54 protein-coding genes, 2 pseudogenes and 1 riboswitch (1 of these 57 only partly in view) are annotated in these 55,881 nt (G+C 71.0%); of the genes and pseudogenes, 15 read left to right on the plus strand and 41 right to left on the minus strand.

Annotated features, from left to right (window positions below; genetic code table 11):
* Positions 1-16 precede the first annotated feature (16 nt).
* Positions 17-1,228, plus strand: a complete 1,212-nt coding sequence (locus HG542_RS08120; protein ID WP_171079419.1) for a serine hydrolase domain-containing protein — start codon at positions 17-19, stop codon at positions 1,226-1,228.
* 148 nt (positions 1,229-1,376) lie between these two features.
* Positions 1,377-1,592 carry an HAD family hydrolase gene (locus HG542_RS08125; protein ID WP_171079482.1) on the plus strand — a complete coding sequence of 72 codons (216 nt, stop codon included), beginning with the start codon at positions 1,377-1,379 and terminating at the stop codon, positions 1,590-1,592.
* 116 nt (positions 1,593-1,708) lie between these two features.
* Here HG542_RS08125 and HG542_RS08130 read toward each other — a convergent pair whose 3' ends face one another.
* The 4 genes from HG542_RS08130 to HG542_RS08145 form a co-directional block, all read right to left on the minus strand.
* The gene (locus HG542_RS08130) at positions 1,709-3,154 is read right to left on the minus strand and encodes an extracellular solute-binding protein (protein ID WP_171079420.1); all 1,446 of its coding nucleotides are present in this window, start codon (positions 3,152-3,154) and stop codon (positions 1,709-1,711) included.
* Between the two features lie 22 nt (positions 3,155-3,176).
* Positions 3,177-5,780 carry a vWA domain-containing protein gene (locus HG542_RS08135; RefSeq protein WP_171079421.1) on the minus strand — a complete coding sequence of 868 codons (2,604 nt, stop codon included), beginning with the start codon at positions 5,778-5,780 and terminating at the stop codon, positions 3,177-3,179.
* Between the two features lie 4 nt (positions 5,781-5,784).
* Positions 5,785-6,129, minus strand: a complete 345-nt coding sequence (locus tag HG542_RS08140; protein ID WP_171079422.1) for an effector-associated constant component EACC1 — start codon at positions 6,127-6,129, stop codon at positions 5,785-5,787.
* A gap of 156 nt (positions 6,130-6,285) precedes the next feature.
* On the minus strand, positions 6,286-6,882 hold the full coding sequence (locus tag HG542_RS08145; protein ID WP_171079423.1) for a TetR/AcrR family transcriptional regulator: 597 nt from the start codon (positions 6,880-6,882) through the stop codon (positions 6,286-6,288).
* 138 nt (positions 6,883-7,020) lie between these two features.
* Here HG542_RS08145 and HG542_RS08150 point away from each other — a divergent pair, with 138 nt between their 5' ends.
* Positions 7,021-7,965: an NAD-dependent epimerase/dehydratase family protein gene (locus HG542_RS08150; protein ID WP_171079424.1), complete on the plus strand. Its 945-nt coding sequence runs from the start codon at positions 7,021-7,023 to the stop codon at positions 7,963-7,965.
* A 109-nt stretch (positions 7,966-8,074) separates the two neighbouring features.
* Here the strand turns inward: HG542_RS08150 and HG542_RS08155 are convergent, their stop codons facing one another.
* Positions 8,075-8,695, minus strand: a complete 621-nt coding sequence (locus HG542_RS08155) for a DsbA family protein (RefSeq protein WP_171079425.1) — start codon at positions 8,693-8,695, stop codon at positions 8,075-8,077.
* Positions 8,696-8,785: 90 nt separating this feature from the next.
* Positions 8,786-9,271: a MarR family winged helix-turn-helix transcriptional regulator gene (locus HG542_RS08160; RefSeq protein WP_171079426.1), complete on the minus strand. Its 486-nt coding sequence runs from the start codon at positions 9,269-9,271 to the stop codon at positions 8,786-8,788.
* Between the two features lie 73 nt (positions 9,272-9,344).
* Here HG542_RS08160 and HG542_RS08165 point away from each other — a divergent pair, with 73 nt between their 5' ends.
* Complete coding sequence (locus HG542_RS08165; RefSeq protein WP_171079427.1) at positions 9,345-9,980, plus strand: HD domain-containing protein; 636 nt, start codon at positions 9,345-9,347, stop codon at positions 9,978-9,980.
* Here the strand turns inward: HG542_RS08165 and HG542_RS08170 are convergent.
* Together HG542_RS08170 and HG542_RS34840 are read right to left on the minus strand one after the other, a co-directional pair.
* Entirely contained in the window at positions 9,898-12,432 is a 2,535-nt protein-coding gene (locus HG542_RS08170; protein WP_171079428.1) for a bifunctional lysylphosphatidylglycerol flippase/synthetase MprF, read from the minus strand. The genes HG542_RS08165 and HG542_RS08170 overlap by 83 nt on opposite strands.
* On the minus strand, positions 12,429-13,754 hold the full coding sequence (locus HG542_RS34840; protein WP_218039011.1) for an alpha/beta hydrolase: 1,326 nt from the start codon (positions 13,752-13,754) through the stop codon (positions 12,429-12,431). The genes HG542_RS08170 and HG542_RS34840 overlap by 4 nt, the downstream gene beginning before the upstream one ends.
* 185 nt (positions 13,755-13,939) lie before the next feature.
* Here HG542_RS34840 and HG542_RS08180 point away from each other — a divergent pair, with 185 nt between their 5' ends.
* On the plus strand, positions 13,940-16,042 hold the full coding sequence (locus HG542_RS08180) for a type 1 glutamine amidotransferase family protein (RefSeq protein WP_229922453.1): 2,103 nt from the start codon (positions 13,940-13,942) through the stop codon (positions 16,040-16,042).
* On the opposite strand, the gene helR is transcribed toward HG542_RS08180, so the two are convergent.
* Positions 16,039-18,213, minus strand: a complete 2,175-nt coding sequence (helR, locus tag HG542_RS08185; RefSeq protein ID WP_171079429.1) for an RNA polymerase recycling motor ATPase HelR — start codon at positions 18,211-18,213, stop codon at positions 16,039-16,041. The two genes, HG542_RS08180 and helR, sit on opposite strands and share 4 nt — an antisense overlap.
* Before the next feature lie 190 nt (positions 18,214-18,403).
* Positions 18,404-19,405, minus strand: a complete 1,002-nt coding sequence (locus HG542_RS08190; protein ID WP_229922452.1) for a hypothetical protein — start codon at positions 19,403-19,405, stop codon at positions 18,404-18,406.
* A 150-nt stretch (positions 19,406-19,555) separates the two neighbouring features.
* Here HG542_RS08190 and HG542_RS08195 point away from each other — a divergent pair, with 150 nt between their 5' ends.
* Positions 19,556-20,002 (plus strand): RICIN domain-containing protein, encoded by a 447-nt coding sequence (locus tag HG542_RS08195; protein ID WP_171079431.1) that lies wholly within the window; start codon positions 19,556-19,558, stop codon positions 20,000-20,002.
* A gap of 26 nt (positions 20,003-20,028) precedes the next feature.
* Here the strand turns inward: HG542_RS08195 and HG542_RS08200 are convergent, their stop codons facing one another.
* The 8 genes from HG542_RS08200 to gvpO all read right to left on the minus strand — a co-directional run bounded on the left by HG542_RS08200 (position 20,029) and on the right by gvpO (position 23,454).
* On the minus strand, positions 20,029-20,313 hold the full coding sequence (locus HG542_RS08200) for a gas vesicle protein K (protein ID WP_171079432.1): 285 nt from the start codon (positions 20,311-20,313) through the stop codon (positions 20,029-20,031).
* A complete protein-coding gene (locus HG542_RS08205) occupies positions 20,310-20,510 on the minus strand; it encodes a gas vesicle protein (RefSeq protein WP_171079433.1) in 201 nt (66 codons plus the stop codon). The genes HG542_RS08200 and HG542_RS08205 overlap by 4 nt, the downstream gene beginning before the upstream one ends.
* Entirely contained in the window at positions 20,500-21,354 is an 855-nt protein-coding gene (locus tag HG542_RS08210; RefSeq protein ID WP_171079434.1) for a GvpL/GvpF family gas vesicle protein, read from the minus strand. The genes HG542_RS08205 and HG542_RS08210 overlap by 11 nt, the downstream gene beginning before the upstream one ends.
* Entirely contained in the window at positions 21,351-21,713 is a 363-nt protein-coding gene (locus HG542_RS08215; protein ID WP_171079435.1) for a gas vesicle protein, read from the minus strand. The genes HG542_RS08210 and HG542_RS08215 overlap by 4 nt, the downstream gene beginning before the upstream one ends.
* A gap of 26 nt (positions 21,714-21,739) precedes the next feature.
* Complete coding sequence (locus tag HG542_RS08220) at positions 21,740-21,943, minus strand: gas vesicle protein GvpG (RefSeq protein WP_171079436.1); 204 nt, start codon at positions 21,941-21,943, stop codon at positions 21,740-21,742.
* Positions 21,943-22,665 carry a GvpL/GvpF family gas vesicle protein gene (locus tag HG542_RS08225; RefSeq protein WP_171079437.1) on the minus strand — a complete coding sequence of 241 codons (723 nt, stop codon included), beginning with the start codon at positions 22,663-22,665 and terminating at the stop codon, positions 21,943-21,945. The genes HG542_RS08220 and HG542_RS08225 overlap by 1 nt, the downstream gene beginning before the upstream one ends.
* Positions 22,662-23,090: a gas vesicle protein GvpJ gene (gene gvpJ, locus HG542_RS08230; RefSeq protein WP_171079438.1), complete on the minus strand. Its 429-nt coding sequence runs from the start codon at positions 23,088-23,090 to the stop codon at positions 22,662-22,664. The genes HG542_RS08225 and gvpJ overlap by 4 nt, the downstream gene beginning before the upstream one ends.
* Before the next feature lie 85 nt (positions 23,091-23,175).
* A complete protein-coding gene (gene gvpO / locus HG542_RS08235; protein WP_171079439.1) occupies positions 23,176-23,454 on the minus strand; it encodes a gas vesicle protein GvpO in 279 nt (92 codons plus the stop codon).
* 237 nt (positions 23,455-23,691) lie between these two features.
* Between gvpO and HG542_RS08240 the strand changes: the two genes are divergently transcribed.
* Positions 23,692-24,153 (plus strand): SRPBCC family protein, encoded by a 462-nt coding sequence (locus HG542_RS08240; protein WP_171079440.1) that lies wholly within the window; start codon positions 23,692-23,694, stop codon positions 24,151-24,153.
* 170 nt (positions 24,154-24,323) lie between these two features.
* On the opposite strand, the gene HG542_RS08245 is transcribed toward HG542_RS08240, so the two are convergent.
* Positions 24,324-25,232 carry an SGNH/GDSL hydrolase family protein gene (locus tag HG542_RS08245; protein ID WP_171079441.1) on the minus strand — a complete coding sequence of 303 codons (909 nt, stop codon included), beginning with the start codon at positions 25,230-25,232 and terminating at the stop codon, positions 24,324-24,326.
* Positions 25,233-25,381: 149 nt separating this feature from the next.
* Positions 25,382-26,398 (minus strand): terpene synthase family protein, encoded by a 1,017-nt coding sequence (locus HG542_RS08250; protein WP_171079442.1) that lies wholly within the window; start codon positions 26,396-26,398, stop codon positions 25,382-25,384.
* Between the two features lie 277 nt (positions 26,399-26,675).
* Here HG542_RS08250 and HG542_RS08255 point away from each other — a divergent pair, with 277 nt between their 5' ends.
* On the plus strand, positions 26,676-27,002 hold the full coding sequence (locus tag HG542_RS08255) for a hypothetical protein (RefSeq protein WP_171079443.1): 327 nt from the start codon (positions 26,676-26,678) through the stop codon (positions 27,000-27,002).
* 203 nt (positions 27,003-27,205) lie between these two features.
* Here HG542_RS08255 and HG542_RS08260 read toward each other — a convergent pair whose 3' ends face one another.
* Both HG542_RS08260 and HG542_RS08265 read right to left on the minus strand, forming a co-directional pair.
* On the minus strand, positions 27,206-28,402 hold the full coding sequence (locus HG542_RS08260) for a hypothetical protein (protein ID WP_171079444.1): 1,197 nt from the start codon (positions 28,400-28,402) through the stop codon (positions 27,206-27,208).
* A 6-nt stretch (positions 28,403-28,408) separates the two neighbouring features.
* Positions 28,409-29,209: an alpha/beta fold hydrolase gene (locus HG542_RS08265; RefSeq protein WP_171079445.1), complete on the minus strand. Its 801-nt coding sequence runs from the start codon at positions 29,207-29,209 to the stop codon at positions 28,409-28,411.
* Positions 29,210-29,362: 153 nt separating this feature from the next.
* On the opposite strand from HG542_RS08265, the gene HG542_RS08270 reads away from it, so the two are divergent.
* Positions 29,363-29,857, plus strand: coding sequence for a hypothetical protein (locus HG542_RS08270; RefSeq protein WP_171079446.1), 495 nt, complete (start codon positions 29,363-29,365; stop codon positions 29,855-29,857).
* 73 nt (positions 29,858-29,930) lie between these two features.
* On the opposite strand, the gene HG542_RS34360 is transcribed toward HG542_RS08270, so the two are convergent.
* On the minus strand, positions 29,931-30,389 hold the full coding sequence (locus HG542_RS34360) for a hypothetical protein (RefSeq protein ID WP_176606326.1): 459 nt from the start codon (positions 30,387-30,389) through the stop codon (positions 29,931-29,933).
* 161 nt (positions 30,390-30,550) lie between these two features.
* Here HG542_RS34360 and HG542_RS08280 point away from each other — a divergent pair, with 161 nt between their 5' ends.
* Complete coding sequence (locus HG542_RS08280; RefSeq protein ID WP_171079447.1) at positions 30,551-30,970, plus strand: YchJ family protein; 420 nt, start codon at positions 30,551-30,553, stop codon at positions 30,968-30,970.
* Here HG542_RS08280 and HG542_RS08285 read toward each other — a convergent pair.
* From HG542_RS08285 to HG542_RS08325, 9 genes are all read right to left on the minus strand, one after another.
* Positions 30,963-31,430, minus strand: coding sequence for a C40 family peptidase (locus tag HG542_RS08285; RefSeq protein ID WP_171079448.1), 468 nt, complete (start codon positions 31,428-31,430; stop codon positions 30,963-30,965). The two genes, HG542_RS08280 and HG542_RS08285, sit on opposite strands and share 8 nt — an antisense overlap.
* Positions 31,431-31,434: 4 nt before the next feature.
* Positions 31,435-31,590: riboswitch (cyclic di-AMP (ydaO/yuaA leader) on the minus strand.
* 179 nt (positions 31,591-31,769) lie between these two features.
* The gene (locus HG542_RS08290; RefSeq protein WP_229922451.1) at positions 31,770-32,630 is read right to left on the minus strand and encodes an endo alpha-1,4 polygalactosaminidase; all 861 of its coding nucleotides are present in this window, start codon (positions 32,628-32,630) and stop codon (positions 31,770-31,772) included.
* A complete protein-coding gene (locus HG542_RS08295) occupies positions 32,627-33,307 on the minus strand; it encodes a spherulation-specific family 4 protein (RefSeq protein ID WP_171079449.1) in 681 nt (226 codons plus the stop codon). The genes HG542_RS08290 and HG542_RS08295 overlap by 4 nt, the downstream gene beginning before the upstream one ends.
* The gene (locus tag HG542_RS08300; protein WP_171079450.1) at positions 33,307-34,203 is read right to left on the minus strand and encodes an NAD-dependent epimerase/dehydratase family protein; all 897 of its coding nucleotides are present in this window, start codon (positions 34,201-34,203) and stop codon (positions 33,307-33,309) included. Before HG542_RS08300 ends, HG542_RS08295 begins: the two co-directional genes overlap by 1 nt.
* Before the next feature lie 9 nt (positions 34,204-34,212).
* Complete coding sequence (locus HG542_RS08305; protein WP_171079451.1) at positions 34,213-34,926, minus strand: nucleotidyltransferase family protein; 714 nt, start codon at positions 34,924-34,926, stop codon at positions 34,213-34,215.
* Between the two features lie 49 nt (positions 34,927-34,975).
* Positions 34,976-35,977 (minus strand): SDR family NAD(P)-dependent oxidoreductase, encoded by a 1,002-nt coding sequence (locus tag HG542_RS08310; RefSeq protein ID WP_171079452.1) that lies wholly within the window; start codon positions 35,975-35,977, stop codon positions 34,976-34,978.
* 54 nt (positions 35,978-36,031) lie between these two features.
* Positions 36,032-37,474 carry a hypothetical protein gene (locus HG542_RS08315; protein WP_171079453.1) on the minus strand — a complete coding sequence of 481 codons (1,443 nt, stop codon included), beginning with the start codon at positions 37,472-37,474 and terminating at the stop codon, positions 36,032-36,034.
* Positions 37,471-38,988 (minus strand): GT4 family glycosyltransferase PelF, encoded by a 1,518-nt coding sequence (gene pelF, locus HG542_RS08320; protein ID WP_171079454.1) that lies wholly within the window; start codon positions 38,986-38,988, stop codon positions 37,471-37,473. Before pelF ends, HG542_RS08315 begins: the two co-directional genes overlap by 4 nt.
* A gap of 66 nt (positions 38,989-39,054) precedes the next feature.
* A complete protein-coding gene (locus HG542_RS08325; RefSeq protein WP_171079455.1) occupies positions 39,055-41,295 on the minus strand; it encodes a hypothetical protein in 2,241 nt (746 codons plus the stop codon).
* Between the two features lie 856 nt (positions 41,296-42,151).
* Between HG542_RS08325 and HG542_RS08330 the strand changes: the two genes are divergently transcribed.
* Together HG542_RS08330 and HG542_RS08340 are read left to right on the plus strand one after the other, a co-directional pair.
* Positions 42,152-43,084 carry a carbohydrate-binding protein gene (locus HG542_RS08330; protein ID WP_171079456.1) on the plus strand — a complete coding sequence of 311 codons (933 nt, stop codon included), beginning with the start codon at positions 42,152-42,154 and terminating at the stop codon, positions 43,082-43,084.
* Between the two features lie 303 nt (positions 43,085-43,387).
* Positions 43,388-44,947: an SDR family oxidoreductase gene (locus HG542_RS08340; protein WP_171079457.1), complete on the plus strand. Its 1,560-nt coding sequence runs from the start codon at positions 43,388-43,390 to the stop codon at positions 44,945-44,947.
* Between the two features lie 133 nt (positions 44,948-45,080).
* Here the strand turns inward: HG542_RS08340 and HG542_RS08345 are convergent, their stop codons facing one another.
* From HG542_RS08345 to HG542_RS08355, 3 genes and pseudogenes are all read right to left on the minus strand, one after another.
* On the minus strand, positions 45,081-45,443 hold the full coding sequence (locus HG542_RS08345; protein ID WP_171079458.1) for a DUF805 domain-containing protein: 363 nt from the start codon (positions 45,441-45,443) through the stop codon (positions 45,081-45,083).
* A 64-nt stretch (positions 45,444-45,507) separates the two neighbouring features.
* Positions 45,508-45,789 (minus strand): annotated as a pseudogene (locus HG542_RS08350) (HAD-IA family hydrolase); the annotation flags it as partial.
* Between the two features lie 8 nt (positions 45,790-45,797).
* Positions 45,798-46,685 (minus strand): aminoglycoside phosphotransferase family protein, encoded by an 888-nt coding sequence (locus tag HG542_RS08355; RefSeq protein ID WP_171079486.1) that lies wholly within the window; start codon positions 46,683-46,685, stop codon positions 45,798-45,800.
* Positions 46,686-47,015: 330 nt separating this feature from the next.
* Here HG542_RS08355 and HG542_RS08360 point away from each other — a divergent pair, with 330 nt between their 5' ends.
* On the plus strand, positions 47,016-47,528 hold the full coding sequence (locus HG542_RS08360) for a hypothetical protein (RefSeq protein WP_171079460.1): 513 nt from the start codon (positions 47,016-47,018) through the stop codon (positions 47,526-47,528).
* Between the two features lie 148 nt (positions 47,529-47,676).
* On the opposite strand, the gene HG542_RS08365 is transcribed toward HG542_RS08360, so the two are convergent.
* Positions 47,677-48,717, minus strand: coding sequence for an AF_0692 family protein (locus HG542_RS08365; protein WP_176606330.1), 1,041 nt, complete (start codon positions 48,715-48,717; stop codon positions 47,677-47,679).
* Between the two features lie 144 nt (positions 48,718-48,861).
* On the opposite strand from HG542_RS08365, the gene HG542_RS08370 reads away from it, so the two are divergent.
* Both HG542_RS08370 and HG542_RS08375 read left to right on the plus strand, forming a co-directional pair.
* Entirely contained in the window at positions 48,862-49,473 is a 612-nt protein-coding gene (locus tag HG542_RS08370; RefSeq protein ID WP_171079461.1) for a TetR/AcrR family transcriptional regulator, read from the plus strand.
* An 85-nt stretch (positions 49,474-49,558) separates the two neighbouring features.
* Positions 49,559-50,171: pseudogene (locus HG542_RS08375) on the plus strand (inositol monophosphatase family protein).
* 50 nt (positions 50,172-50,221) lie between these two features.
* Here the strand turns inward: HG542_RS08375 and HG542_RS08380 are convergent.
* The 5 genes in view from HG542_RS08380 to HG542_RS08400 are tightly spaced (at most 44 nt apart) and all read right to left on the minus strand, a layout consistent with a single transcriptional unit that may run on beyond the window.
* Positions 50,222-50,656 carry a GNAT family N-acetyltransferase gene (locus HG542_RS08380; RefSeq protein WP_229922450.1) on the minus strand — a complete coding sequence of 145 codons (435 nt, stop codon included), beginning with the start codon at positions 50,654-50,656 and terminating at the stop codon, positions 50,222-50,224.
* 44 nt (positions 50,657-50,700) lie between these two features.
* Positions 50,701-51,687, minus strand: a complete 987-nt coding sequence (locus HG542_RS08385; protein WP_229922449.1) for a DMT family transporter — start codon at positions 51,685-51,687, stop codon at positions 50,701-50,703.
* Between the two features lie 28 nt (positions 51,688-51,715).
* The gene (locus tag HG542_RS08390) at positions 51,716-54,052 is read right to left on the minus strand and encodes a penicillin acylase family protein (protein ID WP_171079463.1); all 2,337 of its coding nucleotides are present in this window, start codon (positions 54,050-54,052) and stop codon (positions 51,716-51,718) included.
* A complete protein-coding gene (locus tag HG542_RS08395; RefSeq protein WP_171079464.1) occupies positions 54,049-55,542 on the minus strand; it encodes a pyridoxal phosphate-dependent decarboxylase family protein in 1,494 nt (497 codons plus the stop codon). The genes HG542_RS08390 and HG542_RS08395 overlap by 4 nt, the downstream gene beginning before the upstream one ends.
* Positions 55,543-55,554: 12 nt before the next feature.
* Positions 55,555-55,881: the end of an NAD(P)/FAD-dependent oxidoreductase gene (locus HG542_RS08400; RefSeq protein ID WP_171079488.1), read on the minus strand. It continues 1,479 nt past the right edge of the window; only the last 327 of its 1,806 coding nucleotides appear in the window; the start codon falls outside the window, past its right edge — the gene reads right to left on this strand; it ends in the stop codon at positions 55,555-55,557.

Genomic DNA, 55,881 nt, shown 5'->3' on the forward strand with positions numbered 1-55,881 from the left:
AGTAACACACATGCGGATGCCCCGCTCTGGAATCGCCGCATTGGCAGCCGCAGCCGTGCTCTTCCCCACTGCCTGGGCGACCACCGCCCAGGCAGCACCGCTGAACATCCGTGCCGGACAGGCTTCGGACGACAGCCGGAGCACGCTGCGGCACGACCTGGACGCCATCACGCGGAAGGACGGGGTGGTCGGGGCCGAAGCCCTCATGGTCACCGGTGCCGGCAGATACTCCGCGCGCAGCGGAGTCGCCGACAGGACCACGGGCACGCCCGTCCCCGAGCAGGGCTACATGCGCATCGGCAGCAACACCAAGACCTTTGTCGCCACGGTGATCCTGCAACTCGTCGGCGAGGGCAGGAGCCGGACGGGAAAGTCCCTGAGTCTGGACGACACCGTGGACAAGCACCTGCCGGGCGTGGTCACCGGCAACGGCAACGACGGGAAGAAGATCACCGTCCGGCAGCTGCTCCAGCACACGAGCGGGCTCTTCAACTACACCTCGGACGAGGCCATGTCCGTCCTGACCACCGAGGAGGACTACCGAAAGCACAAACGGGACACCTACACTCCCGAGCAGCTCGTCGGCTTCGCGATGAAGCACGCTCCGTACTTCCAGCCCGGAGAGCCGGGCAAGTTCGCGTACTCGAACACCAACTACGTCCTGGCCGGGATGATCATCGAAGAGGTCACCGGACACGACTGGCGCGAAGAGGTCCGCAACCGGATCACCAAGCCGCTGGGAATGTCCCACACCTTCTCCGCCAGGAACGACGCCACCCTTCCCGACCCGCACGCCCACGCCTACTACCGGTTCACCGACGACGGCCCTCTGGTCGACACCACGGAACTGAACATGAGTTGGGGCGGTTCCGCAGGGGACATGGTCAGCACGACGGGCGACCTCGCCCGGTTCTGGCAAGCCCTGCTCGGCGGCAAACTGCTCAAGCCCGCCCAGAAGGCCGAGATGCTCACCACGGTGCCCACCCATGACTTCCTTCCCGGAGCCGAGTACGGCCTGGGCATCATCAAGCGGCCGCTGGGCGACGGGCAGGGGAGCTACTGGGGCCACGGCGGCAGCACTCCCGGCCACCTGAACGACAACGGCTTCACCGAGGACGGCAAACGGGGCATCGTCCTCCTGCGCTCGACCAACGACAGCGCCCTGGGCGACGGACGGGACGCACGGGCGGACCGGCTGGTGGCCGACGCGCTCCGCCGAACCCGCTGAGGGGCGGTGGACGTCACCGTCCCGATGCGGGGTGACCGCCGCGCGGGCTCACAGCCTCACGTCAGTCTTCGTCCGCGCCGGACAGAGCTTCGACGATCATGCGGGTGACGAAGTCACGGTCGTCGGTGAGCCGTGATCCTCGTAGGCCATCCGCAGCCACTTTGCAGGTGCTGATCCCCACCGCACGGTTTACGTCGGGGACCACCCTCAGAACGACATCGCACCCGCGGCAGCAGCCGGGCTCCGCACCGCTCACCTCAGGCGCGGGCCCTACGGTCACCTCTGGGCCGACACTTCCGAAGTACGAGCCGCCGACTGGAGGATCACCGCGCTCACCGACCTCCCGGTGCTTCTGACGTCATAAGTACGAGGCCATGTGCCGAACGGAGCCTACGTGCCAGTGCCTTCACGATCAGGGATCGGCCGCCGCGCCTCGGTCGGCGCCGACCAGCCCGGCCCCCCGGCGGCCCGAACTCCGCCTCAACCGCTCGGCAGGACGTTGCCGAGTGCCTCGTCCAGCTTCTTCGCGACGTCCTCGTCGGATACCTGCCGGGACTTCGCCGAGCCGTGCAGCTTGCTCAGCTCCGCCGTGAACGCCTGGGTGAACGCACCGTACAGCGGTGTGCGCGGACGCAGCGCCGCGGCTTCGAGAGCGGGCAGGAGCGTGCTCCGGGCGTAGAGCGGGCGCCCGGCCGTGTCGCGCGGCATGCCGCTGCCTCCCTCCGGTGGCGCAGCCGCGCGGGGCACCGCGCCACGGTCGTCGCACGCGACGCCCGAGTCGGTGTAGGCGGACTTGCGTGTGGCCGCGAAACCGGCGTCCAGAAGGCAGCGTTCGCTGGTCCTGTCGGTGAGGAACCGCACCAGTTCCTGCGCTTTCCTCACCCGTTCCCCGGACATGGCCGGGTTGGCGGCCACGGCCAGGTCCTGGCCGCCCAGGACGGCGGCACCGGGGAGGGGTGCGACGCCCAGCTTGTCGTTGCCCAGGGCCGCGTGGAGCGTGCCGTAGGCGTACGGCCAGTGGCGGAGGAAGGCGGTCCGGCCTTCCGCGAAGTCCTTGAGGGTGGCGGCTTCGTCGGATTCGAAGGCGGCGTCGAGAGTGTGCGGGCTCTCGGTCCGCCGTCGGAACTCGGCGACACCCTTCGTCAACTCGCCTGCCGAGGCGGTGTACTTGCCTTCGTCGTCGACGAACCGGACGCCGGCGGAGGCGAAGGCCTCGGTGCCGTTGACGGTGAGCCCTTCGTAGGGCCGGAGCTGGCTCGTCCACGCACCGCGGTAGTTCTTCGACCGGTCGGACTTGTCGGCGCGTGCCCACGCGTCCACCGCGTCCATCAGCGAGGAGACGTCCTCCCAGGTCGTACGCCCGCTCGCGAGCGCGTCGACCCGCTTCCCGTCGATGCCCGCGTCGTCGACCAGGTAGTCGCGGCGGTAGTACAGCAGCCCGACATCGCTGTTGTAGGGCGCGGCATAGACCTTGCCCTTCCAACGGGCGGTGGCAGCCACCTTGGTGAGGACGTCGCCGTCGTCGGCGTAGGCCTCGGGAAGTTCCCGCACGAGGCCGGCCGCCGCGAACTCCGCGACCCAGGTGACGTCGAGGTTGACGACGTCGTAGGTGGCGCTGCCCGACTGCATCGCCGCCAGCAGCTGGCTGCGCTGCAGATCCGCGGAGCCCGGCAGGACGACGACCCGGGCACGGTAGGGCGAGTTCTCCTTCTCCTGCAGCGTGTTCCACGCATCGACCAGGCGCTTGCGGACCCCGTTGTCGCCGGTGACGTCCACGCCGGTGGCGATGACCAGCTGCGTGCCGGTCAACGGCCGTACGGCCGCCGTCCCTTCGGGCCGGCCGGGCCCGCCGCCGGTGCAGCCGACCGCGCACAGCACGAGTACGACGCACCACAGGAGCGGCCGGACGGCCTTCGAACGCTTCATGCTGCTGCCCCCCGCCGTACTGTCAGTGGCCCTGCGCGACATGGGAGATCTCGGCTCCGAGATCCCTGGCCAGGTCGTCCCGGGCATCCAGGCACCTGCCGCCGCTCGCCTCCGCCACACGCAGATCCAACCGGTCCTTCAGACAGCCCGCGGAGCCGAACGAGACCATCACCACGGGCACTTTGCGGCCGGCCACGAACGACACGAGGTCGTCCCGCTGCCCCGCGCTCATGCGGTCGTTGCCCTGGTCGTCGGTGAGGACGACGACCATCTGGGGGTGCCCGTCGTCCTCGTCCCCACGGGGCATCCCGTTCAAGGCCTCCCGCAGCGCGCCGCCGGTGTCGGCCGTGCTGGACAGCTCCGGTTCCGCATCGTCGACTTTCCTTCCGGCCTCGGCGGCCTTGTCCTGTTCGTTCTTGTCGGCGTTGCCCGCCCACGAGCCGTGGGTGCCGAAGGCGAGGAGCTCGTGGTACGGGGTGCCGGATCCCGTGGAGGCGACGCCCCACACGCCGTACACGTCCTCGGGGCCGAAGCGGCTCAGCGACTGCCGGAGGATCTCCCGTGCGCCGTTGGGCCCGTCCCACCACCGGCTCATGGATCCCGAGCTGTCGAGCAGGAAGCGGACCCGGCTCGCGTCGTTGGCCTGCCGGTACTTCTCCAGCGTGTCCGCGGCCTCGTCCGCGGAGAGCGGGCGGGGCATGGGGCCGGGGTTCGCCCGGAGGCCCGGCGCAGCCGACGGGAACGGGGTCTGCGGCCCGTCGCGGAACGCCTCGTCCCGGAAGGCCGCGCGGCCCTGGTCCGACACCAGCCAGTCCCGGAACCGCTGGACGGCCCGGTCTCGTTCCCCCTCGTCGCGGCGGGCGTCGTTCCAGCGCACGTGGACGAACGCCGGGTCCAGCCCGGGCACGTCGCTCGGGTACTCGGCCACCCGCGTCACCCCGGTCTCGCCGGCGCAGTGCCGGTACTGGCCGAGGGTGGGTTCCGCGGCCAGTACCGCGGTGCGCCGGTCCGCTGCCCGGGCCCCGGCGTCGGTGCCCCTGGCCAGTGCGCACACGAGGCCCTCGCCCGTTGGTGCGGGCCGACCCTGACGTCGTTGGCCCAGCTCGACGGTGCGCGGTGTGTCGGTGCCGTACAGCCCGCGCGCCGCGGCGAGCCCGGCGTCGGTGTACCGCGGGTCGGCCCGCCGGACCTCCGTCTGCTTGTCCTTCTCCTTCATGGCCGTCATCAGTTCGGCGAGTTTGCGCCCCGCCCGCCGGCCGTCGGCCTCTGCGAGCTGTTCGGGCACCAGCACGACCATGGGCGCGTAGGCCAGCGGGTGCCGGTCGTCGAAATCCAGGGTGAGGACGGAGGATTGGTTGCTCCCTTCGTCCTGCGCCCGGTGGGCGCTCGCCGACGAGGCCGGTATCCACACGTCCGGCTGCGGCCCGACGGTGCCCACCGGGTTGAACCCGGATCGCCCGGCGTGGGCCCACTCCCCGTACTGGGTACGGAACGCGTCCACGGTCTCGGCGGCACCGGCGCTGTAGACGGTGATGCCGGTGCGGTGGCAACGGTCGCCGTCCTTGTTCGCGTCGGAGGCCATGAAGCTGTCCGCGGCCTTGCGGACGGCCGGCCCGAGGTCCGGGTCGGTGAGCACGCGCAGTTCGAGCGGCGGGTGGTTCGCGCACGAGGCGCCGGGTCCGGCTCCGTGCGAGTCGCCGGAGAGGGCCCACCACAGGCCGGCGGTCAGCGCGACCATGGCCGCCAGCAGGGCCGCGGTGACGATGCGGGCAAGGCCGGGGCGGCGGACGGGGCCGGGGTCCGGGCCGTCGGGAGGCGGGTCGTTCCGTTCACCTCCGCCACGGGCCGGACGGGAGAGGATCTCGTCCTCGGCGGCGTCCTGCCGGCAGGCCTGGGGGCTCCACTCCCGGCCGCCCACCGTCCGGAAGGACTTGAGGCTCTCCGACAGCCGCTTCTGCAGCATGCCGAGCGTCACAGGACCGCCGGCCTCGCCGCCGAACTCGTCTCCGCTCTGCCCGAGTTGGCGGACCAGCTGTGCCGTGTACGGAGTCGGGGTCGTGGCGTCACCCGCGTCGATGCGCTGGTTCTTCTGCACCGCCAGCAGCAGGGACACGCGCTTCTGGTCCTCCACGTCGAGCGCCTCCCAGGCGCCGGAGGCGTTGCCGGCGTAGCAGCAGTCGAGGATCACCACGGTGTGCCGCGGCCGGCTCTTGCCGGAGCGCAGCCGGTTGAGCACGTCTTCCCAGCGGATCCACCCCGGGAATCCCGGCCCGTCCTCCACCTTGGCGTCCCGCAGTCCCAACAGCAGCCGGCCGTCTCCTCCTGCACGCGTGTCGGCGATGCCGTGCCCGGCGAAGTAGACCAGGAGCAGCCCGTCCGTGCGGTCGCGTGCATGGCCCAGACAGTTCTCGAACTGCTCGACGCCGGGCGAGGAGAGCACCTCTATGCCGTCCTCGTCGAAGACACCGCCCTCGCTCAGCGCCTTCCGCAATTCCGCCAGGCCGGGCTCAACGGCCGCGATGTCGCCCAGGTCCTCGTCAACCTGCAACGGCTTCCGGCTGGCGTAGTGCGCCACACCGACGAGCAGGGCGCGGTGGGACTCCTCGTGCCGCCCTGGGCCAACCATGGCGTCAGACCTGCTCCCCGTCCTGCTCCGCACGGAAGTCGGGAGGGGCGGTGTCCCCGAGGGCCCGCCGACTCGTCCGCCACTCCTTGATCGACTCCGTCGCCTGCCGCACGATCTGGGTAGCGGTCGCGGCACCGAACCAGCCGACGGCCTGAAGCACGATGTCCATCTGCGGCCCCATGGGGACCCCGGATTCCGCGCGCCGGGCGGCCCGCTTCACCTGCACCCGGCCCTTCAGCTCCGGCTCGCCCTTGAGCCAGCTCTCCAAGGACTGGACGTCCTCTTCCAGCACATGGCCAGGGGCGGTGATGCGCACGTACGGCCGTAACTCGCCTTCTCCTTGCGTCATAACGTGACATGGTGACACGGAGTGCGCGATTCGAGGAGAGGTTCGAGAGCTTCCGCTCCGGTGGCCACCATGGTGACCACGCCGAACTCGGCGTGCAGACCGGCAGATCGAAGGCGCGGGCCGGTTCGGACGGCCGAGGCACCGTCAGGTGTGGTGTCAGGTCCGGTGCGGTCGGCGCAGTCCCGCGAGGAGGAGTACGACCAGTGGTCGTGCGTCGTAGCGGGGGTCGCTGTCGGTGCCGATGCAGAGGTTTCCGATGCCCCGCATGAGGTGGTAGGCATCGAGATCCGGGCGGATCTCACCGGCGGCGACTGCGGCGTCGAGGAGTTGGGTGCACACGGGCACGAGGCGGTCGATGAAGTAGGCGTGCAGCGCATCGAAGCCGCTGCCGTCCGCCTGCATCGCGGCGGCCAGGCCGTGTTTGGTGACCAGGAAGTCGACGAAGTGATCGACCCAGCGCTCCAGGGCGGCGAAGGGGGTCGGGCCGTTCGCCAGCAGGGCCGGGCCGGCTTCGGCGCAGGTGTCGACCTGATGGCGGTAAACGGCGATGACGAGGTCGGCCCGCGTGGGGAAGTGGCGGTAGAACGTGCCCAACCCGACACCGGCCTTGGCGGCGATCTCGCGTACCGGTGCGTCCACGCCCGAGGTGACGAAGACTGCGGCGGCGGCATCCAGCAAGGTCTGCTGATTGCGGCGGGCGTCCTTGCGCTTGGAGGCGGCCGAACCTCCGCGGGGCGGGCTGCTCTCGGTCATGGGTGATTGCTCCTCCGACGACTGCCTTGCAAAGCGGAACAGCGTTCCGTATCGTATATGGAACGGCGTTCCGCTTTATTCATGATGCCAGACCCCGGACAACGCTGCCGTGCGACACCGAACACGTAAGGACATGCCATGATCCTCGTCACCGGAGGCTTCGGCTTCATCGGGTCCCACACCGTGCGAGCACTGCTCGACCTGGGCGAGGACTGCATCGCGGTCCAGCGCCGCGCCCACGAACTCCCGCCCGTGCTCGACGGAACACGGGTGAAGGTCGAGCGCGTGGACATCACCGACCGCGACGCCCTCCTCGCCGTCGGCCGCCGCCACACCATCACCGGCATCGTCCACCTGGCCGGCTCCTACCCCTGGCCGCCGGTCCCCGACGCCCCCGTCGAAGCGACCCGGAAGGCACTCGACGGGCTGCTGAACGTCACCCAGGCAGCACAGGAGTGGGGCGTACGACGCCTCGGCATCGCCAGCACGATCGGCGTCTACGTCGGCACCGACAACAGCGCACCGCTGCGCGAGGACGCCCCGCTCCCGATGACCGCACCGGCCTCCATCCCGACCTTCAAGAAGGTCGGCGAAATGCTGGGCGGGTTCATCGCCGACACCACCGGCCTCGACATCGTCGACTACCGCATCTCCGGCACCTGGGGCCCGCTCGGCCACCCCGACCCGTTCTTCGCCGCGCCCGCGCTCATCCACGCCGCCGCCCGCGGCACCGACCCGGACCTGTCCCACCTCGTCCACCCGGCATTCGCGGAGGACGGGCTCGACCTGACCTACGTCAAGGACACCGGACGCGCGATCGCCCTCCTCCAGCTCGCCGACAGCCTGAATCACCGCACCTACAACGTCGGCACCGGCAGAGCCACCACCAACGCCCAGATCAGCCGAGCGATCAGGAAATCGGTCCCCGACGCCCGGGTCGACCTCCCCACCGGAGGCGCGGCATCGCACCTCGTCCTCGACATCAGCCGGCTGAAGGAGGACACCGGCTACCAGCCCGAGTACGACACCGAACGAGCCGCCGCCGATTACATCGCCTGGCTGCGCGCAGGCCACGACAGCTAGGAACCGTTGCGGCGGGCTGCCGGGGCACGCATTCGGCCCCTTGGTCGGTACCGACCAAGGGGCCGCAACTCCCCCTGACCCGAAGCCATATGGCCCAGGGCAACCGGACTCAGACCGCCCCCAGCGCCACCAATCGCCGCTCGACGTCGTCGGCCCCCGCATGCCCCACCGCCAGCACCGTCGCCCGGCCGGCGTCGTCGACCGCCAGCAGCGTCGGGAAGCCCTGCACCCCGAACTCCGCCGAGCGGCGGAAGTCGCGGCGGGCGGCCGCCGCGGACGCCGGGTCCTCGAAGGCGCGGGCCACCGCGTCCCCGTCCAGCCCGGCCGCCTCCGCGACCTTCCGGTACGTCGCGGCATCCGACAGGCTCAGCCCGTCCGCGTAGAACGCCTCCTGCAGGGCACCGGCGAGCTCCGCCGCCCGCTCGGGGGCGTCCTCCCGCAGGGCGGCCATGCCGCGCGCCGCCGCCTCGGAGTCCATCACGAACGAGCCGTCCGCGATCAGCCGCTCGTACGCGGCACCGAACTCCACGCCCGTCATCTCGGCGATCTTCGCGTTGGAGCCCTGGACATAGCCGAACTCCCGGATCGGCACCCGGCGCGCTCCGGTGAACAGGCCGCCCGAGACCACCTCGACGGGCAGGCCGGGCCGGCGGCGGGTGATCTCGTCCAGGGTCGGCGAGAACCCGTAGGACCAGCCGCAGTAGGCGTCGAAGACGTAGACGAGCTTCATGGGACGTTCTCCAGGGGTGTCATGCGTGTCGCTGTCGACACCCTCAACAGTATCTGACACGTCAGGCATTCCCGCTCCGCCCCAGCTCACTCAGCGCAGTCGCGGCAGCGCATCCCGTGCCGCATGGCTCAAGATCTTCAGGTCCTCCGCGAACCGTTCCCGGTGCTCCGCCGGCAGCGGGTCCACGAAGTGGCGCCGGATGTTCTCCACGTGCAGCCGCGCCGCCCGCACGACTGTCTCCTCGCCCGCGGGCGTCAGCCGCACCAGCCGCCCCCGGCGGTCGTCCGGGTCCGCGTCCCGGGCCACCAGCCCGGCCGCCTCCATACGGTCCACCAGCCGGGTCACCCCACCCGTGGTCAGCACCCGCTCCTGCGCGATGGCCCGCATCGGCAGCCCCGCGTCCCCCGCCCGTCCGAGGATCAGCAGCACCTCGAACATCAGGTGACTGATGCCGCACTCCTCCTCGATCGCCCGCCCCAGGATGTACTCCAAGCGGTTCGCGGCCCCCTGCAGCCGTCCGAACGCCAGCACCAGCCCGTCGTTCGCCGCCTGCTCCGCCGTCGCGATCTCCGCCACCGGCCCTCGCCCCTTTCGCTGCACTTCGTGACTCCCGTGGAGCCTACGATGCCGCGCCCCGTACGCTGCTCCAATGGCTCTTCCCACCCCCGACGAGGCGCGGGCGCTGCACGAGAAGTACGCGCCGACGCGCGAGGCGTTCGAGCTCGTCCACGGGCACTGCGAGATCGTCCGGCGCATGGCGGAACAGCTCATGCCGCGCACCCTCGACGCCGACCTCGTGCGCGCCGGCGCCCTCCTCCACGACATCGGCGTCTACCGGCTCTACGACGGCACCGGCCGGCTCGACCACCGCTCCTACATCCGCCACGGCATCCTCGGCCACGAGATCCTCCGCGCCGAGGGGCTCCCCGAGCAGCTGTGCCGGTTCTGCTCCTGCCACACCGGCGTCGGCCTCACCGCGGACGACATCCGCAGGCAGCAGCTGCCGCTGCCCGTCGCCGACTACGTGGCCGAGTCGCCGGAGGAGCAACTGGTGATGTACGCGGACAAGTTCCACACCAAGAGCACACCTCCACGGTTCCTGTCGGCCGCGGAGTACGCGGACCACGTGCAGCGTTTCGGGCAGGACAAGGTGGACGCCTTCCATGCCCTGCGGGAGCGTTTCGGCGAACCGGATGTCACCGCTATGCAGAGAACTGCCGCATCAGCCGCACTCCCTGCGCCGCGGTCATGTGCGGCAGATACGCCTTCGCGATCGCGCGCGTGATCACCGCCAGCGCGGCGGGGTCCGGATAGGCCATGTACATCGGCCGGTAGTGCGGCTGGAACTTCGCCTTGAAGTTGAGCAGGGAACGGAATCCGTAGACCGGTTCCAGCACCTTTCCCGCGAAATCCAGCACGCGTTGGAGGGCGGCCGGCGGTTCCTCCGTCGCCTTTCTCGCCAGCGGCGCGCCGGACAGGCTGAGGAAGCGCGCACCCTCCTCCTGGAACCCCAGGGCGGCGGAGGCGATGAGGAATTCCATCGAGCCGCGGAAGCCGCTCGCCCGGCGGCGCATGAAGTCCAGCGTCCAGCCCACCGGTTGACCGTCCTCGTACACCGGCATCCAGCTGGTGATGCCGTGCACGGTGCGGTCGGCGTCGACGGCGAGCAGGCAGCGCACGGCCGGGTCGTCCAGTTCGTCGAGGCCGCCGAGGGTGAAGCCCATTTCGGGCAGGCCCTTGTCCGCGACCCACTCCTCGGAGATCGACCGCACCTGGTCGGTGAGGGCGACGGGCGCGTCGCGGAAGGACCACCACTCGGCCGTGATGCCCTGCTTCTTGGCCTTGTTGAGGGCGGTGCGCACGTCCTGCCATTTCTTCCCGGTGAAGGCGAGGCCGGGCAGCGGCACCACGGTGTCCTCGGCGACCTGGACCGAGCGCCAGCCGAGCGCTTCCGCCGCCGCGCGGGTGTCGGGGCCGACGCTGTAGAAGCAGGGCGTCCAGCCGCGTTCGTCGCAGTGGCGGGAGAAGCCGGCGACGGCGGCGGCGCGGGCCTCCGGGGCTCCGAAGGGGTCGCCGGTGGTGAGGGCCACCGTGGAGATGACGCGGTAGGCGACGGCGGCCCGGCCTGCGGCGTCGAACCAGTAGTGGTTGCCGTCCCAGGTGGTGATGAAGGAGAGGTTCGATCCGCCGTGGGCGGCGAGGAGTTCGCGGGCGCGCACGGCGGCGTCGGCGTCGGTGTGCAGCCGCGGGCGACGGAAGGTGACGAGCAGCGCGGCCAGCGCGATCAGCCAGAAGAACAGCCCGCAGTAGCGGAAGAGCGCCTGCGCGGTGCCGCCGACCGGCACCGGCGACGTGGTGAAGGCGTCCAGGAAGGCGGGCGGCAGGAACTCCGACACCAGCCCGCCGAAGAGCAGTCCGGGCGTGGCGGGCGGGTCGTACTGGCCGCGGACGGCCCAGCCGATGCCCACGTACGCGGCGCAGGCCACCAGGAACGCGCCCCCGGCGACGGCCGCGAGACCGCGCATCGCCGAGTGCGGCAGCCGCAGATCGAAGCGGGCCCTGGTGAGGACGAGCAGCACCAGGACCAGGAAGGGCAGCAGCATCTGCTCGGCGAACGCCTGGACGAAACCGGCCTGTTCGGAGGGGGCCGCGCCCCAGGCCGTGGGGTGGCTGAGGAAGTCGTGCAGCCAGTAGGCGAACAGGGCCATCCAGAACAGGTTGACGAGCACGGCCAGCCCCCACGCGAGCCGCAGGCCGCGGCGCAGTCCTTCGGCGAGGACGAGCAGCACGAGCGGGACGAGGGCGGACATCACGATGGCCGGCGAGTCGTAGAAGTTCCTCACGGCGTGGGCGGAATGGCAGTCCTGGGCGGAGGAGGCGCAGGCGTCGGCGATCTCCTGCGCGGTGGGCCGGACGGAGACGTAGAGGGCCTCGAAGGAGTTGAAGGGACCGTAGGCGTCCTTGTAGAGGATGGCCACCATGGGGCCGATCGCGGAGGCGGCGACGACGAGGGCGACGAGCACCCGGGCCTCGGTGTGGGAGGAGTGCCGCAGCCGGACGGGCCAGGTGCGGTGGTAGAGCGCGGCGCCGGCCAGCATGCCGACGAAGGCGCCGCACAGCCGCAGCACGCCCTGGAGGTGTCCCACGTACAGGGCCATCACCAGGGCGAACGCGGCGATGCCCAGCCGCATCCGGCGGCGCCACAACGCGGTGAGGCGGTAGCTGAGGACCGCGCCGGTGGCGAGGGCTCCGACGGTCGGGGAGACGGAGAGGTCGTCGGTGAGGCTGTCCAGCCACCATTCCCCCGCGAGGGAACCGGCCTTGACGATGCCGACGCCGAGCAGGGTGCCGAGGATCTGCCCGCCGAGCAGGGCGCCCGCGGTGCGGGCGACGCCGAGCCGCCGTTCGGAGGGCGTGACGGCCAGCAGCACGACGATCGTCGCGCCGATGTAACCACCGAGGCCGGGGCACCACAGCAGCGAGCTGGCCGGGGTCCACCAACGTCCTTCGGCGAGCGAGGGCACACCGACGCCGACCCGCTCCATGCGGTGCCGGCTGGGGCCCGTGCCGAGGCTTCCGGTGACGGCACCGACGATCCACAGCACGGCGAGGAAGGCGAGCGTGAAGGGGGCGTGGCGGACGGGCACGAGCAGCCGGTCGAGGGTGGCGCGCCAGGGGTGGGTGCTGTCGCCGACGGTGGGCGTCGGGGGCGGCGGCACGGGTGGGGTATCGCTCATGGCAGCAGTCCCGTCTGCCGTGCCAGCCACGGGAGTTGCTTCTCCAGGCCGGGCCGCCAGACCGCCCAGCTGTGGCCGCCGGGGAGCAGCACGAACTCGGCCTGCATGCCGGCCCGGACGGCGGCGTCGTACATCTTCTGCTGCTGGGGCCGGTAGGTGTGGTCGTCGGTGCCGGCGACGAAGGCGGCCTTGGTGTCGGGGAACCGCTGCCGGGCCATGACGTCGAGGGGGTTGACGCGCTGGAAGGCGGCGGCGTCCCCGCCGAAGGCCTTGTCGAGGGTCTTCTGCCGGTTGCCGAGGGTGGGTTCGTCCTGTCCGGAGATGTCGTTGACGACGCCGTAGACCTGCGGGGCGTTGACGCCGAGCTGGATGGAGCAGGTGCCGCCGAAGGAGATGCCGGAGACGATCCAGGAGGTGCGGGGCGCGGCCACCTGGAGGTGGGAGCGGATCCAGTCGGGCACGTCCCGGGCGAGATAGGTCTGGACGTTGCCCAACCGGGAGTCCAGACAGAGGGTGTTGGCGAACTGCGAGCCGAGCGGGTCCACGACGACGACCGCGGGGGCGAGTCCGCGATGGGCGGAGGCGAAGGTGTTCATCATCTCGGCGAGCCGGCCGGAGTTGATCCACTCCTCGGGCCCGCCCGGCTGGCCCGCCATGAGGACGATCACGGGGAGCAGGGGGCGCGGGCTGCTGCGGTAGGCGGGCGGGAGATAGACATAGGCGTCACGGGCCTTGAAGCCGGAAGCGGTGCCGGGGATGGCGGACCGGGACACCGTCCCCTCCTCGGGCATGCCCTCCGGCGGGCGCCAGACGTCGGCGATCGTCTTGCCGGGCGGAACTTTCAGGGGCTCGGTGGTGCCGCCTGCGTCGCTGAGCCGGGTGGTCTTCATCAGCCAGGAGTTCAGTGCGCTGCGCGCCGTGGGGTACTGGTCGAAGTACCGGTTGATCCCGGAGGCGCCGAGGAGGACGACGAGGAAACCGGCCAGGGCTGCGGGGAGCCAGTAGCGGGGGCGCGACAAAGGTATCCGGAAGGCGGCCAGGCAGAGGCCGAGGACGGCGAGGCCGGTCCAGAGGACGACGGGGAGCGGCAGCGGGTCGGGGAAGGGCTGGATCCAGTCGTCGACGGCCGTGCGCAGCAGCCAGGTGATCAGTGCGGCGAGCAGGACGGCGGCCGGGGCCCAGCGGGTCCACCAGCGGCGCCGGCGGGAGAAGAGGAGGGCGGCCAGGGCGCAGCAGCCGAGGACGAGCAGGGCGGCCGGTATCCAGCCGGTCACCAGCGACCAGTCCAGCGGGCCTGCCGCGCTCGGTATGTGTCGCACCACGTCAAAAGCCTATGGAAGCCGTTCCTTCCGGCAACTCGGCGGCGGAGCGGGCGGCGGTCTTGCCGGAAGCCTGTGCTCCCGGCAGATTCCCTTGCAGAATCGCTGCCTCACAGCTTCTGGGAGGGGACGTCATGGACGGGAACCGAAGACTGAGCCGGAGAGGGCTGTTACGGGCGGGGCTTGGGGTGGGCGGGGCCGCGTGGGCGGCCCGGGCGGTACCGGGGCTGCACGGCCCGGCGCCGGCCGCGCTGCCGCTGGAGCAGGCGGCCTGGGCGGGACCGGCGGTGCGGGCGGGGGCCTTCCCGGACTGGAGCAGATTCGCCCGGCTGGCGGACGGCACCTTCGACGAAGACGCCGACCCCGTGCGCGACATGCAGCCCGTGATCAACACCCTCAAGGCGCAGAACGTCAGCGTGATCGAACTCGACACGATCCTGTCGAACTGGATCACCGACGACGCCTTCGCCACCCACATGGGCAAGGTGAAGAGCTTCGTCCAGCTCGCGCACACCGCCGGCATCCGGGTGGTCATGTACTACCCGTCGCTCGAAGTGATCAGCACGGGCGGCGAGAACGGCCCGTCCTTCTACAAGACCGACCAGGGCAGGTCGTGGGTGCAGCTCTCCCCCGACGGCAAGCCCAACGTCTTCTACGGCAGCCTGGTGGTCTGGGTGGACCCGGGCGACGAGAGCTGCTGGGTCAGCCCCAACTCCCCCTGGCGCGACTTCTACCTGGGCCGCATCAAGGCGCTGGCCGCCACCGGCGTCGACGCGATCTGGCCGGATGTCCCCATCTATTTCGACGGCGCGCTGAGCTGGTGCGACGCCTCTCCGTGGGCGGCGTCCGCGTTCAAGGCGGACACCGGCCTCGACATCCCCAGGAAGATGGACTTCACCAGCCTCCCCTTCCGCCGCTTCGTCGAGTGGCGGCACCGCAACCTGCTGCAGTGGCAGCTCGACATCGCCGCCGCCGGGCGCTCGGTCAACCCCGATGTGCTCACCTTCGTCGAGACGGTGAGCATGGACTACCAGTACGCCACCCTGGTCGGCCTCGACGGCGCCTACCTGCGCAAGGCGGAAGGCGTCAGCCACGTGTGGGAGGTGGACATCCTCGGCAACTACGACGGGATGCGCCACTCCACCGCGTCCGACTGGGCGTGCCTGATCTCGATGTACAAGTACGCGCGGGCCGCCGGCGGCACCAAGCCGGCCTGGGCGTTCTCCTACGGCTGGAAGGCCGACGACGCCTCCCTGGTGATGGCCGAGCTGCTGGCCGCGGGCTGCAACCCGTACGAGGTCAAGAGCCCGTTCAAGAACGACACCACCGACAAGGCGATGCGCACCCGGATGTACGCGTTCGTCGCCGCCAACCAGGAGAAGCTCTACAACGCCGCCTCGTCGGCCGTGGTCGGCGTCTACCACTCCTCTGCCTCGCGCGACTTCGTCAGCCACGCCGAGGGCACCGGCATGTACGTCAACACCAAGTCGCCGGCCGGGGTCAAGGACTGGTGGGCGACCGGCACCGCTCAGGAGAGCTGCGTGAAGCAGGAGTGGCTGGGCGAGTTCCGCGGCACGGTCAAGTCGCTGGTGTTCGCGCACATTCCGTTCCGCACCGTGCCCAGCCCCGGTCTCACCGCCGACGACCTCGCCGGGTTCCGCGTGCTGATGCTGCCGAACCTGCAGGCCGTCTCGGACGCCGAGGCCGCGGTGCTGCGCGGCTTCGTCGCGGGCGGCGGCACCGTCGTCATCACCGGACCGGTGCCCACCGGCCTCGACGAACTGGGCACGGTGCGCGGCGAGTACGCGCTGGCCGACGTGCTCGGGTTCGGCAAGAAGGACCCCCTGCCGGACAGCAGGCGGAACAGCTTCGGCTCGGGCACGTGCTGGTACGTCAAGGACCTGCTCGGCCGCAGCTACCTGGGCAGGACGGACCGGGCCGTCGCGGACCGGCTGCTCGCCCCGGTGCGCGCGGCCGCGCCCCCTGCCGTGACGCTGACGGGTGACGACCGCATCCACCTGGAGCTGAGCCGCCTCGGCGACGACACGATCGTCCAACTGGTCAACTTCACCTGCTTCGGTGACAGTCCGGCGGCCTTCCGTACGGTGCCGACGACGTGCACGGTCGGGCTGCCGGTCCCGGCGGGCAAGCGGGTGCTGGCGGCCACCGTGAGCTCGCCGGACGGGAGTTCGCCCGCGCCGCAGCCGGTGCCCTGGCAGGTGTCGGGCGACTCGGTGTCGGTCACGCTGACGGTGGCGCAGTATGCGCTGCTGACGGTGACGACCGGCTAGCTCGTGAGGACGACGAGTTGTTGCGTCGCCCGGGTCATCGCCACGTAGCGGTCGACCGCTCCTTCGATGCCCGTGCCGAACGACTCCGGGTCGACGAGGACGACCAGGTCGAACTCGAGCCCCTTCGACAGCTCCGGGGTGAGTGAGCGAACGCGGGGCGTCGCAGCCCGGAACGCAGGAGCTCCGATGACGCAGGCGATCCCGTCGGCGTGCGCGGCGGTCCAGGCGTCGAGGACCGGGCCCAGATCCGCAGCGGATCCATGGACGACGGGGAGGTTGCTGCTGCGGATCGAGGCCGGCACGTTGGCGTCCGGGAGCACGGCCCGGATGACCGGTTCGGCTTCCGCCATGACCTCTTCCGGTGTCCGGTAGTTGATGTTCAGGGAGGACAGGCGGATCCGGTCGAACCCGACCCGCTCCAGCCGTTCCCGCCACGGCTCCGTGAACCCGTGCCGGGCCTGGGCGCGGTCCCCGACGATGGTGAAGCTCCGGGACGGGCACCGGTGCAGCAGCATCTGCCATTCCGCGTCGGTCAGTTCCTGGGCCTCGTCCACGACGATGTGTGCGAACGGCCCGGCGAGCAGGTCCGGTTCGGTACCGGCCAGTGCCGTTTCGTCCACGAGGGCGTCCTGGAAGTCCTCGCCGCGCAGCATCGTGACCAGCCCGGTCCCGTACTCGTCGTCCGCAACGGCGATCAGGTCGTCCACGACCGTGGCCATGCGCGCGCGTTCGGCGGCGACGGCGGCCTCGTGCCGTTGCTTGCGGCGCGACGCCTGCGGGTCGCCGAGCCGCTGCCGGGCCGCGTCGAGGAGCGGCAGGTCGGACACCGTCCAGGCCTGCGCGTCCGCGCGCTGCAGCTTCCGGACCTCGTCGCGGTCGAGCCAGGGTGCGCACAGCCGCAGGTAGGCGGGTACCGACCACAGGTCGCCGACGAGGTCGGCCGCGTCGAGCAGCGGCCACGCGCGGTCGAGGGCGCCGACCAGTTCGTCGTCGCGCAGCAGGGAGCTGCGGAACCGGTCGGGCGGGATGTCACCGTCGATCTTGTCCCGCAGGATCGTGACCAGTTCCTCCCGGATCTGCTCACGCGCCTCGTTGTGCGGAGTGCCCTGTCCCGCCGCCTCGAACGCCTCGGCCCAGTCGCCGGGGGTCAGTGGGATATCGGCCCAGTCGGTCGTGACCGTCATCCCCTCGGCGGGCGGCTCCTCGTAGAACCGGACGGCCGTCTCGATCGCCCTCACCACCATGTCCGCGGACGACTTCAGCCGGGCCACGTCCGGATCCGTCTCGACCGCCGCCGTCGCTCCCTCGGCGACGAGGTCCCGCAGGGTGCAGGTCTGCACGCCCTCCTCGCCGAGGCTGGGGAGGACGTCGGCGACGTAGTTCAGGTAAGGCCGGTGCGGACCGACGAACAGCACGCCGCCCCGGCGGTGCCCGAGACGGGGATCGGAGTAGAGGAGGTAGGCGGTGCGGTGCAGGGCGACGACGGTCTTGCCCGTGCCCGGACCGCCGTCGACGACGAGCGCACCGCGGGAACCCGCGCGGATGACGGCGTCCTGGTCGGCCTGGATGGTGCCGAGCACGTCGCGCATCCGTTCCGACCGGTCGCCGCCCAGGCTGGCGATGAAGGCGGACTGGTCGTCGAGCGCGGCGTGCCCGGCGAAACCGTCCGGGGCGTCCAGGATGCCCGGGGTGAACACCTCGTCCCAGTAGTCGCCGATCCGGCCGCGGGTCCAGCGGTACCGGCGGCGGCTCGCCAGACCCATCGGATCGGCGTGGGTGGCGCCGAAGAACGGCTCGGCCGCCGGGGAGCGCCAGTCGACCAGCAGCCGGCGGCCCGTGCTGTCCTTGAGGCCGAGCCGTCCGACGTACACGGGCCCGGTGCCGTCGGCACCGACCATGCGCCCGAGGCACAGGTCCAGCCCGAACCGGCGCAGGGCACGCAGGCGGGCGGTCAGCCGGTGTATCTCCAGGTCCCGCTCCATCGCCTGCTGGCCGATGCCGCCGGGCGCCCTGCGCTCGGCGGCGAGACGGCCGGACAGCTCGGCGATCGACTGCTCCAGGCACTCCGCGATCGCGGCGAAGTGCCGCTCGTCGTCGACGATCAGCGACGGGTCGGCCTTGGCGGAAAGGCGGTCGGGAAGGTCGAAGACACTGGTGGCCAGGGGGGACATGATGATCAGCTCCATTGCCGGTCCGGGGCGCGCAACTCTCCCCATTTCCGCAGATTCCGGACCATGTTCCGGTCCAGGCGGATGATTGTGCGGCAAGGTGGGGGCCTTGCGGCAAGGCCCCCGGTGCGCTATATGTTGAGAGTGGCGAGGAGCGGATGTTCTCCTTGCCTTTTTTGTTCGCTGCGCCCGTCTAGCGGCCCGACGGAGCCGGGACACGCCACAGGGAGGACGGCCTGTCCTCGCCCCCCGCATGCGACTCGAAGGCGATCCACCGCCCGTCGGGCGACCAACTGGGCGCTCCGTCATAGGCGTTGCTGCTCCTGGTGACGCGGACAGGCTTGCCGCCGGCCGCCGGGATCGTGAAGATCTGCGGCAGGTCGAGCCCACCGGCGGTGGAGGAGAACACCACGGACCGCCCGTCCGGCGACCAGCTGGGGTCGGTGTGCTCCCCGGGCGTCGTGGTGAGCTTGCGCAGCCCGCTCCCGTCCGCGTTCACGACATACAGCGCCCAGGCCTCGCTGCCCGCCTCGCGGCGCTGGAAGACCAGCCGGTCACCGGCCGGCGACCAGTTGGGCTGCCGGTTGTCCGTACGGGTCCCGGGCCCGTCGATCAGCCGGGTGGCGCCGGTGCCGTCACGGCGCACTTTCCACAGCGAGCCGAGCTCGGAGCCGTCGGGGTGCTCGTTCTCGACGCTCTCCTGGAAGACGATCCACTGTCCGTCGGGCGAGAAGCTGGGCTCCAGGTAGCCGGTGTCGCCGCGGTGTTCGGTCACGCGCTTCGGCTTGCCGCCGGGTTCCATCACCCAGACCTCGTCCTGCCCGGACCGGTCGGAGGCGAAGGCGACACCGGCCCGCGGATGCCAGCTGGAACCGGGCAGGTTCACGGCGGCCTTGTCGGGGTCGGAGAGGAGGGTACGGGGATGCTGCTGCTCGTGCCCGCTGCCGAGCGGGATGGTGCGGAGGGCGGCGGCGCCCTCGTTGTACCCGTCGTGGAAGAGGGTGAAGAGGACGGATGTGCTGTCCGGGGAGAAGGCGGGGTTCTGGGCGCTGGTGCGGCCGGTGGGGCGGTAGAGGAGTTGAGCGCCGTCGGCACGGTCGTGGTGGTCGGGGGCGGGGCCGCCGTCTCCCCCGCCGCAGGCGGTGAGGAGGAGGGCTCCGGTGAGGACTGCAGCGGCGAGGAGGCGTAAGCGCACGGGGGTGACGGTAGTCGAGTCAACTTCCGGTTGACAGTGGGAGCTTGCAGGGGGCGTCGAGTGGCTGGTTTCGGCACTACTGAGTGAAGCATTCGATCGCCACGCTGTGAGCGCCATTTCCTCCGTAACACTTCTGCTCAGGAGGCACAGATGAATCGCCGCTACCTGCTGGTGACCGGAGCCGTGGCCGCCACCGCCGCCCTCAGCGCGTTCGCCCCGCCTGCCGACGCGTCCACCCCGCCCATGCCCGCCATGCTCCAGTACCAGAACGTCGCCACCGGCAAGTGTCTGACGGCCGACGCCAATTCGGTGTTCCCGCAGGACTGCAACAGCACGAGCTACAACCAGCGCTGGGTGGCCGGCGGCACCGGCCCCGTCCAGCTGCGCAACGTTGCCGCGAACACGTGCCTGGACACCGACGGTTCCTCGGTCTTCGCGCAGGCCTGCGGCAGCGGCAACCAGAGCTGGATCCTCAAGGGCGCCAACCCCTACCAGCTGCTGAACACCGCCACCGGCACGTGCGTGGGCACCGACGGCTCGTCGGTGTACGCGCAGAAGTGCACGGGTGGTGACGACCAGAGCTGGAAGCGCATGTGACGCTCGTGGCTTGACGGCCCTCCCGGTCACCGGTCGGCCGGTGGCAGGAGCGGGCCGAGGGGGCCCAGATCGAGGTTGAGGTCGCCCGGCTCGAAGCCGTAGCGGTCGCGCAGTTCGGCCATGCGGTCGGCGAGGAGCATCAGTGTCAGCCCGATGCGCTCTTCCTGCTCCTCCGAGAGATCGCCCTGGTCGACACGGCGCAGGGCTTGCCGCTCCATGAGCTGGCGGAGCAGTTCGATCAGTGTCAGCACCAGCTTCATGAGGTCGCGTTCCACCGTGTCCTGGTCCAGTTCCACGCGCCGGGTCGTCATGTGCCGTGTTCCTCCCAGGGAGACGGAAGCCGGGCGTCCACCGAGCCGATGAGGGCGTGGAGATTCACGCGGACCAGGTCGACGTCCGCGATGCGCAGGGTGAGGTCGCCCGCGATCACCACTCCCCCGGCCAGCAGCCGGTCCAGGAGGTCGACCAGAGTGAGCCGTTCGGTCGGCAGCGCCGGGTCAGCGGTCATCGGTGCCGTCCGCGGGGCCGGTGGTCGTGGCGGCGAAGGAGTACGGCACCCAGGGACCGGTCAGCTCGACCATGAGCCCCCAGGCCGGGGCGCGTTCGACCTGCGCGCGCACCTCCGCGGTGAAGGCCGAGTCGTCGTCGCGGCGTACCAGATAGGAGGCGTTGAGCAGGTTGTGCCCGGGGTGGGTGGAGAGGCGGGAGTTCTGGGGTGCATGCAGGTGGGTGTCCTCGGCCGAGGCCGCCAGGGCGGTGTGGATCTGCCGCACCGCGTCGTCGGCCTGGCGGGCCCGGTGCTCGTCGGCGCGGCGTTCGGCTCCCCGCCGCCTCAGGTAGGCGCGGCCGACACCGCCGGAGGCGGACGGGGCCGGTGTGGTGCGCTCTTCCTTCTCCGGGCCGGGCAGGGTGTAGACCTTGACACCCCACTCCACTGTGCCGTCGAGCCGGCCCAGTGCCGCCGTCAGTGCTTCGTGCCGTGCCCGGAGCATGCGGCGCAGGCTCTCCTCGTCCCGGTAGACGGTTGCCAGCCGCAGCGGCAGCACACCAGTCGCTGCGGCCGACGATGCCGCCTCGATCACGGCCTGGTGCCGGTGGGCCACCGTGGCGAGCCAGTCGAGATCCTCCAGATGGCGGTGCAGGGGTTCCTCGTCGAAGTCGGCGGCGGGCACCCGGCCCGCCACGCCCACCAGGTCCAGGTGCCGTACGAGCTCCACGGGTTCGCCTGCCACCCCGGTCACCGGACGGGGGTGGTGGGGAGAGGGCGTGAGGTGCCGGCCGGGCAGGTCGGTGTCGCGGGCGACGGCGTAGAGATAGAGAAGCCCTGCCGCTGCGTCGGCGTTGCCGTTCATCGCTGTTCCTCCCCGTCGCGCGCCTCGTGCGGCTGTCGCGCCTCGAGTTCGGCGATGCGGGTCCGCAGCAGCTCGTTCTCGGTGGCCAGTTCACGGCGACGCGCGCCGGACGAGAGGGCGGGATCGCTCTCCCACCAGTCGATCCCCATCTCCTTGGCCTTGTCCACGGAGACCACGATCAGGCGCAGCTTGATGGTCAGCAGCTCGATGTCGAGCAGGTTGACCCGGATGTCCCCGGCGATCACCACGCCCTTGTCGAGGACACGCTCCAGGATGTCGGCGAGGTTGGCGGAACTTCCGGAGGAGGAACCGGAGAGGGAAGGGGCGTCGGGGAATCGCTGGGTCTGGATACCGGTCATGGCCGCGGTGCCTCCATCGTCCGTCGTCAGTGCTCCCCACCGGTGTACCGGCGCATCTCCTCCATGCGGTCGAGGAGTTCGTCCTCCCGCCGGTCGAACTCCTCCTCGCTGATCCGGCCGGCCGACAGCTCCGCTTCCAGCCGGGCGAGTTCGTCCCGGAGTGCGGCCGGGTCGCAGGCGATGCGTTCGGCCTCGGCGCAGAGCTGCCGGAGCACCCAGCCGATGAACATCAGGCATCGGTGAAGCTGTAGGGCGGCAGCGGGCCGTTCACCCGCAGCTCCAGGTGCGGCAGCTCGTCGGTGAGCCGTCGCACGGCCGTCAGCAGGCGTTCGGCGTCCGCCTGTGTCACCAGGAAGGAGAGGTTGACGAACCAGCCGGTGCTCTCGGGCCCCACCCGGACGCCTTCCGCGGCGGGTTCCAGGGCTCGGCGCACCGCCTCGGCGTCCTCCGTCTCGCATTCGCGGACCGCTGCTGCCACCAGTTCACCGAACTGCAGCCGCTCTTCGTAAGTGCCGCCGCCGGCACGCCTGTTGGCTTCGGCACGGGCCCGGAGGTCCGCGTTCCGGGCGAGCACGTGGTGCAGGACCGCTTCCTGCTGGTGGACGGCCTTGATGTTGTACTCCACCCGCCCGTCCAGCTGCTGGAGCTTTTGCCGGTAACTGTCGGCGTGCTCCCGGAGCACGTCACGTACGTCGTCGTCCGCCTCGGCGATGCTGCCGAACCGCATCGGCAGCGCCGCGGACTTCCGGCCCACCTCGGTCAGCACCCGCTGGTGTGCCAGCAGGTCGCGCCGCTTGGGACGCAGTCGGCCCGGACAGTCGCTGACGACCGCGGTCAGCCCGTCCTGTTCCAACTGCCGTACCGGCAGCGGCGGATCTCCGACCCCGGTGAGGTCTTCGGGCAGCGGCCCGGCATCGCCGCTGCGCGTGATGCAGTACACGTAGGTGCTCACTCGGTCTCCTCCTTCTTCCTGCGGGAGGCGGCGGTGCCGCGCCCGCGGCTCTCGCCTTCGCCGGGCGTGCGGTGGATGGCGTCGGAGACGGCCTGGGCGGCGCCGGAGAGCGCACCCTTCGTCTTGCCCCGCGCTCCATGCTCGGCGCCGCCCTCGGTGATCTCGCCCACCAGGTCGGGCAGTCCGGGGCTGCGGTGCGGGCCGGCCTCCAGGTCGAGGCGGTTGCACGCCTCGGCGAACCGCAGGTACGTGTCGACGCTGGCGACCACCACGCGCACGTCGACCTTGAGAATCTCGATACCGACCAGGGAGACGCGTACGAACGCATCGATCACCAGGCCGCGGTCCAGCACCAGTTCGAGGACGTCGTAGAGTCCGCTGGTGCCTCCTGCTCCCCCGGACTGCTGGGCCGGGACAACACTCATCGTGGACACTTCCTCTCGGCCGTCGCACGGCGCGACGGCCTGGCAGGGTGATGGGTCCGGCAACGGCCGGACAGGGGTGGGTGCTTCAGCGGGAGTCGGTCCTGCCGCGCTCGTAGCGCCGCAGCCGCCGGTAGCCGGTCAGCGTTCCTGCTGGGTCGAGGTTCACCTCGTAGAGGCCCATCACGCTCATGGTCGCGGGGATCCGGTCGAGCTCCACCACCTCGGCTTCCGCCACCCACCCGGCATCCGTCCGCTCCAGCCGGGAGATGCTCTCGGGCTGCAGCCCCGTCAGCTCGGCGAGCTGTTCACTGGCCGCCCGCAGCACTTGCACGGCTGTGAGCTCCTGCCCGGGCGAGTCGCTCATGAGCACCTCCGCAACGGCGCTTGGGACATCGGCTGTTGTCGACTGCCGACTGTTGTCGATAGTCGGGGCAACGGCTGTCGAGAGCCTTGCTGCGCGCCTACCATTCCGCCGCCCTCCCAAACCCCGGAATCGCGGGCATTGCGTGAGTGCGAGCGGGTACGCGGACGGTGGACAGGGCACGGCCGCCCCAGGCGCCGCGCTTCCGCGACGACAGCGAGACGACAGTGAGGAGCTGTGATGACCACGGTCAAGGAGACCGTAGAAGTGGACGTGCCTCTCCGCACCGCCTACAACCAGTGGACGCAGTTCGAGGAATTCCCGAACTTCATGGAAGGTGTCGAGGAGGTGCGACAGCTCGACGCCCGGCACAACCACTGGACCACCCGGATCGGCGGTGTCGAGCGGGAATTCGACACCGAAATCGTCGACCAGCTCGCCGACGAACGGATCACGTGGCGGACCATCGGCGGCGATACCCGGCAGCGGGGCACGGTGAACTTCCGGCGCGTGGACGACACGCGCACCCGCGTGGAACTGGTGATGGAAGTCGAACCGAGCGGGCTCGCGGAAAAGGCTGCGGACCTGACCGGGACCATCGACCGGCGCGCCAAGGGTGACATGCGGCGCTTCAAGGAATTCGTGGAGAACCGCGGTATCGAAACCGGAGCCTGGCGCGGCCGGATCCGGCCGGGGGACTGAATCCCCTGCGGTGATGCCCGGCGGCCCCACGGGCCGCCGGGCATCGGGCGTTGGCCGCCAGGCGTTGGGCGCTGGGCGCTGGGATGCATCGGGTGCTCCGGCCCACGGCCGTTTCGCAGCGGCGAGTGCAGCCGCGCCGGCTTCCGCTCGGGATCAGGCGCAGCGGGACATCACCGGATCCCGTCCCGGATCGTGTCGAGCACGGCATCGGCCATGGCCCGTTCGCCGTTGGCGTTGGGGTGGACGGGGAAGGCCGGGCGCGCGGGCCGGGTGAAGAGGCCCTCGACGTAGCGTTCGTCGAACGGCCGGCAGGCGTCGTGGCCGGTGCTGACGGCGGTGGTGTCGACGTAGAGGGCGCCGTGCGTGTCGGCCTCGCGGTGCAGCATGGCGTCGAGGCTGTGCAAGGTGCGGCGCAGGTACGGCTGGTCGCCGTCGGCGACGCGCAAGGACTGGCGACAGCCTTCGGTGTCGGGGCCGATCACGACCGGGTACCCGACAAGTGCGACGCGGGCGCGCGGAGCCCGCTTGTGCACGGCCTTCAGAACGTCCGCGACCTTCGGGGCGGTGGCGTCGATGCGCCGCTGGAGCTCGTCGGTACCGGTCTGCGTGTAGCGCTGCTCGCAGGGGTTGTCGTGGGGGACGGGCTTGTGCAACGGAGTCGCGCATTGGATGACGATCTCGCCGAAGCCGATGTCGTTGCCGCCGATGCCTATGGTGACCAGGGCGGTGTCCGGACCGAGAGCGTCGAGCTGCGCGGGGTTGCCGGTGTCGGACTGCGGCTCCCACATGTCGTCCGTCGTGGCGCCACCGCAGCTGACGTCGGTGAAATCCCTGATGCCCAGCGCTGTACGGGTCAGCGAAGGGTAGTTGACGTCGGACCGACCGCACTTGAGGTGCACCTGGCGGGGGACGAGGGGTGCAGAGGTGAAGGAATCGCCGAGAGCGACGTAGCGCCCGCCGGCCGCAGCAGCCGGGGAGGGCGTGGCGGACGCGGGGGCAACGCCCCCCGCCACCAGGGCCACGGCACTGCCGAGTACGGCGAGGGCCCATCGGGTTCTGGTCCGGTTCCGGAGCTGCATGTGCGCCTCCTGCGCTCGAAAGGGGAGTTCCTGTCCGTGCGGTGCACGACAGTGGGGCGCAGCGGAGCGAGGCGTCAAACAACAGCGGTGTGCCATGGGCAAGTTCCGGACGCCTGGGAGGCAGGGCAGGCCTGACGGCCTGCCGCGGGTCAGCCCCGCAGAGTGCCGGGAGCTCCGGAGCGCCCCTCGAAGACGTATGCCGCGGATGTGCCCAACCCACGGGGTTTCGCGAGGTCCCCGGTCGTCTCCTGGCCGAAGCGGCCGGTCAGCTCGTGCCACAGGTACGAACCTGCCAGCGCCTCTTGCAGCGACTTCACGAACCCCGCCGCCTCGGGCGGTACGGCCGCCGGCGCTTCGGCCAGAGTGTCGACCCTGGCGGTCAGCAGAGCATTGACGACGGCAGCAGCGTCACGCCGATTCAGCCCGAGGGCCTTGCGGGCAACCTCTACACCATTGTTGGCCACTGTGCCTTCGTCGACCTCCCGGTCGTAGGACACGATGTCGTTGTGCAGGCTGATGGCGTCCACGAACGCGTCCACGGCGGTGCGGAACTCCCTGCTGCGCAGCACGTTCTGGCCGAGCTCGCCCATCGCGTGCTCCATGAGCACGGCGGTGAACTGCAGCCCGCCGAAGTCGCGGCGGGCCCCGAGATACTCGATCAGGTCGGTCACGGCGTGGTCGACGTGCTCGAGTTCCCACAGCACCCCGTCCAGGAAGCGCCGCACGCTGCTGATGAACCGGTCGCGCCAGAGGGGGCTCATGGTGACGGCCGTGCCGGTCCACAGCCCGGCGAAGGCCCGTTCCACGGGATTGCGTGGGCTCAACGGCCGCGGCAGTCCGTCCAACGGGAGGAACAGCATCAGCCGGTCCACCTGGGCGGCAGCCGACTCCTGGTCGTGGTCGCGCCGGTAGAGCGGCAGGAACAGATCGTCCACGAACCACAGAGCAACGTGCCAAGCAGTGACCAGATCCAACTCGCGGGCATCGGCGTCCGGGTGGGTCAGCGCGATGAACAATGGGAAGTCGGCCTGATCGAACTTCTCCTCGCTCCACCGCTGCGGCCACTCCAGGAACTCCTCGTCGAACATGCCCATCTGCCGGGCCCATTCCTTGGCGTCGGCGCGGGCCTGGTCGACATGAGGGTTGAGACGGGACTGGAACGGCATGCGGAAGTGTGGTTGCGGGGATCCCATGTTCGGGTCACTGCCCATCCCGGTGCCTCGTGATGTCAGGGTTCACTCCCAGGTGTTGAGCGGCTGCTGTGACCGCGGGCGATACCGGGCGGGAACGTCATCCCTGCGGGTGGGCACCGGACGGCCGGGCACACGCCCGGCCAGTGGCCGCCCTTCTCCTGGGCCATCGAGCGTTCAACTGCATTTTGCAGCGGGGTGCCATAGTTGGCCGTACGGACCGATTGGTGAACGGATCACGGGGGTGGGACGAGTGGAGCGGATCACTGAGGACCAGGTTTCGCGGCTGGTCAGGTTCGTGCTGGCCCGGATACCCGATACGGCTTCGGTCGAGGGGGAAGAGGCGCGCCGCACGGCCGCGGCCCTGCATCTGACCGCATACAGGCGGATCGCGGCGGTGCGCCACCACCGGGACCTCACGCCGGACCGCACCACGGGGACCGAGCTGTCCTCGACGGCCTCATGGAACCTCTTGGTGTCCTTCGCCCTGGTCTGGCGCGACCACCCGGACTTCCCCGCGGACGCCGCCGTGGAGACTTCCGCGTTCGGCACCGAGGCTCGTCTCTCGCCGGCCGCCTGAAGCCCGCAGGGAACGGCACCGGCGGAGCCGCCGAGGCGGAATCACATTCGTGGTTCCGGGAACCGCTTATGCGGTCAGCCGGGCCACACGAACCTCACCGCGCGGATGAGAGGGCCAGGGCGAGGGCGCTCACGAGGGCGAGCAGCGCCGGGCGCAGTCGCATGGTGGGTTCCTTCGGCAGGCGGGTGTGGCTGGGATACCCCTCACCGCCCCGCCGCGAGGATCGCCGCGATCACCGACGGGGCAGGCGGGCCGTCGAGGACGCGGCGCAGTTCGGCCACTCCCCCGCTGCGCTGCTCCGCTGTGAGCGCGAGGTACTGCTCGATGCGCTCATTGAGCGTGCCCCGGAAGCGCGCGTACAGGGCGTCGTCCTCGACGATCCGGCCCGCGACGGCCACAAGGGCTTGCGTACCCGCGTAGTCGTCCTCGGGCAGCGCATGACCGGGCAGGACGTCCGCGAAACGGGCGGCCAAGCGGCCGAAGAGGGTGTCCGCGAGGTTCCGGACGGTGTACGTGTGCGCGTAGTGCTGTTCGGGCAGCGCCAGGGGCAACCGGCCCAGGAGCGTGGCCTCGTGGAGAGCCGACAGGCCGGGGGCCGGCAGGGAGTACGGAGTTCGCGCCACGTGCTGCAGCAGCTCGCGCTGGGGCAGGAAGCGGCGGTCGACCCGCTGGCCCCTGCCACCGCGGCGTCCCTCGTACGGGCCGCCGCAGAGCAGTACGCGCGTGAACCTCGGCCAGTCGGCGAGGAGATCCGGGACCCAGCGGTCGACGAGCCGGAGGTAGTGATCGTTCGACTCGAAGTCCAGGAGGAAGTTCTTGAACCCGCCGAGGTTGATCAGCAGGTCGTAGTCCGGTTCGCCGTCCTTCGCCTCGTGCAGGCCTTCCAAGTCGACCAGCGGGCCGGTCGGATGGATCGAGCAGTCCGCGAATTCCGCCAGGCGCCGTGACGTGCCCGGGAAGTTCTGCACCACGCTGTGGTCGGCCAACAGGTGGGCCGCGAGGACGTGTTCGTGCGGTGTGAGGCCGGCCAAGTGATCCCGTGCTGCGGCGAGGGACGTACGGGGCACGGTCGCGCACAGCTCGCGGATCCGCTCCAGCGGCCGCCGGTGCTGCCAGAAGCCGAACAGGCAGTCCACCAGGACCACCGGGCGGCCCGCCACGACGGCGCGCAGGACGAGATCGGCGTCCATCGCGGAGACGACCCAGTCGCTCTTCTGCAACAACCCGTCCGGGAGGGCATCATGAATGCCGTCGAAGGCCCCCGCGTTGCGGCGGGCGAACGCCGCCGCGACGCCGTCCCCCACGAACACCCGCTCGTGCCCGGGCAGTAGCCGGGAGACCGCGACGAGCACCGACGCCGGGCCGAACCCGCAGTTCTGGGCTCCCATCAGTATGCGCATGACGGGTCAGCCCGCCGCCAGGATGTCCGCGAGCTGTGCCGCGAAGGCGGCAGGGCACTTCGCGTACCCCACGTGCCCGCCGGGGAACTCCACGAGTTCCCGGCCGAGTTCGCGCGCGAGGACGGCCACCGGCCGGTGTACGTCGTGGGTGCGCGACTCCCGTCCGCCGGCCAGGACGATGCGGTCCGCCACGGCCGCCAGTGCGCTGACGTCGGGCGCGCAGCGGCTGGACGGCCGCATCACGTGGGAGAGGAAGAACCCGCTGTTGTCGGCCGCTTCGGGGAGCGACGGGGCCGGTCTGCCGCCGAAGACGGCTCCCAGCCTGTCCATGGCCGCCGGGACGCCCTCCCGGCGGTACGTCGCGTACACCTCGTCGAAGAACGCGGCGTACCGTGCCGCGTCCGGCAACAGCCCCATGGCGGGCGGCTCGTGGGCGACGGCCAGCCGGATCCTGCGCGGATCGCGGAGTACGAGCTCCAGCGCGATCTGTCCGCCCGCGCAGCTGCCGAACAGTTGGACCGCCCCGCCGCCGGACCCGTCCAGGTGGTCGAGCAGCCGTGCGGCGTCGTCGGTCTGGGTGGCGATCCACGGCTCCGGCGGCGGTCCGTCGAGTGGGCTACGGGAGATGCCGCGCGGATCGTAGGTGACGACGCGGTGGCGGGCGGCGAGCTCGTCGGCCAGGTCACGGAAGACCTCGGCGTCGGAGGCGCCGCCGGGGAGGAGCAGCAACAGCGGTCCGGTGCCCCGCACTTCGAAGTACAGCCGTGCGCCCGGTACGGCCAGCATGCCGCTCTCCAGCGTGTCCATCGCACGAGGCTATGCGCGGGACGGCCCGCGCCGGTAGGCGTGCGCAGCGGGTCGCGCCCCCGTGCCCGCTCCGGCGCGCCGGTCTCCGTGCCGGGCGGCCGGGGCATGAACTGCCCTATGTCACTCAGTTCATGCGGTGTGAAGAGAGCAGTTGTGGCAGCTGCCGTGGTACTCGGTACCGTCACGGCCGTCCCGGCGGCCGCCCACCCCCGCGACTCCGGGCAGTTGCAGTGCCACGGCACGGAGTCCGTCCGCTACGAGCCGGGGGTCACCCTTCTGGCGCGGCACATCCACGTCACGGTCGATGGGCGCTTCGGCTCCTGCACCGGTGGTGACGGGGCGGTGAAGAGCGGCGGATACCACGACGAGTTCACGATCGACGCCGCCTGCAACGACCTCCTCGAAGGATTCCGGGCCCGCCGGAACTACGACTGGAACACCGGTGACTCGAGCGATGCCGAGATTGCCGGCGGCAGCACGGCCGTACTCGGCCAGGTGATCACCCCGATCACCGGCACCGTCACGCACGGCCGTTTCCAGGGCCGGAAGCTGCTCCAGCTCGTTCCCATTCCGCAGGCGGGCGCCCTGCGGTGCCTTGGGGACGGTCTCACCAGTGCGAGCGGACCGACGGTGTTGACGATCTACTAGCTCTTCGACTGCGGGCTGTCCGTGGCCGGTCGCGCCCACCCAGAGATAGCTGGGGAGGAGCAGCCTCGTACCCCTAGGGGGCGAGCAGCTTCGGCACCGACCCCAGCAACGCCCGCTGATCGGCGACCATCGCCGCCACCCCCGCCGTCACCCCGGCCGCGTCCTCCGCCGCCACCGCCTTCAGCAGCGCCGTCGCGTCGTCGTCCAGCTTCTTCAGCTGGGCCTGTACATCTGCATCCGCAGAGGCACCTGCCTTCACCGATCGCTGCAGCCGCCCCGACGCCGCCCGCAGCCGCCGCTGCAACTCCTGCATCTCCACCGTGTCCGGTGTCTTCGCGCGGGCCTCCGTCCCGATCCGGGATCCGAGCATCAGCGTCTCGCCGAGGCCGCCGATCGTTTCGAGCGATCCCGTGGCGGCGGGAGCCGATTCGGCGGGCGGTCCGTCCGACGCCAGCGCAGGACCGGCGATCAGCAAGGCGAGCGCGCCGCACACGGCGGCCGCGGCAGCGGAGGGAAACGTGTTCAGGCGCATGCCGTCACCCTTCGCCGACGGCCCCCGGCCCGCAACCGGTGCCCGCCCCCGCCGGGGCCTCCCCGCAGGCCCGGCGGTAAACCTGACCTGCGGGTATGTCAAGCCGGGAAGCCGCGGCCCCGCATGCGGCCGAACGGGTTCCCGTCCGGCACAATCGAGGCGTGTCCAGATCCAGCGCTCGTCCCCGGCCGGCCGTCGGCCCCACCTCGCCCTGCCCCTGCGGGCTCGGCGACACGTACCAGAACTGCTGCGGCGTCTTCCACAGCGGACAGAAGACCGCGCCCACGGCCGAACGCCTGATGCGTTCCCGCTACGCCGCCTTCGTCGTCCGCGACACCGCGTACCTGCTGCGCAGCTGGCACTCCAGCACCCGGCCCGGGCACCTCGATCTCGATCCCGAGATGCGCTGGACCGGGCTGGACGTCCTGGCCACGACGGACGGCAGCCCGTTCCATCAGGAGGGCACCGTCGAGTTCCGGGCCCACTACAGCGAGCGCGGGCACCAGGACGTCCTGCACGAGGTGAGCCGGTTCGTCCGCGAGGACGGGCAGTGGGTCTACCTGGACGGTGCCGTCACCTGACGCGGCCGTACCAGACACTGCCGGTCCAGATCTTCTCCATGCTGACGGTCCTGCCCGGCTTGGGCGCGTGCCAGATCCTGTTGTTCCCGGCGTAGATGCCCACGTGGTACACGTTGCTGCCCGAGTGGAAGAACACCAGGTCGCCGACCTGGCGGGAGCCCGCGGAGAGGTGGCGGGTCGCGTTGTACTGATCGGCCGCGGTGCGCGGCAGTTGCTTGCCGATCCGCTTGAACGAGTAGAGCGTCAGGCCCGAGCAGTCGAAGCGGTTCGGACCGGTCGCGCCGTACTGGTAGGGCGATCCCTGTTTCGCGGCCGCCACCTTGAGGGCCTGTTCGCCGGCGGTGGCGGCCTGGGCGCCGGGGGACATGCCCGGCAGGAGGACCGATGCCGCGACGGTCGCGGCGGCGAGAACAGGGATGCGCGCAGATATTCGAGGCCGTGCAGAAGGCATTGCAGACATGCCGAAGCCCTTCGTCAGCCGCCTGCGAAAGATGACCTGTCGGGTTCGGGCTGGACGAAGTAATGCCCGGCCACAGTCGTGGCTTCACCCCAAGGACCACCGCCATCGTGGTCCGTCGTGCTCGGGTCTCCCGCTCCTGCCGATCCGTCGAATCGGTTCCGCACCCGGTGCGGTGGCAGGACTCGGCGTCCGCCCGGGTGGCCCGCCACGGTGACGGGGTCTCATGTTCGAGCGTCGATCCTGCACCACCGACCGCTCGAATTCAGAGCCGAATGGGGCTTCTGTGAACTTCTTCACTTCCGTCCTGCAACTGCAACCGCACCCGCAACCACAGCCCCGTCAGCACGGCTTGCGCCAGGCATCCAGCCCCAGGCGCTTCTGCATCGAGCTCAGCCCGAGACGGGTGGTCTGACTACAGAACTCCTCGGGCTTCAGGTCGTATTCGACATGAAAGACCGCTTTGCCTGCCTTGATGAACGGGGTCAGCCGCTCGCACTCCCCGTACTGCGCGCACTGCTCGTTCACCGCGAAGTCGAAATCGCCCACCAGCTGCGGGATCTGATCCAGATCGTTCTTCAACGCCACCGACAGGCCCCGGTCATGGGCGAGCTTCGCCAGCATCCGGTTGAACGCCAGCTGGTCGTCCGCGGTCAGCTTGAAGCCCGTGGAGTTGCGGAACCCCTCCGTCAGATCCGGTTCGACGGCGTCGAAGCCCTTCTTCCGGCACATGTCGATGCGCGACGCCATGATGGGCTTCAGGACGTCGAGGCGGCGGATGTCCACCCACTTCTCGCCTTCCCAGCCCTTGTTCTTCGCGCCGAGCACGCCCTTGGGGAACGCGTTCTTGTCGGGGCGGAAGTCCTCCCACGCACCGGCGTTGAAGTAGCAGATCACCTTCCGGCCACGCGCGTGCAACTCGGCCACGGTCGCCGCCGAGTTCTCGAACCCGTCGATGTCGTAGACGGGCACGTCCACCGACGTGTCGGCCTTGCCGTCGAGCTGCCATTGCCAGGGCGTCCCCGGCTTCGGCTGCCACCGCTTCCCGGAGGCGGGAGCCGACGGTGCGGGCGCAGATGCCGTCGCCTGGCCGTCCGGACCGTCCCCGTCCCCTGCCTCGTCGGACGAGGAGGACGAGCAGCCCGCGAGAGCCGCCAACAGCAGCACGGCTGCCCCAATCGCCCCGGCCCGTATGCCTCTCACCGCACCGCTCCTGTCGTCAAGGGCGCGCTCTGCCAGGGGTTGGCCCCGTCACCCGGAACCGCACAGTGCACCCCGGCCCCGCGCCGTTCCGCCGTGCGGGCCACGTGCTCCGCACAATCGTCCGGCACAGCGTAGACGAGGTGGCAGAACCGGCCCGGCGGATGGTCCGCGGTCCACGGCGGCACCCCGGCCCGCCGGTACTCCGCCCAGCTGCCCTCGAACGTGACCAGCAGGTCGGCGAGCCGGGCGTAGCCGGGGTCCGGGTGGGTGCCCGGGTTGAGCGCGACGGTCCGCGCGCCCAGCGTCCTGGCGATCAGGACCAGCCGCCGGTAGTGCGGCAACACCGCCGCCCCGGAGGGGACTTGGTCGAGGAAGACGCCGTCCACGTCGTACCACCTGCGGTGCCTGCGGATGTCCGCGGCCACGGCGCGCGGCCTGCGGCGGCCGTACCCGGTGTCGGTGTAGCCCAGCAGCCGCACCCCGGCGCGGCGCAGCCGGCCGGCGGCCTCGGTGAAGGCCGGGTCGGGACGGTGACCGGGGCCGTCCGCGGCGTTGAGCACGACCCCGTACAGCAGTGGGGCCACCGCCTGCAGTTGTGCCCAGGCCTCCGGGTGGGTGGCCGGGTGGGCGTAGAGCGGGACGAGCAGCCGTCGTTCCTCCGCCGGTGCCTCCGTCATCAGGCGTTCTCCTCTGCTCCCGTGCCCGCCCACACGTCGGCAAGACTGTCGGCCAGCGCGTACCGCGGTGTCCAGTCCAGGGCGCGCGCTGCCGCGTCGACATCCGCCTGCTGCCAGGGGACGGCCGCCGAGCGCGGCGACCCGTCGCCGTTCTCCTCGATGGTGCCCCGGAACCCGGCCGCGCGCGCGAGGCCTTCCGCGATGTCGCGGACGCGGCGTGCCGTGCCGCTGCCGATGTTGAGGACGGGCGGGAGCGGCCCGGTCGCCGCCACCGCACGGACGACGGCCGCCGCGACGTCCCGCGCGTCGACGAAGTCACGGTACGCGGACAGGTCCCCGGTCCGGATCACGCCGTCGGAAGCGACCCGGCGCAGCTCGGCGGCGAGCCGGCCCGGCAGGGAGGCCACGGACTGGCCCGGTCCCACGGGGTTGAACACCCGCAGCACGACGGCGTCCAGACCGGATCCGGTCACCGCGAGCGTGCCGGCCAGCTTGCTCGCGCCGTACAGGCCGAGCGGGCGCGCCGGGCCGGACTCGACGGCGGGGCGCTGCCCGTCGGCGGGTCCGTACTCGGCGGCCGAGCCCAGGTGGACCAGGCGGGCCCGGGGCGCGGCCTTGTGCAGAGCCGCGCACAGGGCGGCGGGACCGAGCGCATTCACAGCGGTGAGCTCCACCGCGCTGCCGCCCACGGCACCTGCGCAGTTGACGACCGCATCGGGCGCCGCCGAGCGCACGACGGCCGCCAGCCGGCCGGCCTCGGCGGTGGCCAGATCGCACAGGAGGTCCGCGTCGGGCGACCGGCCCGCGCAGAGCACCCGCGCGCCCGGGAGGGCGCGCAGCTGCCCGGTGGCGTGCCGGCCGAGGAAACCGGTGGCGCCGAGAACGAGGATGCGCATGCTGCCCGTTCACGCTCCCTTGATCAGCAGGTCGCGGCGGAGGGAGAACTCGGCGTTGGCCCGGTCGTAGTCGTCGGGGCGCCCGATGTCGAGCCAGTAGCCGTCGAACTCGTAGGCGTGCGGCGGGTTGTCGTCCCGCAGCATGTCGAGGACGAGTTCGTCGAAGCCGAGCGGGAGCCCGGGGGTGTAGCGGGCGAGGGCCTCGCGGGAGACGCCGTAGACGCCCATGGAGACGCGGTAGTCCATGCTGGGCTTCTCGGCGAAGCCGACGACGCGGCCGGAGTCGGTGGTCAGCACGCCGAAGTCGATGCTGACGCGGCGGGCGTAGGTGGCGATGGTGAGCGGTGCCGCCGTGGCGATGTGGCGCTTGAGGACGTCGCCGAAGTCGAGGTCGGTGAGCACGTCGCCGTTCATCACCAGGAAGTTCTCGGGCAGCCGGTCGCGCATGGTGAGCAGCGGTCCCATGGTGCCCAACGGGCTTTCCTCCGTGGTGTAGTCGACTCTTATGCCCCACTGGGAGCCGTCGCCGACGTAGGCCCGGATGATGTGGCCGAGGTGGCCGATGGCCAGGGTGCAGCTGGTGAATCCGGCGCCGGCCAGCTGGCGCATGACGATTTCGAGGATGGCGTGCTGGTCACCGATCGGCACCAGCGGCTTGGGCAGGGCGGTGGTGTACGGGCGCAGCCGGACGCCTTTGCCTCCGGCCAGGATGACTGCGTGCATGGTGCCGTTCCTCTCTGCTCCCGGTGCGGGAGCGGTGGGCGGTGGAACGTCAGACGTTGTAGATGCCGGTCTTGTAGCGGGCGAGGTTGGCGGGATCGCGGAAGAAGGCGATGGTGGCGGCGAGCCCCTCGTCGAGGGTGTGGGCGGGGGCCCAGCCGGTGGCGGCCCGCAGCCGGGAGGCGTCGGCGAGCAGCCGCATCACCTCGGAGGCCGCGGGCCGGACGCGCTCCTGCTCGGAGCGGATCTCCAGCTCGGTGTCCATGAGCTTGCCGATGAGGCGCACCAGGTCGCCGACCGATATCTCCTCGCCCGTACCGGAGTTGAAGGTGCGGCCGACGACATCGGCGGCGGGCGCGGTGCCGACGGCGAGGAAGGCGGCCACGGTGTCCTTGACGTAACTGAAGTCCCGGGTGGGCCGCAGGTCGCCGAGGGTGATGGTGCGCTCCCCGGCGGCCACCTGACCGATCACCGTGGGGATCACGGCGCGCATGGACTGGCGCGGCCCGAAGGTGTTGAAGGGGCGCAGGGTGACCACGGGGAGCCCGAAGCTCGCGTGGTAGCTGTCGGCCAGCCGGTCGCCGCCCGCCTTGGACGCGGCGTACGGGGACTGGGTGTTGATGGGGTGGTCCTCGGTGATGGGCACGGTCTGCGCGGTGCCGTAGGTCTCGCTGGTGGAGGTGTGCACCAGGCGCGGGATGCCCAGGTGGCGTACCGCCTCCAGGACGTTGAGGGTGCCGGTGACGTTCGTCTCCACGTAACTGTGCGGCGCACGGTACGAGTACGGGATCGCGATGAGCGCGGCGAGGTGGTAGACGGTCTCGGTCCCGGCGACCAGCGACTGGACGGAGCCGGGGTCGCGGACGTCGCCGAGGACGACCTCGACGTGGTCCATGACGTCCTCGGGCAGGTCCTCCAGCCAGCCGAAGGACGAGAAGGAGTTGTACTGCACCATGGCGCGGACCCGGTGGCCGCGCGCGACGAGCGCCTCGACCAGGTGCGAGCCGATGAATCCCTCGGCGCCGGTGACGGCGACGGGTGCAGGTGCGGACATGCGCGGTTCTCCCCTGTGAAGGCCTGTGAAGGAACGGGCGGTCTGGTGCGGTGCTCAGCGGTGCGTGGTGATGCGTCCGAGCAGCGCGGTGGCGACGGCCAGCAGGGCGGCCGCCGCACCGGTACACGTGACGAGCTGGTCCTGGGCGGGTGCGGAGATGCGCAGGACGAGGGCGGTGGTCTCGGCCCCGGCCGCGGCCAGGCACAGCAGGGCCGGGGTCCAGGCGATGCCGTAGGCCTGGAGCAGCAGTCCGGTCCACAGCACCGCGCCGAGCGCGAGCAGTGCCGCGGCACGGGTCGGGTCCGGCAGCGAGGCGTGCGGCCACACCAGGGCAACGGCCAGTGTCAGCACGGCCAGTGCGGCGAGGTAGGCGGCGATGCACAGGGCGAGCACGCGGGCCGCGCCGAGCAGCATGCCGGGGAAGGTGGTCGAGCGGGCGAGGGCGTCGAGGGCCCTGCCGCGGCAGCGGTAGAGCAGCCATTCGGCGGCGCCCATGCTGAGGGTGAGAGCGAGGACGGCGGGTCCGGCGGTCCCGGTGCCGCCGGTGTGCCGCAGGGTGTCGCCGAGTGCGGCGACGGTCGTCAACACCCCGCAGCCCAGGCCGAACAGGCCGTACGGGAGCGAGGCGAACGGCGAGAGCCGCGGCGGCTGCCCCTCGGTGCCGCGGGTCTGCAGAACGGTGCGGACGGCGGCGAGCAGCGCTCCCCCCACCGTGGCGAGCAGCACCAGGACACCGGCCGCCGTGGGCGGCTGCTCCACCAGGGTCGCCGCTCCCCCCGCGGCGGTGGGCAACAGGGCGTACAACAGCAGCCGTTCACGCCCCAGTACCAGCAGCGTGGTGGCCGCGGCCAGGTACACCGCCTGGCCGGCCGCGAACGCGTACGCCCCTGCGGGGCCCGGCAGCAGCAGGGCGGTCACGGTGGCGAGCAGCGCGCCGAGCGGTGCGCCGACGGCCAGGCAGCGCCCGGCCGCGGGCCGGCCGCCCGCGGCCAGCCGGAGGTAGGCGCGGTGGGCGAGGCCCTGGTTCCAGGCCCAGGCCAGCAGGGCAGAGACGGCCAACGGGCCGGTGCCCGCGGGCAGTCCGCCGCCGTGCCGGCCGCCGGTGATCAGGGGCGCGGCGAGGGTGTAGCCGAAGCCGGGCAGGGTGAACACCAGGGAGCGCAGCAGGCAGGCGCCGGGCGACACCCGCCAGGGATCGGTGCGCGGCGGGGGTTCGGGGTGGCTGCGCGGCACCCGGGCGAAGAGCTCCGCGGCCAGCTCGAACGCGTCGTTCCTGCCGTAGCGTTCGGTGATCTGCTCGCCGGTGAGGCCACCGGCCTCCAGGACGGCGGCGATCTCGTCGGGGTGCACGGCCGCCGCGCACACGTCGGCCATCTCCTCGGCGAGGTCGTCGAGCGGATCGGCCGCCCACCGCGGCCGGTGCCGCGGCGGGACGGGGTCGGCGAGATCGTGCGCCGGTTCGGGCTCGTCGGGGACGAGGCGTAAGACTCCGCTCATCCCGCACCCCCGGCGGCCATGGCCATGACGGGGACGGACTCGGGCCGCTGCCGGGGCAGTTGCTGCACCGGGCGGAGTCCGCCGAGGTCACGGTAGATGTCGCGGAAGGCGCTGATGGTCTGGCGGAGGGTGAACTGCTCGACCACGCGCAGCCGGGCGGATTCGCCCATCTTCGCGCGGGTCTCCGGGTCGCCCAGCAGCTGCAGTGCGGCCTCGGCCATGCTCTCGGGATCGCGCGGCGGTACGACGAGCCCGCTGTCGCCGACGGCCTCGCGGACCCCGCCGACGTCGGTGGAAACGGTCGCCCGGCCGCAGGACATGGCCTCGATGAGGGTGAAGGGGAAGCCTTCGCTGATGCTGGAGAGCATCACCACGTTGCCTGCCGCGTAGGCGTCGCGGATGTCGTCGACGCGCCCCTCGAAGGTGACGGAGTCGCCGACGCCCAGGTCGGCGGCGAGCTTCTCGCAGGCGGTGCGGTAACCCTCGCCCCCGCGCGGGGTACCGCCGAAGAGGCGCAGCCGCGCCTCGGGTATCTCCTGGTGGACCAGGGCGAACGCCCGGATCAGGGTCTCCAGGCCCTTGATGGGGTCGACGCGCCCGGCCCAGCTGAGCGTCGGTGTCTCCGGCTCCGGCCCGGCGGGCGGGAACGCCGCCGGGTCGACGCCGTTGTAGACGGTGCGGATGCGGTCGGGCGGCGTGCCGCCGTGCTCCTCCCAGCGCCGGTTGTAGCGGTTGCCCGGGGTGACGAGGGCGGCGCACCGGTAGCTCTCGACGGCGAGCATCCGGAACAGCCCGAGCATCAGCGCCTTCACGGGCCAGCGGTAGGGCTCGCTGCGGAAGCCCAGGTAGCGCTCGCGCAGATAGATGCCGTGCTCGGTGAGCAGGAACGGGGTGCCGTACCGGTGGTGGGCGACGAGCCCGGGCACGGCGGCCAGGCCCCCGCTCACCGCATGGGTGATCCCCTCGGCGGGGACCCGTGCGGCGAGCGGGCGCAGGGCGTGTTCCAGCAGGTCGGTTGCGGTCAGTGCGTCGTACAGGGTGGGGCGGGCGGCGGCCGTTGCGAGACGCGGCCGGTTCCACAGCCGGGCCAGGAGGCGGGCCGCCGCCTCCCCGCGCAGCGCGGGGAAGAGGGTGCCCTCGGTGGCGTGGTCGGCCAGCCGGTAGAAGGTGCGGGCGAAGTGCTGTTCCTCATCGGGGTCGAGCAGGGCCAGCAGGAACTGCTCGTAGCAGGTGAGGAATTCGCGCAGGGCCCGGCCGCGCGGGGCGCGGCCGGCGGGCGGCGGGCCCCACAGCGGCAGGGCGTCGACCTCCCGGACGTGCCGGGGCAGCTCCCAGGCGAGCTGCTCCCGGCCGGTTCCGGTGACGGCGATGACCCGGAAGTCGACATCCGGCATCCCTTGGACCAGTTGGTCGCACCACACGCTCACCCCGCCGTGACTGTGCGGGTAGGTCCCTTCGGTGAGGAGGGTCACCGAAGGGATGTCGGATGCCCTTGCGGCAGGCGGTCCGTGCATGAAAGTCGGTTTCTCCAGGAGACGTCAGGACATGGGCGGAATCTGCACGGAAGTACGGACGCCGGGTCAGCGCCGGGCGGTTGCAGCGGGCCCATAGGGCACCGGGTGACTCACGCCACGCGGCACGGGCAGGGCGGCTGCCGGTGCCTGCACGGGGGCGGCGGCGCCACCGTGCTTGTGGAGGACGGGAGTTGACCCGGCGGGCAGAGTGAAGTCGAGCGTGCCCTGACCCGCGGCGGGTGCGGCCCAGGCCCAGCGGCTGCCGGCGTAGGCGGCGCCGAAGGCGGTGCCGCCCTGCAGGGTGCCGTCGGGCAGGGTGGCGAGGGTCTGGACGCCGGCGGGTGCGGTGACGGTGACGGCGTTGCCGATGCGGTAGGCGGTCACCTTGCCCGCGGCGAGGGCGGCGTTCCAGGCGGCGCGCTTGCTCAGCTCCGTACCGATGTCCCGCATGCGGAGGTTGACGACCGGCGTGTTGTCGGCGAAGAGCCCGGCGTAGTCGGAGAGGACGTTCTCCAGGACCTTATAGCCGATCCGCTCCTCGGAGAGGTTCGACTGGTGCATGAAGTGCGGCCGCGGGTCGTTGGCGAGGACGTGGCCCAGCGCGATACGGGTCTCCAGCGGCGTGATGTAGGTGCCGAACCCGGTCTTCACGTCGAGCGGCTTCGGCAGGCAGGTGGTCACCTTGGAGTTCTCGCAGGTTCCGCTGCCGCCGTCGGACTTCTTGGTGTAGAGCCAGTTGTACTCGTCCGTCTCCTCCTGCGCCGTACCCGCGTTGTAGAAGACGTTCATGGGGTAGCGGGGCACGGTGAGGGCGGGGCCCACCAGGCGCTGCTGGGGTTCGCGCGAGGTGTCGCTGCCGATCCAGGCGACGCCCGACTTGGCCAGCACGGGCCCGAGTTCGGGGTTGTCCTGGGTCTGCTGCGGGAGCATCTTCAGACCGGAGTGCTCACCGGTGATGAGCTCGTCGTTGTCGACGGCCAGGCCTTCGCGGGCCGCCCAGGCGCGGTTGGTGTTGATCTCGTCGCTGATGTTCCTGCCGCTGACCCACTGGGTCTTCCCCGCGGCGTCGGTGGCGCACTTCCAGGGCACGACGGTGGTGTTCTGCACGCAGCCCAGGAAGGCGTGCGTGTAGGTGTGGTTGATCCACCGGAAGGACTTCTGGTCGGCGGTGAGCTGCTGGAGCAGCGGGTCGGGCAGACCGCCGTGCTCCGAGCGGTACTCCACGCTGCCGACCCCGTTGAAGGCGAAGTCCAGGGGGAGGTGGTGGCTCTGCGACCACTGCTTGGCGTACTGCGCGTCGGCGGCCGTCATGCGCAGCGCCGGGTGCTCGGGGGTGGGGTTGCCGGGGCAGTCGACGTCGCCGGGCGTGCACTTGAGCTTGGTGTCCCAGCGGTCGTCGGAGGCGAACATGTCGTCGACGTGCACGGCGAAGTAGTTGCGTGAGGCGCCCAGGTGGACGCCCTGGGTCAGCCACTCGACGATGCCGCGGGACACCAGCCGGTACTGCGCCTGGTACTGGTTGGCGACGAAGGTGACGACCAGCTCGCTGCGCCCGTCGTGGTTGTACTGGCCGATCAGCGACCCGCGCCCGGTGCCGCCGGGGATCGGGGCGTCGAGCAGGGTGGTGTAGCTCGCGCCGTCGGGCTGCTGGGCGAGCGGCGTGGAAATGTACCCGTAACTCTCGTTGACGTTCGGGTCGTTGTCCTCGAACGGAACGTTTTTCCTGAGGTAGCCGAAGGAGCCGGTGGCTCCCGCCGGGGTGACCTGGGCGGTCTTGCCGTCCAGGGTGCCCGCGTAGCCGGAGTCCGCAGGAACGTTCAGGCCGACGGCCGGACGGGCGTAGGTGTAGGCGTCGACCTGGCGGATGCCGAATCGTTTCTCGTAGCCGGCCAGCGCGGCCATCTCGGCCGAGCTGCCGCCGAAGGGGTTGTCGTCGGGCAGCACGATGCCCTGGTACTTGGCGCGCGCCCGCCCGTCCACGGTGTCGGCGAGGAAGGCGTCGTCGATCTTCTGCCGCGCGGGGTCGGTGAGATCGACCCTGGTGTACGGGGTGCCTGCGGCGTCCAGCGTGCTGCGGATGGCTTCGACGGACGGGCCGCCGTCGTCGACGACCAGCACCTTCAGGTCGATGCGGGGTGCGGTGTCGGCGGCGGTGCGGGTACCGGTGCCGACCGCGTGGGCGGTACCGGCCGGGAGGGCCATGCCCATACCCATGCCCATGCTCAGCAGGACGGAAGCCGCCCCCGTCACGACCGGCCGCGCACCGCGTCTGCTGTCCGTTTTGCCGACCGTTCTTCTCGTTCTCATGACGTCAACTCCCCCCGGGACGCAGGTCACGCATGGGGTGCGCAGCCTCTTCGTCCAGGACAAGTGCGGGCAGCACCGGGCGCGTTCCCCGGATGCGCACGCACAGCGAATGATCCCCACCATTCGGCCCCGCATCAGCCGGACTCCCCATACCGGCTGCGCCCGCTCCTGCCCTGACACGGAAGCGGACGCCGAGTGCCCGGATCCGGGCCGCGCGGGCGGAGCCAAAGCCGCGCGGCGTCGATGCGGAGCCGGGGCGCGGCCGCGCCCCGGGTTCGGGAAGCTCGGCCTCCCGACCGCTCAGCCATATAGTGCGCCATGCCCGGAGGCCACGCGGGGCTCACTGGACAGGTCTCCGGATCCGTTCATGAATCCCTGGCCTGTTTTCGCTGTAACCTCTCGCGGCTCTTTGCCGTCCGCGCTTCGCGCGGGTGTCCGGTCATCGCCAGGGTGACCTGTGCCGACATTGGTATACAACACCTCTGGACCACCTCTGCCGGAACCGCGTCGCACCTGCCCTTCCCGTATCCGGCGGCCCCGAGATCGGCCTGATGCGAGCTGTCCAATATGCCTGTTGCGCAACGCATATGGCGAGAGCACCTGGCATCTGCCGTTACCGGCGGGCGAATTGGGGGCGCACGAAGACCGGACCGGTCATCCTGGTTCCGCGGGCCCCATGCGAACCGGACGACTCCGAGGGGCGGTTGAGTTCTGCTGCGGCGGCTCTTGACCGAAAGTCAGGGGGCATGGACGGTGGATGGCGCGAATTGTCATGAGCACAACGCGACTTATGGAACGTGGCTCATGGCATGTCGCCGCTCCCACCCCCCCCCATCCGTCATTCCGGAGGAGCCACGTGAAGAGACGCCGCACGCCCCTTGCCGTCGGCCTGGCCGCTCTGGCCGTCCTGGTCGCCACGCTGGGCGCCGCTCCGGCGGCGCATCGCCACGAAGGCGGCGCCGCCCCCTCGCCGGACGCGCCCCACCGCGGGGTCGTCACCGCCGCGCACGCGCCAGGCCACTCCCCCGGCCGCGACCGCGCGGCCCGTACGTTCACCGAAGGCCGCCGGGAGCGCGGCGCCGCCGCCTGGACGCACCGACCGGGGATCGCCGCGGACCTGACCCACAACTGGTGGGGCGTCTTCCCCCGGCCCGGGACGCACGACGGCATCACGGCCACCCACTCCGTGGACCCGTCCTACAGGGTCTCGGCCTCCGACAACTTCACGTACGCGCCCACGACCAAGGCGCAGAACTCCTGCATGGAGGTCGTCACCGCGTACTCGAACACCGGCAACGAGATCTGGGCCTGGGACTGGTGCAGCGATCCCGGCGGCCCGGCGAAGGTGCTCGCGATCGACGCGGACTTCCTGGCGAAGTACACGACGACGATCGGCGGTGGCCGCTCGGTCTACAGCGTGCAGCTGGTCCAGGACGACGCCGGTTCCAACGGCTGGTCGTCGTACCTCTACAACTACCGGACGGCGGCCTGGGAACTGCTCTTCCGGCAGTCCGGGCAGGACCGGAGCGGGCTGGACCACGGCTGGGACATGTTCGAGATCTACGCGAGCGTCAACCCTGCGACGGGGACGGGCTATTACTGCACGGAGGCGGCGAACACGGTCTTCGACAGCTCGTCGATACAGCTGCGGAACGGGGGCGCATGGAAGGCGGCGAGCCCGGCGGACTCGCCGTGGACGGAGCCGAATCCTGACGGCGCCGCGTTCCTGTGCCCGGGGCTGAGGTTCGTGCAGGCGGGGGCGAACGATCACTGGACGGTGCGGCAGTAGCTGCGCAGGCGCGCCGGCCCCCGCCGGAGGTGGCGGGGGCCGGTGTCTTCGGCATGCGCGGGGCGCCGAGTCATGGCGGCGGGGCCGCACCGGCCACCCGCCGGTCGACGTGGCCATGCGACAACTGCGCCGGAACTGGCGGACGTGGGGGCCCGTCGTGCACGAGCCCTGGAAACTGCCCGCACAGGAGCGAGCACCGACCGGCTATGGCGAAAGTCCGCCGCCGTTCATCGGTCTTCACCCGCTCAGCCGCCCGCAGGGCACCCCTGGCCACGCCCGCATACGCTTGGCCGAGGAGGAGCCATGGAAACGACGGCGGACCGGCCCCTGTGCCTGGTGACCGGGGCCAGCGGCTACATCGGCGGACGGCTCGTGCCCGAACTGCTGGCCGCCGGGTACCGGGTGCGCTGCCTGGCCCGCTCCCCCGGAAAACTGCGCGACCACCCCTGGGCGGACCGGGTGGAGGTCGTGGGCGGGGACGTCACCGACCCCGCCGCGGTCGGTGACGCGATGCGGGACGTCGCCGTCGCGTACTACCTCGTCCACGCTCTCGGCACCGGACGCGGCTTCGAGGACACCGACCGTGAAAGCGCCCGTGTCTTCGGCTCGCAGGCCGCCGGCGCGGGCGTGCGCCGTATCGTCTACCTCGGCGGGCTGACCCCGGCAGGCGTGCCCGAGCAGGAACTGTCACCTCATCTGCGCTCCCGCTCCGAGGTCGGGCGCGTGCTGCTGGCGAGCGGGGTGCCCACGACGGTCCTGCGCGCCGCCGTGATCATCGGCTCGGGCTCGGCGTCCTTCGAGATGCTGCGCTATCTGACCGAGCGGCTGCCGGTGATGATCACGCCGAGCTGGGTACGCATGCGCATCCAGCCGATAGCGATCCGGGACGTGCTGCGCCTGCTGGTGGGCAGCGCCCGGATGCCCGCCGATGTCAACCGCGCCTTCGACATCGGCGGGCCCGACGTACTGACCTACCGGGACATGATGCTGCGCTACGCGGCCGTCGCCGGGCTGCCCCGGCGCCTGATCCTGCCGGTGCCGGTGCTCACTCCGCGCCTGTCCAGCTACTGGGTCGGCCTGGTCACACCGGTCCCCGCCTCCATCGCCCGGCCGCTGACGGAGTCACTGCGGCACGAAGTGGTGTGCCGGGAGAACGACATCACCCGCCACATCCCCGACCCGCCCGGCCATCCCATCGGCTTCGACGAGGCGGTACGCCTCGCGCTCCAGCGCGTGCGGGACGCCGACGTCGCCACCCGCTGGTCCTCCGCCTCGGTACCCGGCGCCCCCAGCGACCCCCTGCCCACCGACCCCGACTGGGCGGGCGGAAGCCTCTACACCGACCTGCGCGAACGCCCGGTCGACACCCCGCCCGAGGCGCTGTGGCGGGTGATCGAGGGCGTCGGCGGGGAGAACGGCTGGTATTCCTTCCCCCTGGCCTGGTCCCTGCGGGGCCTCGCCGACCGGCTGGTGGGCGGCGTGGGGCTGCGCCGCGGGCGCCGGGACGCGCACCGGCTGCGCGTGGGCGACTCGGTCGACTTCTGGCGGGTCGAGGAGATCGAGCCCGGCCGATTGCTGCGGCTGCGCGCGGAAATGCGGCTGCCCGGACTGGCCTGGCTGGAAATGCGCGCCTGCACGGACGACACAGGCCGCACCCACTACCGCCAGCGCGCCCTGTTCCACCCCCACGGCCTGCTCGGCCACGCCTACTGGTGGAGCGTCTCTCCTTTCCACGCCGTCGTCTTCGGCGGCATGGCCCGCAACATCGCCCGCACGGCCGAGCGGGCGGACGGCAACGGCCGCGGAACGGGGGCGCCTTCACCCGGCCACGCGAGCGCGCCGGCGGCCCGGCAACCCGAATGAGGTGACCGGCGGATTCCGCCGGCGCCGTATACATCCCTTTCCGAGGGATGAAAGGGATGCCCTCAACCGGCAACGGCACCCGATTTCAGGCTCGCGCCGCGAAATCGGGTGCCGTTGCCGCCTGCCGGCCTTTCTAGGCGCCGTACGCCGGAAGCTGCTTGGGGCTGAGACCGTATTTGTTGTGGTGCGGCGTGGTGTCCAGGCACATGAAGACCAGCAGGACGATCCAGCCCACGATCGGAATCAGGCCGAACAGAACCCACCACCCCGAACGATCGGTGTCGTGCAGGCGCCGGACGGTGACGGCGAGCGTGGGGAGGAGTACGGCCAGGACGTACACCGACCCGATGACGTCGTTCGTACCGAATACGGCGTCGGCGATGGCCAGCACGATGCTGATGACGGAGCTGATCAGGGTGAACATCCAGTACTCCTGGCGCCGCGCGCGCCCGCTGAACACCGCGTATTTCTTGAGTACGTCCACGTACCAGTGCACTGGGTCTCCCAAAGCCGATGGGCCCCGGAGGGCCCGTTTTCCACATGTAAAGCTGGGGTAAAAACTACACCATGCCGGAGGGTGCTGCTGCGACGGGGAGAAATCCCAGCATCTTCTCGAGGTCGGCGGGTGTGCGGTAGTGCACACCGGTCATGCCGAGCGCAATGGCAGTCTCGACGTTCTCCTTGCGGTCGTCCACAAACAGGCACCGGTCGGCGGGAATTCCTGCCCGCTCGACTGCGATCTCGTAAATCTCCCGGTCCGGCTTGGCCACGCCCACCCGAGTGCTGCTGACCAGGTGGTCCGCGAGATCCATCAATCCCAGAGACTCAAGGTCGCGGTCAATCGCTGCCCTCAGCTCTCCTCCAGCACCGCCCGGATCACATACCGTGCGTTGCACGCCATCGCCGGGTTCGACCTCCGGTAGTACGGCAACGCGATCAGCGCCTGCGAGAGCGTCCGCCCCCGGCCGCGCCGCCACGTCGCGTCGTCCACGCCGAGCGCCTCGCGGAAGATGTCCCGCGCACGGGCGGGGAGCAGGTTCCATGCCGGGAAGAGGTCGCAGGCCGGGTCGCCTATCCCCGTACACCCGAAGTCGATCACGGAGGTCAGCCGACCGTCGCCGTTCACCAGCAGGTTGCCCGGCATGAGGTCGGCATGCAGCCACACCGGCGGCCCGTCCCGGGCGGGGGCCCGCAGCGCGTCCTCCCAGACGGCGGTCACGGCGTCGCAGTCGACGGCCTCCTGCGGGATCCCGCGGAGCTCCTCGATCGCCGCCCGGGTGGCCGCGTCGAGCGAGGCAACCGGCCCACCGCGGTGGGCCGTCGGCGCCCCCGGCAGGGCGACGCTCCGCATCGCCGTCACGAACCCGGCCAGGTCCCGGGCAAGTTGCCCGGGCGCGCGCAGCGCCCCGGCCTCGGGGTTCTCCCCCGGCAGCCACCGGTACACGGACCAGGGCCACGGATACCCCTCGCCGGGACGGCCGTCCCCGAGCACCTCGGGGACGGCAACGGGCAGCCGCGGCGCGAGGCGCGGCAGCCACGCCTGCTCCAGCACCACGTCCCCGGCCCCGCCGGCCACCAACGGCAGCCGTACGACCATGCGGTCGCCCAGCCGGTACATGGCGTTCACCGTCCCACCGGACGGCAACCGCTCCACCGCGAGCCCCGCCCACTGCGGGAACTGCGCGGCGATCAGCCGCCGGACGAGGGCGTCGTCGATGGGGTGCGTGCCGGGATGCATCGTCATCGGCGTCATCATCGGCTTCTCTTGCCCCGTGCTCATGGACGCCATCCGACCGGCGAACGCAGGCGGCCGTCAAGCAGTCCTGCCAACCGCACGCGCGTGACCGTCAGGTTCTGCCCCGTGGAGAACATGCCGGATCGCGGCGGCCAACGCCGCCACCGGTTACGTCGAGGCCGTGACGCCCCGACTCACTGTCAGGAGTGCCTGCCGCCCCGGGAGTCGCCCCTCCGGCTCCACGGCCGCCAGTTCGCCTGCATCGTGCCGGGCCCATGCGGCCCCGCCTCCCGCGACGGGACGCCGACGCGCGAGCCACGATAGGGTCCGCGCATGTCGGATGCGATAGCGACTGCGATCACCGCGGCGGCGGGCCTCGGCGGCGCGCTTCTCGGCGCGATGCTCCCGCAACGCTACAACGCCCGCGAACGCGCTGCCGAGGCGGAACTCGCCGACCGAAGGCGGTCGTTCGAGGAACGTCGAGAGGCGTACACGGCAATGAACCGCGCATCCGAGCAGTTCCACACGCTCCTCAAGGACGCTCTGCAGCGCATGCGCGACGGCATCTATACGGAGGAGGACCGCAGCCGTCTCGAGGATTCCCGCAGGGAATACCGCGATCACTACGCAGCAGCCCAGATGATCGTCCCGCTGCGGATCATGGAGGCGTCACGGGAGCTCAACAAGGTCCTTGCGGGGGTCGACGCAGCGGCCAAACGCATCGACCGCGGCTTCGCGCGCGACGGGGAGAGCGCCGAGCGCCTGCTCATCGAGGTCAAGCAGGCGGAGCCCCGGATGGTGACGATGCGGACTCTGATGCGGGAGGACCTGGGAATCCGGGACTAGGGCGCTTCCGATGGCTCTTGGACGATGCCTCGGAGCCGGATGACAATCGTGCTTGGCAACGCCCCCGGTGCCTTGAGCACCGGGAGCTCTCGTTTCCGGCCAGTCGTCGGCTGTCCACGAATGACCGTACTGCTCTGCGGGGCATCGTTTACGTCCTGTGCAAGGGCGTGAGCCGGGAGGCGTCCTGCCGAGAGCCTTCGGCATTTGCCGTGGCTTCGGCCCGGCGCAGTCGGCGGTGTGCTGCCGCCAGCAGGGCCAGCACGCCGAGCATCAACGTCGCGTTGGCGACGTACTTCGCGGCGTACGCCACCTGCCCGTTGGGTTGGACGACGAACGACAGGCCCGCGTTGACCACGAGAGCGGAGCCGCTGACGGCCAGGATGTGCATCCGTCCCCACTGGGCCCGGCTCGACCACCGCAGCAGCAGTCCGGCACCCAGTGACAGGGACAGCACGTCCAGCGCGACCCCTGCCCAGGTCGGAGGGATCAACTGATGCGTGGCCAGCAGGGCCACGGCGGTGCAGGCAGTCAGCCACAGAGGCGGCGGGACCCGCCCGGGCATCGGCCTTCTGCGGCGCGGCAGTGTGAAGGCGAGTGCGACGAGGGTCAGCACGATCACTGCGGTGACGCCGAGTTGGACGGGGCTCGCCATGAACTTCTTGGTGTGCTCCCTGAAGATGACCGCGGCGCCGAGGCAGTACAGCAAGGCCATCACGGCCATGCCGCCCCGGCGCAGCCACGGGCGGTCGGCGAGCCGTGGGGTGAGGGATTCGACCACGGCGATCGGTGCGGCGAAGCTCCAGATCACATGGCCTGCAAGGAAGTTCAGTGTGTGCTGGAGGCTGATGCCCAGAACGGGGACGAGGGTGGACGACCGTTCCCGGTCCCAGGACGGCTCGTCGACGAAGTGGGGATTGAACAGGCTCTGGTCGATCAGTCCGGCCTGGGCAAGCCCGAATGCCGCGCTCAGCAGCAGGATCGTCGGCCAGCCCCGCCCGGTCCGGCGGGCGGCCTCCCGGATCATCACGGCCACGGCGCCGTAGAGCGGGGCGAGGATGAGCAGCCCCGCGAGCAGTTCCCGCGGACGGCCGATGATCTGGTCGTAGCCGATCAGGTACTCGGCGCAGACCGGGGAGAGCAGTAACAGCCCCAGTGCCGGTAACCATCGGTGGTGTCGTGCGGTGTGCAAGGTGCGTTCCCTTCCCGAGCCGGTCCGGGCGGAGCGGCTGAAGCAGCTCCATCATAAACCGAGTGCTCGGTCTATTAATGTCGGCCGGCCGCCGCCGGGGCGTAGTCTCTGATCGCAGCCCCGGACAGAACAGAGAAGGACGTCATGAGGACGGTCGACCCGGCCAAGCACCAGGCACGGAAGCGGCACATCGTGGACGCCGCGACGGTGCTCTTCGCCACCAAGGGCTTCGAGCGCACCACGACGGCCGAAATCTGCAAGGCGGCCGGCATGAGTGCCGGCAACCTCTTCCACTACTTCCCCAACAAACGAGCCGTTTTCCTCGCCGTCTTCGAGGACGACCGGGACGACAAGGCAGAACGCCTGGTGCAGGCCCAGTCCGCCGAGGACCCGTGGCAAGCCCTGCTGGAGGTCGTCGACCTCCTCGCCGCACCGGCAGCGGAGCCGCTGGCACCACCGTTGGTCATGGAAGCGATGGTTCAGGCGTACCGGGATCCCGAACTCGAAGCGGTACTGAGCCGCAGCAACGCCGAGGAACACGCCACGGTCGCCGCACTGATCAGGAAGGCCGCCGCCACCGGACAGGTCGACCCCGGCCTCGACCCGGACGGCGCCGCCTCGTGGGTCCTGGCCATGGTCGCCTCCCTCTACACCAGTGCCGCCGGCGACCCCGCCTTCAAACCGGCCGAGCAACTGCCCACCCTCCGGCTCATCCTGCAAAGGTTCCTCCGTGCAGGGCCGAAGGAATCGAGCTGACCCCTCTTGCCCGAGGGGTCGTTGGCCGGCTCAGGCATCAATATGTCGGCAGCGACCAGCACATGCCGCCGATACCCTGCACTCCGTGATCAACTCAACTGTGGGCCTTGACGACACCGAGGTGGCGATAGCCGCGGCCCGTGCCGGTGCGGAGGTCGTACGCGCCAGGTACGGGCAGCGGCATGCCCGCGTCGACAAGGGAGCCGGGGATTTCGCCACCGAAGCCGATGTGGCAGCCGAGGAGGTGATCCTGGGCGTCATCCGTGCTGCGCGGCCCGAGGACGCCGTCCTCGGTGAGGAGGGCGGGCAGCGGGGTTCGGCCGGATCGGCACGGCAGTGGTTGGTGGACCCGCTGTGCGGCACCCTCAACTACGCTGTCGGCAATATGCTGGTGGCCGTCAACGTGACACTGCGCAATGGCCCGGCGGCGGTGGCGGATCCGTTCAGCGGCGAGGTGTTTTTCACCGACGGTGAGACTGCTCGGCTTCGGCATGACGGACGCGATACGCAGCTGGCGCCGACAGCGGCCACCCGGCTGGTGGACGTGAACCTGGATCCGCCCTTGCGTCGTGACCGGAATCGACGGCGCCCCGATCGGGTCGGCGGGCCGAGGGCTTCTCGTGACCGCGGACGCCGAGACCCACGGGCTGCTGCTCTCAATGATCCGCAGCCGAGGCGAAGTTGCCGAGGGCCGTTGAGGTGAGCTCATTTCAGGGGCCCGGCGGCAACGTACCTCGATCCGCCCCCCTCACCCCTCGGCGCTCAGAATCATGAAGTTCTCGGGGTTCGGTACGGGGGTGAATCCGGCCTTCGCGTAGACCACGTGCGCGTCGCGGGTCGACAGCAGCACGCGCTTGAGCCGATAGGGGGCAAGGTGGTCGCGAATCGCCGTGGCAAGCCACGTTCCGAGCCCCTTGCCGCGGTGGGCGGGGGCGACGTAGACGTCGCAAAGCCAAGCGAAGGTGGCACGGTCGGTAATCACGCGAGCGTAGGCAGCCTGGTCTCCGCCGACGTCGTAGACGGCGAAGTTCAGCGAGCCGCGCGCCGACTCCTCGACAGTCTCCCGAGTGCGCCCCAGGGCCCAGAACGCGTCTGTCGAGAGCCAACGGTGCACTAGTTCCAGGTCGAGGCGATCCGGGTCCGTAGAGAGCTCGTACCCGTCGATTCCACCGCTGGTGATCACGGAGCGGCAGCGTATCCGTGGGGCTTGGTTTTTCCAAGTGATTGTCATGCCAAATGAGATGATTTCTCAGCACCCTCGCCCGCACCGCCCCGCACCGCGGCCCTGTTGAACAGATACGACCCCACCAGCACGCCCGCAATCACCAGCAACCCACCCCACAACTCATGGAACGTGGGCCCTCGTCCCTCCCACACCAGATTGAAGCCGGCGCCGAACACCGCCTCCATGCCGATCACCGGGCCCATGACCGTGGCCGGCAACAGCCGTGAGGCGATGTTCCAGAACCACGTCGCGCACCACGAGCCCAGCAGCGCCAGTGCCGCGCACCACAGCACGAACGGCCACAGGGTGCCTGGGTCCGAGAACGGCGACGGGCCGGAACCGGACCTCGCCAGCGGCACCAGGAACAGGGCGCCGCCGAAGGCGCCCAGGCCGATGCAGGCCGTCCATGTGGTGTTGTCCACCGCAGAACGCACGCGCTTGAGGACCATGCGGTTCGCCACGACGAAATAGGACCAGGCCACACTCGCCCCGAAGCCCAGCGCGGCGCCCACCAGCAGGTCGCGTTCGCTGCCCGACCTGAGCGCGGACGCGCCGGAGTTCACCAGGAGAAGCCCCGCCGAGATCATCGCGACCGGGAGCAGCAGCCTGCGCCACTCCAGTACCTTCTCCAGTGCGTTCGAGGCGAGGGTGACGAGGAGCGGGATCAGGCCCGTCAGTGTGGACGCGAGCACCCCGCCGCCGGTCGCCGAGGACAGCGACAGGAGCAAGTAGAAGCCGATGTAGCCCACCACCCCCAGGTGGAGGGCCGTCAGGACGGACCGCAGGCCCAGTTCGCGCAGGCCGCTGCGGCGCGTGAACAGCACGGCCGCGGACATCAGTCCGAACACCGTGTAGCGGCCCACGACCAGGTAGTACACGTTCACCGGCGCGACCGCCGCCGGGCCGAGAAACGTGAAGCCCCACAGGGCCGTTGCCGCGAGCGCCGACAACAGCCCCACGGCGAGCGAGCGGGGCGCCATGACGGTCATGAGTGCACCTCTTCCCCAATGAGCCAGGTCAGCCGTGCGCCTGCGCCACCGGGGTGAGGACGGTGCGGGTGCGGGTGTGCGCCTCGACTGCTTTCCTGCTGTAGTGGAGCGGGAACGACCGGTCCTCGCTCCAGTCCGGATACAGATCATCCCAGTGTGCGGCACCCGGGCGGCCGGACTGGCCGGGGCTGTTCATGGCGCGCGAGTTGTCCCAGCCCCCGACGTCCACCACGATGCGGAAGCTCGCTCCCTCGTCCTGGGCGAAGTGCCGGTCGTAGCCCGTGCTCATCACCGTGTCCCCGCTGCCCCCGCGTTCCCGGCGCGGCAGCCGCCCCCGGTGCCGGCCGAGGCGGCCGGCCAGCGGGTGCGCCGGTGCGGCATGGTGCAGGGCTCCCCAGCGCCAGCGGGCCGGGTCGTCGTCCCCGAGCAGATCCGCGGTCTCGCGCCGGGCCTCCCGCAACGAGCGCGTCAGCAGCACGTCCAGCGTGCTGCGGTCGTCTCGGCGCAGCGCCTCCAACAGGGCGATGTCGGTTCGGACGTCCACGCCGACCACCTCATCGGCCAGCAACCGCCGCATCGCCTCCGGCACCCGGTCCGGTGCCACGAGTGCGGACAGCGCGTGGCGCAGCAGCGCCGGGCGCAGGTGGCGGCGCGACCACACCTCGTAGAACGCCGCCGCAGCGGAATCGACCGTCTCGTCGCCGTCCCACGCGCGCAACAGCCCGACCACCCCGGCCACTTGCGCACCGGGCTCGTAGCCGTCCAGAGCCGCGCCCAGCACCCGGCCCGCAGCCAGGTTCACCGTGTCGCCCTGCAACCGCACGCAGTCCGCCACGGTCACCGCCGTCGCCTCGCGCAGGACCTCGGCGATGCGGTCGTACCGGAAGCGGTGGTCCCAGTCGAAGGCGACGGGGCACCGGTCGTGCGGGAAGTCCGCGGGCAGGTTCATCTCGTTGGCGCTGGCGAACCAGCCCTCCGGGGGATTCCGTACGGACGGCAGTCTGTCCGGTGCGACGTGGCCGGACCATTCGTACCGCCCGTCGCCGGGGACCGGGAGCGTGCCGTCCCAGCCCCGCCGCAGGGGGACGCGTCCCGCGGGGCGCCAGCCGATCGTGCCGTCCGGTGTCGCGTAGACGACGTTCTCGCCGGGGGTCCCCCAGCGGTCGAGCGCGTCGACGAACGCGTCGGCGGTGCGGGCCCGGAGCCATTCCAGGCTGCCGAGGTACGGGGCCGTGCCGGGTTCCAGCCATGCCGCCCGGACGGCGAACGCGGTGTGCCGGTCCGGGTCGGTGTGGACGACCGGTCCGTGCCGCGTGAAGCGCAGCTCCACGTCGACCGGTTCGCCGCCCGCCACGTCGATCGTCTCCCGGACGACCCGCATCGGCTCCCAGCGGCCGGCGTAGCGGTACTCGTCGGGGGCGCCGGGGCGGGTCTCGTAGACGTAGAGGTCCTCCTGGTCGATCGCGAAGATCGTCACCCCGAAGGCGACGTGCCCGTTGTGCCCGATCGACAGGCCGGGCAGTACGGGTTCGCCGGCGCCGATGGCGTCGAGGCCCGGTGCCGAGAGGTGGACGAGGTAGCGGAGGGAGGGCACGGTGATCGCGCGATGCGGGTCGTTGGCGAGCAACGGGCGCCCGGTGGCGGTCCGTTGCGCGCCGATCACCCAGTTGTTGCTGCCTTCCGGACGGGTGTGCGGAGACGAAGGGCTGTCATCGGTGAAGTCCACCGGTGCGGTCGCCCGCCGGTAGTCGGCGAGGACGTCGTCGGGGATCAGCGATAGATCGAGTCCGTCGGGGACGCGCAGGCGCCGCCACGGCTCGCGTACCCTGCGCAGCTCCTCCACCTCGGGGCCGAAGTCCCGCAGGGTACGCGCACGGGCGACCTCCTGCTCGACGTTGCCGAACAGGCCGTGGCTGCGGATGACGGCGACGTCCCGTGGTTCCCATCGCGCCGGCCGGTACCCGAGCTCCCGGAATTCGGCCGGCAGCAGTTCGGGCCGCTGCTCGCACAACTCCACGTAGGCATTGATGCCGTCGGTGAAGGCACGGGCCACGCGTTCGGTTCCCGGACCGTACGCCGACCACTCGGCGTCCATGTCACCCCGGTAGAGGAACAGCCGTGCCGCCCGGTCCCGGGCCACGAACCGTTCCCCGAAGACCTCGGACAGTCTGCCGAGACCGCGGCGGCGCCACAGGTCCAGCTGGAACAGCCGGTCCCGGGCGGCCTGGAAGCCCTGCGCGCGGAACAGATCGTCCTCGGAACGTGCGTACAGGTGCGGTACGCCGTGGTCGTCGACCAGGATCTCCACCGGCTCGGCCAGCCCCGGGACCGGGTACTCATCGTCGTACTCCTCGCCGGGCTTCATCCCGGTTCCCCGGCCCGCAGCGCGGCGCCGGCCGACAGCACCTCGCGGACGAGGAAGTCGAAGTCCGCGAGCGTCGAACGGTGGTTGTTGTCGGCCACGCGGATCACGAACTTGCCGTCGAGCACCGTGTGCGACGGCATGGCCAGGCCCTCGGTCTGCAGCCGGGACAGGACGGCCCGGTTGACGCGGTCCAGGTCCTCGGGTCCGGCACCCGGCCAGACGTAGCGGAAGCACACCACGTTGAGGTCGCTGCGCGAGACGAGTTCCAGATGGTCGTCGGCCTCGACGAGCTCCGCCAGGTGGGCGGCCTGGGCGATGTTGCCCTCGATGGCCCGGGCGAAGGCGTCGATGCCGTGCGTCTTGAGCGCGAACCACACCTTCAACGCCCGGAAGCGCCGGGACTGTTCGATGCCGCGGTCGGCGAAGGACAGCGCGTAGGACGCAGGTCCCCCGGCCGTCTTGCTGATGTAGTCCGCGTGCGAGGCGAAGGCCGCCTCCAGCGCCCCGGCCTGCCGGGTGAGGACGCAGCTGACGTCGAACGGCATGTACAGCCACTTGTGCAGGTCGAAGACGAGGGAGTCGGCCTCGGTCAGCCCGAACAGCAACGCCCGGTGCGACGGCAGGAGCTGGGCGAACGCCCCGAAGGCGCCGTCGACATGGAACCAGAGGTTCTCCTCCCGGGCGACCGCCAGCAGGTCGTCCAGCGGGTCGACGGCCCCGGTGTTGACGGTGCCGGCGTTCCCGACCACGCACAGGGGGTGCAGCCCCGCGTCCCGGTCCGCGCGGATCGCGGCCCGCAGGGCACGGACGTCGATGCGGCGGCCGTGGTCCACCGGGATCTGGCGGAAGAAGCGGCTCCCGATGCCGAGCAGTTCGACCGCCTTCTCCAGCGAGTGGTGCGTCTCCGTGGATCCGTAGACGGTGAGCTGCGCGCCGCCGGCGAGGATGCCCTCGCGCCGGATGTCCGCGGCCGGCCCCTTCGCGCGGCGCGCGGCGGCCAGGGCGGTGATCTGCCCCATGGACGCGCCGCTCGTCAGCAGCCCGGAGCCGTCGGCAGGCCAGTGCAGGGCCTCCTGGAGCCAGGAGATCACCTGCTGTTCGACCATCATCGCGGCGTTCTCGCCCGAACCGAGCGTGCAGTTGATGAGGGAGGCGAGGAGGTCGCCGTAGGCGGCGACGGGCACGCCGGACCCGTTGGCCCAGCCCCAGAAGCGGGGGTGGATGTTGCCGCGGGGGAACGGCAGGACGGTGGCCCGGAATTCCTCGTACACCTCGTCCATCGGGATGCCCGTGTGCGGCAGCCCGGTGCCGAGGGCGGCGCGCACCGGGCCGGGGACCGGCTGCCACACGGGCCGGTCGCGGAGGCCGGCAAGGAAGTCGGCCATGTCGTCGACGATGCGTTTGCCGAGGGCCCGGAACTCCTCCCAGTCGGCGGGGTCGAGCGGGGCGGGGTCGGTGGGGTCGGTCGGGTCGATGGGGTGCCGGTTCATATGTGGTGGTCCTCAGTTGCCCGCGGCCAGTGATGGCAGCGGGGCCGCCGGTACCGGCGGCTCCTTGTCCGTCATGAACGCGGAGAAACGCTCGGGGTGGTACAGCGCGTGCATCGGGTGCGGTGTGCCGTGCAGCGAGGCCAGCACGGCGGCCGCGATGGCGGGGGCCTGGGCGAACCCGCCCGTGTTGTGGCCGCCGTTGATGACGAACAGCCGCGCCCCGGCGGTCGCCTCCGCGTGGTAGAGCCCGAGGGAGGTCGCGGTCCAGGGGCGTATGCAGTACTTGAACGCATAGTTGTCGCCGGCCCGGGACGACGCGCGGAGTCCGGCGCGGTCCGG

It is taken from the genome of Streptomyces morookaense (assembly GCF_013030945.1).
GTDB classification, from domain to species: domain Bacteria; phylum Actinomycetota; class Actinomycetes; order Streptomycetales; family Streptomycetaceae; genus Streptomyces; species Streptomyces morookaensis.

Coding starts and splice junctions, on each gene's coding strand:
- HG542_RS08120 (WP_171079419.1), top strand. CDS start 17: ATGCCCCGCTCTGGAATCGCCGCATTGGCAGCCGCAGCCGTGCTCTTC.
- HG542_RS08130 (WP_171079420.1), bottom strand. CDS start 3,154: ATGAAGCGTTCGAAGGCCGTCCGGCCGCTCCTGTGGTGCGTCGTACTC.
- HG542_RS08135 (WP_171079421.1), bottom strand. CDS start 5,780: ATGGTTGGCCCAGGGCGGCACGAGGAGTCCCACCGCGCCCTGCTCGTC.
- HG542_RS08140 (WP_171079422.1), bottom strand. CDS start 6,129: ATGACGCAAGGAGAAGGCGAGTTACGGCCGTACGTGCGCATCACCGCC.
- HG542_RS08145 (WP_171079423.1), bottom strand. CDS start 6,882: ATGACCGAGAGCAGCCCGCCCCGCGGAGGTTCGGCCGCCTCCAAGCGC.
- HG542_RS08150 (WP_171079424.1), top strand. CDS start 7,021: ATGATCCTCGTCACCGGAGGCTTCGGCTTCATCGGGTCCCACACCGTG.
- HG542_RS08155 (WP_171079425.1), bottom strand. CDS start 8,695: ATGAAGCTCGTCTACGTCTTCGACGCCTACTGCGGCTGGTCCTACGGG.
- HG542_RS08165 (WP_171079427.1), top strand. CDS start 9,345: ATGGCTCTTCCCACCCCCGACGAGGCGCGGGCGCTGCACGAGAAGTAC.
- HG542_RS08170 (WP_171079428.1), bottom strand. CDS start 12,432: ATGAGCGATACCCCACCCGTGCCGCCGCCCCCGACGCCCACCGTCGGC.
- helR (WP_171079429.1), bottom strand. CDS start 18,213: ATGTCCCCCCTGGCCACCAGTGTCTTCGACCTTCCCGACCGCCTTTCC.
- HG542_RS08195 (WP_171079431.1), top strand. CDS start 19,556: ATGAATCGCCGCTACCTGCTGGTGACCGGAGCCGTGGCCGCCACCGCC.
- HG542_RS08200 (WP_171079432.1), bottom strand. CDS start 20,313: ATGACGACCCGGCGCGTGGAACTGGACCAGGACACGGTGGAACGCGAC.
- HG542_RS08205 (WP_171079433.1), bottom strand. CDS start 20,510: ATGACCGCTGACCCGGCGCTGCCGACCGAACGGCTCACTCTGGTCGAC.
- HG542_RS08210 (WP_171079434.1), bottom strand. CDS start 21,354: ATGAACGGCAACGCCGACGCAGCGGCAGGGCTTCTCTATCTCTACGCC.
- HG542_RS08215 (WP_171079435.1), bottom strand. CDS start 21,713: ATGACCGGTATCCAGACCCAGCGATTCCCCGACGCCCCTTCCCTCTCC.
- HG542_RS08220 (WP_171079436.1), bottom strand. CDS start 21,943: ATGTTCATCGGCTGGGTGCTCCGGCAGCTCTGCGCCGAGGCCGAACGC.
- gvpJ (WP_171079438.1), bottom strand. CDS start 23,090: ATGAGTGTTGTCCCGGCCCAGCAGTCCGGGGGAGCAGGAGGCACCAGC.
- gvpO (WP_171079439.1), bottom strand. CDS start 23,454: ATGAGCGACTCGCCCGGGCAGGAGCTCACAGCCGTGCAAGTGCTGCGG.
- HG542_RS08240 (WP_171079440.1), top strand. CDS start 23,692: ATGACCACGGTCAAGGAGACCGTAGAAGTGGACGTGCCTCTCCGCACC.
- HG542_RS08245 (WP_171079441.1), bottom strand. CDS start 25,232: ATGCAGCTCCGGAACCGGACCAGAACCCGATGGGCCCTCGCCGTACTC.
- HG542_RS08250 (WP_171079442.1), bottom strand. CDS start 26,398: ATGCCGTTCCAGTCCCGTCTCAACCCTCATGTCGACCAGGCCCGCGCC.
- HG542_RS08260 (WP_171079444.1), bottom strand. CDS start 28,402: ATGCGCATACTGATGGGAGCCCAGAACTGCGGGTTCGGCCCGGCGTCG.
- HG542_RS08265 (WP_171079445.1), bottom strand. CDS start 29,209: ATGGACACGCTGGAGAGCGGCATGCTGGCCGTACCGGGCGCACGGCTG.
- HG542_RS34360 (WP_176606326.1), bottom strand. CDS start 30,389: ATGCGCCTGAACACGTTTCCCTCCGCTGCCGCGGCCGCCGTGTGCGGC.
- HG542_RS08285 (WP_171079448.1), bottom strand. CDS start 31,430: ATGTCTGCAATGCCTTCTGCACGGCCTCGAATATCTGCGCGCATCCCT.
- HG542_RS08295 (WP_171079449.1), bottom strand. CDS start 33,307: ATGACGGAGGCACCGGCGGAGGAACGACGGCTGCTCGTCCCGCTCTAC.
- HG542_RS08300 (WP_171079450.1), bottom strand. CDS start 34,203: ATGCGCATCCTCGTTCTCGGCGCCACCGGTTTCCTCGGCCGGCACGCC.
- HG542_RS08305 (WP_171079451.1), bottom strand. CDS start 34,926: ATGCACGCAGTCATCCTGGCCGGAGGCAAAGGCGTCCGGCTGCGCCCG.
- HG542_RS08310 (WP_171079452.1), bottom strand. CDS start 35,977: ATGTCCGCACCTGCACCCGTCGCCGTCACCGGCGCCGAGGGATTCATC.
- HG542_RS08315 (WP_171079453.1), bottom strand. CDS start 37,474: ATGAGCGGAGTCTTACGCCTCGTCCCCGACGAGCCCGAACCGGCGCAC.
- pelF (WP_171079454.1), bottom strand. CDS start 38,988: ATGCACGGACCGCCTGCCGCAAGGGCATCCGACATCCCTTCGGTGACC.
- HG542_RS08325 (WP_171079455.1), bottom strand. CDS start 41,295: ATGAGAACGAGAAGAACGGTCGGCAAAACGGACAGCAGACGCGGTGCG.
- HG542_RS08340 (WP_171079457.1), top strand. CDS start 43,388: ATGGAAACGACGGCGGACCGGCCCCTGTGCCTGGTGACCGGGGCCAGC.
- HG542_RS08355 (WP_171079486.1), bottom strand. CDS start 46,685: ATGCATCCCGGCACGCACCCCATCGACGACGCCCTCGTCCGGCGGCTG.
- HG542_RS08360 (WP_171079460.1), top strand. CDS start 47,016: ATGTCGGATGCGATAGCGACTGCGATCACCGCGGCGGCGGGCCTCGGC.
- HG542_RS08370 (WP_171079461.1), top strand. CDS start 48,862: ATGAGGACGGTCGACCCGGCCAAGCACCAGGCACGGAAGCGGCACATC.
- HG542_RS08385 (WP_229922449.1), bottom strand. CDS start 51,687: ATGACCGTCATGGCGCCCCGCTCGCTCGCCGTGGGGCTGTTGTCGGCG.
- HG542_RS08390 (WP_171079463.1), bottom strand. CDS start 54,052: ATGAAGCCCGGCGAGGAGTACGACGATGAGTACCCGGTCCCGGGGCTG.
- HG542_RS08395 (WP_171079464.1), bottom strand. CDS start 55,542: ATGAACCGGCACCCCATCGACCCGACCGACCCCACCGACCCCGCCCCG.